Source organism: Corallococcus interemptor (genome assembly GCF_003668875.1).
Classification (GTDB): domain Bacteria; phylum Myxococcota; class Myxococcia; order Myxococcales; family Myxococcaceae; genus Corallococcus; species Corallococcus interemptor.
The window spans coordinates 1-57433 of record NZ_RAWM01000048.1 but is presented as its reverse complement, the minus strand read 5'-3'; the positions used below and the strand labels follow the sequence as shown (position 1 = coordinate 57433).

At 71.6% G+C, this 57433-nt stretch carries 45 protein-coding genes (1 of these 45 cut by a window edge); 13 read left to right on the top strand and 32 right to left on the bottom strand.

Features of this window, described 5'->3' with window-relative positions:
- The 12 genes from D7X96_RS19145 to D7X96_RS19095 all read right to left on the bottom strand — a co-directional run.
- The coding region annotated (locus D7X96_RS19145) for a non-ribosomal peptide synthetase (RefSeq protein WP_121770382.1) crosses the window boundary (this coding region is incomplete at its 3' end): on the bottom strand, positions 1 to 7813 show 7813 of its 8458 nt. 645 nt of the annotated region lie to the left of the window's left edge.
- Positions 7814 to 8054: 241 nt separating this feature from the next.
- Complete coding sequence (locus D7X96_RS19140; protein WP_199746862.1) at positions 8055 to 8978, bottom strand: bifunctional UDP-sugar hydrolase/5'-nucleotidase; 924 nt, start codon at positions 8976 to 8978, stop codon at positions 8055 to 8057.
- A gap of 66 nt (positions 8979 to 9044) precedes the next feature.
- Positions 9045 to 9179, bottom strand: a complete 135-nt coding sequence (locus D7X96_RS41505; protein WP_255424948.1) for a hypothetical protein — start codon at positions 9177 to 9179, stop codon at positions 9045 to 9047.
- Positions 9179 to 10048, bottom strand: a complete 870-nt coding sequence (locus D7X96_RS19135; protein WP_121722357.1) for a tetratricopeptide repeat protein — start codon at positions 10046 to 10048, stop codon at positions 9179 to 9181. The genes D7X96_RS41505 and D7X96_RS19135 overlap by 1 nt, the downstream gene beginning before the upstream one ends.
- 75 nt (positions 10049 to 10123) lie before the next feature.
- The gene (locus D7X96_RS19130) at positions 10124 to 11347 is read right to left on the bottom strand and encodes a CheR family methyltransferase (protein ID WP_121770381.1); all 1224 of its coding nucleotides are present in this window, start codon (positions 11345 to 11347) and stop codon (positions 10124 to 10126) included.
- Between the two features lie 12 nt (positions 11348 to 11359).
- On the bottom strand, positions 11360 to 12418 hold the full coding sequence (gene cheB / locus D7X96_RS19125) for a chemotaxis-specific protein-glutamate methyltransferase CheB (RefSeq protein WP_120549617.1): 1059 nt from the start codon (positions 12416 to 12418) through the stop codon (positions 11360 to 11362).
- Between the two features lie 79 nt (positions 12419 to 12497).
- Positions 12498 to 15056 carry a hybrid sensor histidine kinase/response regulator gene (locus tag D7X96_RS19120; RefSeq protein WP_121770380.1) on the bottom strand — a complete coding sequence of 853 codons (2559 nt, stop codon included), beginning with the start codon at positions 15054 to 15056 and terminating at the stop codon, positions 12498 to 12500.
- Positions 15053 to 16861, bottom strand: a complete 1809-nt coding sequence (locus tag D7X96_RS19115) for a methyl-accepting chemotaxis protein (RefSeq protein ID WP_121770379.1) — start codon at positions 16859 to 16861, stop codon at positions 15053 to 15055. The genes D7X96_RS19120 and D7X96_RS19115 overlap by 4 nt, the downstream gene beginning before the upstream one ends.
- 1 nt (position 16862) lies before the next feature.
- Positions 16863 to 18698: a methyl-accepting chemotaxis protein gene (locus tag D7X96_RS19110; protein WP_120549614.1), complete on the bottom strand. Its 1836-nt coding sequence runs from the start codon at positions 18696 to 18698 to the stop codon at positions 16863 to 16865.
- Complete coding sequence (locus D7X96_RS19105) at positions 18695 to 19063, bottom strand: protein CrdC (RefSeq protein ID WP_120549613.1); 369 nt, start codon at positions 19061 to 19063, stop codon at positions 18695 to 18697. Before D7X96_RS19105 ends, D7X96_RS19110 begins: the two co-directional genes overlap by 4 nt.
- Positions 19064 to 19068: 5 nt before the next feature.
- A complete protein-coding gene (locus D7X96_RS19100; protein WP_120549612.1) occupies positions 19069 to 19503 on the bottom strand; it encodes a chemotaxis protein CheW in 435 nt (144 codons plus the stop codon).
- A gap of 23 nt (positions 19504 to 19526) precedes the next feature.
- A complete protein-coding gene (locus tag D7X96_RS19095) occupies positions 19527 to 20276 on the bottom strand; it encodes an OmpA family protein (protein ID WP_120549611.1) in 750 nt (249 codons plus the stop codon).
- Positions 20277 to 20452: 176 nt separating this feature from the next.
- Between D7X96_RS19095 and D7X96_RS19090 the strand changes: the two genes are divergently transcribed.
- The 4 genes from D7X96_RS19090 to D7X96_RS19080 all read left to right on the top strand — a co-directional run bounded on the left by D7X96_RS19090 (position 20453) and on the right by D7X96_RS19080 (position 24639).
- Positions 20453 to 21913, top strand: coding sequence for a sigma-54-dependent transcriptional regulator (locus D7X96_RS19090; protein WP_121770383.1), 1461 nt, complete (start codon positions 20453 to 20455; stop codon positions 21911 to 21913).
- 173 nt (positions 21914 to 22086) lie between these two features.
- Complete coding sequence (locus D7X96_RS40305) at positions 22087 to 22662, top strand: hypothetical protein (RefSeq protein ID WP_167510861.1); 576 nt, start codon at positions 22087 to 22089, stop codon at positions 22660 to 22662.
- Positions 22646 to 23032, top strand: a complete 387-nt coding sequence (locus D7X96_RS40300) for a GIY-YIG nuclease family protein (protein WP_167510860.1) — start codon at positions 22646 to 22648, stop codon at positions 23030 to 23032. The genes D7X96_RS40305 and D7X96_RS40300 overlap by 17 nt, the downstream gene beginning before the upstream one ends.
- Positions 23033 to 23121: 89 nt before the next feature.
- Positions 23122 to 24639, top strand: a complete 1518-nt coding sequence (locus D7X96_RS19080; protein WP_120549610.1) for an Hsp70 family protein — start codon at positions 23122 to 23124, stop codon at positions 24637 to 24639.
- A 7-nt stretch (positions 24640 to 24646) separates the two neighbouring features.
- Here D7X96_RS19080 and D7X96_RS19075 read toward each other — a convergent pair whose 3' ends face one another.
- Entirely contained in the window at positions 24647 to 27346 is a 2700-nt protein-coding gene (locus D7X96_RS19075) for a PAS domain-containing hybrid sensor histidine kinase/response regulator (protein WP_244219648.1), read from the bottom strand.
- Between the two features lie 448 nt (positions 27347 to 27794).
- Between D7X96_RS19075 and D7X96_RS19070 the strand changes: the two genes are divergently transcribed.
- On the top strand, positions 27795 to 28190 hold the full coding sequence (locus D7X96_RS19070; RefSeq protein ID WP_244219647.1) for a response regulator: 396 nt from the start codon (positions 27795 to 27797) through the stop codon (positions 28188 to 28190).
- A gap of 3 nt (positions 28191 to 28193) precedes the next feature.
- Here the strand turns inward: D7X96_RS19070 and D7X96_RS19065 are convergent, their stop codons facing one another.
- From D7X96_RS19065 to D7X96_RS19035, 7 genes are all read right to left on the bottom strand, one after another.
- Positions 28194 to 28868 carry an SOS response-associated peptidase gene (locus D7X96_RS19065; protein WP_121722361.1) on the bottom strand — a complete coding sequence of 225 codons (675 nt, stop codon included), beginning with the start codon at positions 28866 to 28868 and terminating at the stop codon, positions 28194 to 28196.
- A gap of 56 nt (positions 28869 to 28924) precedes the next feature.
- The gene (gene dgt / locus D7X96_RS19060; RefSeq protein ID WP_121770377.1) at positions 28925 to 30373 is read right to left on the bottom strand and encodes a dGTP triphosphohydrolase; all 1449 of its coding nucleotides are present in this window, start codon (positions 30371 to 30373) and stop codon (positions 28925 to 28927) included.
- Between the two features lie 118 nt (positions 30374 to 30491).
- Entirely contained in the window at positions 30492 to 31169 is a 678-nt protein-coding gene (locus D7X96_RS19055) for a DUF2378 family protein (RefSeq protein ID WP_121770376.1), read from the bottom strand.
- A gap of 67 nt (positions 31170 to 31236) precedes the next feature.
- Positions 31237 to 32655, bottom strand: a complete 1419-nt coding sequence (locus tag D7X96_RS19050; RefSeq protein ID WP_120549623.1) for a sensor histidine kinase — start codon at positions 32653 to 32655, stop codon at positions 31237 to 31239.
- Positions 32656 to 32897: 242 nt separating this feature from the next.
- Positions 32898 to 34535 (bottom strand): GMC family oxidoreductase, encoded by a 1638-nt coding sequence (locus D7X96_RS19045; RefSeq protein WP_120549605.1) that lies wholly within the window; start codon positions 34533 to 34535, stop codon positions 32898 to 32900.
- Positions 34536 to 34638: 103 nt separating this feature from the next.
- A complete protein-coding gene (locus D7X96_RS19040) occupies positions 34639 to 35100 on the bottom strand; it encodes a DUF5872 domain-containing protein (protein WP_121770375.1) in 462 nt (153 codons plus the stop codon).
- Between the two features lie 97 nt (positions 35101 to 35197).
- Positions 35198 to 35389 (bottom strand): hypothetical protein, encoded by a 192-nt coding sequence (locus D7X96_RS19035; protein ID WP_121722374.1) that lies wholly within the window; start codon positions 35387 to 35389, stop codon positions 35198 to 35200.
- A 74-nt stretch (positions 35390 to 35463) separates the two neighbouring features.
- Here D7X96_RS19035 and D7X96_RS19030 point away from each other — a divergent pair, with 74 nt between their 5' ends.
- A complete protein-coding gene (locus tag D7X96_RS19030) occupies positions 35464 to 37866 on the top strand; it encodes a glycoside hydrolase family 31 protein (protein ID WP_120549621.1) in 2403 nt (800 codons plus the stop codon).
- Here D7X96_RS19030 and sitI6 (D7X96_RS19025) read toward each other — a convergent pair.
- The 8 genes from sitI6 (D7X96_RS19025) to xth form a co-directional block, all read right to left on the bottom strand.
- Positions 37844 to 38494, bottom strand: a complete 651-nt coding sequence (gene sitI6, locus D7X96_RS19025) for a SitI6 family double-CXXCG motif immunity protein (protein ID WP_233609590.1) — start codon at positions 38492 to 38494, stop codon at positions 37844 to 37846. The genes D7X96_RS19030 and sitI6 (D7X96_RS19025) overlap by 23 nt on opposite strands.
- A 75-nt stretch (positions 38495 to 38569) precedes the next feature.
- Positions 38570 to 39226, bottom strand: coding sequence for a SitA6 family polymorphic toxin lipoprotein (gene sitA6 / locus D7X96_RS19020; protein WP_121722366.1), 657 nt, complete (start codon positions 39224 to 39226; stop codon positions 38570 to 38572).
- 23 nt (positions 39227 to 39249) lie between these two features.
- Positions 39250 to 39522, bottom strand: a complete 273-nt coding sequence (locus D7X96_RS19015) for a hypothetical protein (protein ID WP_121722367.1) — start codon at positions 39520 to 39522, stop codon at positions 39250 to 39252.
- A gap of 1 nt (position 39523) precedes the next feature.
- On the bottom strand, positions 39524 to 39787 hold the full coding sequence (locus tag D7X96_RS19010; protein ID WP_120549600.1) for a hypothetical protein: 264 nt from the start codon (positions 39785 to 39787) through the stop codon (positions 39524 to 39526).
- A gap of 113 nt (positions 39788 to 39900) precedes the next feature.
- A complete protein-coding gene (locus D7X96_RS19005; protein ID WP_121770374.1) occupies positions 39901 to 41073 on the bottom strand; it encodes a threonine synthase in 1173 nt (390 codons plus the stop codon).
- A 58-nt stretch (positions 41074 to 41131) separates the two neighbouring features.
- Complete coding sequence (sitI6, locus tag D7X96_RS19000) at positions 41132 to 41845, bottom strand: SitI6 family double-CXXCG motif immunity protein (RefSeq protein ID WP_121770373.1); 714 nt, start codon at positions 41843 to 41845, stop codon at positions 41132 to 41134.
- A gap of 16 nt (positions 41846 to 41861) precedes the next feature.
- On the bottom strand, positions 41862 to 42515 hold the full coding sequence (sitA6, locus tag D7X96_RS18995; protein ID WP_121722370.1) for a SitA6 family polymorphic toxin lipoprotein: 654 nt from the start codon (positions 42513 to 42515) through the stop codon (positions 41862 to 41864).
- A gap of 41 nt (positions 42516 to 42556) precedes the next feature.
- On the bottom strand, positions 42557 to 43327 hold the full coding sequence (xth, locus tag D7X96_RS18990) for an exodeoxyribonuclease III (protein WP_121722371.1): 771 nt from the start codon (positions 43325 to 43327) through the stop codon (positions 42557 to 42559).
- 208 nt (positions 43328 to 43535) lie between these two features.
- Here xth and D7X96_RS41500 point away from each other — a divergent pair, with 208 nt between their 5' ends.
- The 5 genes from D7X96_RS41500 to D7X96_RS18965 all read left to right on the top strand — a co-directional run bounded on the left by D7X96_RS41500 (position 43536) and on the right by D7X96_RS18965 (position 51753).
- Positions 43536 to 44603, top strand: coding sequence for a tetratricopeptide repeat protein (locus tag D7X96_RS41500; protein ID WP_121770372.1), 1068 nt, complete (start codon positions 43536 to 43538; stop codon positions 44601 to 44603).
- A 128-nt stretch (positions 44604 to 44731) separates the two neighbouring features.
- A complete protein-coding gene (locus tag D7X96_RS18980) occupies positions 44732 to 47350 on the top strand; it encodes a penicillin-binding protein 1A (protein ID WP_244219646.1) in 2619 nt (872 codons plus the stop codon).
- Positions 47347 to 48699 carry an FG-GAP repeat domain-containing protein gene (locus D7X96_RS18975; RefSeq protein ID WP_121770371.1) on the top strand — a complete coding sequence of 451 codons (1353 nt, stop codon included), beginning with the start codon at positions 47347 to 47349 and terminating at the stop codon, positions 48697 to 48699. Before D7X96_RS18980 ends, D7X96_RS18975 begins: the two co-directional genes overlap by 4 nt.
- Positions 48699 to 50063 (top strand): ABC transporter substrate-binding protein, encoded by a 1365-nt coding sequence (locus D7X96_RS18970; protein WP_244219645.1) that lies wholly within the window; start codon positions 48699 to 48701, stop codon positions 50061 to 50063. Before D7X96_RS18975 ends, D7X96_RS18970 begins: the two co-directional genes overlap by 1 nt.
- 40 nt (positions 50064 to 50103) lie before the next feature.
- Entirely contained in the window at positions 50104 to 51753 is a 1650-nt protein-coding gene (locus D7X96_RS18965) for an ATP-binding protein (protein WP_120552604.1), read from the top strand.
- Between the two features lie 78 nt (positions 51754 to 51831).
- Here the strand turns inward: D7X96_RS18965 and D7X96_RS18960 are convergent, their stop codons facing one another.
- Together D7X96_RS18960 and hpf are read right to left on the bottom strand one after the other, a co-directional pair.
- Positions 51832 to 53919 (bottom strand): MXAN_5187 family protein, encoded by a 2088-nt coding sequence (locus D7X96_RS18960; RefSeq protein WP_121770369.1) that lies wholly within the window; start codon positions 53917 to 53919, stop codon positions 51832 to 51834.
- Positions 53920 to 54074: 155 nt separating this feature from the next.
- Positions 54075 to 54437, bottom strand: a complete 363-nt coding sequence (gene hpf / locus D7X96_RS18955) for a ribosome hibernation-promoting factor, HPF/YfiA family (RefSeq protein WP_120552606.1) — start codon at positions 54435 to 54437, stop codon at positions 54075 to 54077.
- A 159-nt stretch (positions 54438 to 54596) separates the two neighbouring features.
- On the opposite strand from hpf, the gene D7X96_RS18950 reads away from it, so the two are divergent.
- Positions 54597 to 54959 carry a response regulator gene (locus D7X96_RS18950; protein ID WP_014395148.1) on the top strand — a complete coding sequence of 121 codons (363 nt, stop codon included), beginning with the start codon at positions 54597 to 54599 and terminating at the stop codon, positions 54957 to 54959.
- A 78-nt stretch (positions 54960 to 55037) separates the two neighbouring features.
- Positions 55038 to 55499 carry a putative signal transducing protein gene (locus D7X96_RS18945; RefSeq protein ID WP_120552607.1) on the top strand — a complete coding sequence of 154 codons (462 nt, stop codon included), beginning with the start codon at positions 55038 to 55040 and terminating at the stop codon, positions 55497 to 55499.
- Here D7X96_RS18945 and D7X96_RS18940 read toward each other — a convergent pair.
- Together D7X96_RS18940 and D7X96_RS18935 are read right to left on the bottom strand one after the other, a co-directional pair.
- Positions 55496 to 56404, bottom strand: coding sequence for an N-acetylmuramoyl-L-alanine amidase-like domain-containing protein (locus tag D7X96_RS18940; RefSeq protein ID WP_121770368.1), 909 nt, complete (start codon positions 56402 to 56404; stop codon positions 55496 to 55498). The two genes, D7X96_RS18945 and D7X96_RS18940, sit on opposite strands and share 4 nt — an antisense overlap.
- Positions 56401 to 57396: a HEAT repeat domain-containing protein gene (locus D7X96_RS18935; protein WP_120552610.1), complete on the bottom strand. Its 996-nt coding sequence runs from the start codon at positions 57394 to 57396 to the stop codon at positions 56401 to 56403. The genes D7X96_RS18940 and D7X96_RS18935 overlap by 4 nt, the downstream gene beginning before the upstream one ends.
- Positions 57397 to 57433: the final 37 nt, after the last annotated feature.

The following is a 57433-nucleotide window of genomic DNA, read 5'->3' as shown; positions in this document are numbered from 1 at the left end:
GCACCTGCTGACGCTCCGCTTCCGTCAGCAGGGGCAACCGGCCCACGGCTGCTTCTGGCTTCGCCACCACGCCTTCGAGCAGCACGCGCAGGTGCTCCACCATCCGGCGCACCGTCGCCGCTTCGAACAGGTCGGTGCTGTACTCCACCGCTCCGCTCAAGCCCTGCGGCGTCTCCGTGAAGAAGAGGCTCACGTCGAACTTCGACGTGCGGACGTCCAGCGCCAGGGGCTTCATCGTCAGCCCGGGCAGCCGCGCCTCCCCCATGGGCATGTTCTGCACCGCCAACAATGACTGGAACAGCGGCGTGTGGCTCAGGCTGCGCTCGGGTCGCAGCGCCTCCACCAGCTTCTCGAACGGCACGTCCTGGTGCTCGTACGCTTCCAGCACCGTGCCCTTCACCTGCGTCAGCAACTCGCGGAAGGACTCCTCTCCGCTCACCTGGGCACGCAGCACCAGCGTGTTGACGAAGAAGCCGATGAGGCCTTCGAGCTCCGCCCGTGTCCGCCCCGCGATGGGCGAACCCACGCTGATGTCCGCCTGGCCGCTGTAGCGCGCCAGCAGCACCTGCCAGCCCGCCAGCAGCACCATGTAGAGTGACGCGCCCTCACGCTGCGCCAGCGACCTCAACCCCTGCTCCAGCGAGGACGGCAGCACGAAGGAATGAACCGCGCCCGCGCTGCCCCGCACCGCCGGACGCGGACGGTCCGTGGGCAACTCCAGGACGGGCGGCGCCCCGGCGAGCTTCCTCCTCCAGAAGTCCACTTCCTTCTGGAGCGTCTCGCCCTGCAACCAGCCGCGCTGCCACGCCGCGTACCCCGGGTACTGCAACGACAACTCCGGCAGCGGCGATGGACGCCCTTCCGTGAAGGCCGCGTACAGCGCTCCCACTTCGCGGATCAGCACGCCCAGCGACCAGCCATCCGACACGATGTGGTGCATCGTGATGACGAGCACGTGCTCGGCGGCTCCCAGCTTCAACAGGCTCGCCCGGATGAGCGGCCCCTGGTGCAGGTCGAAGGGCTCCGCCAGCTCCACTCCGAGCCGGCGCCGGACTTCCGCCTCCTGCTGCTCGTTGTCGATTCCCTCCAGGTCGACGTCCGCCACCGGCAGGCGCGCGGGAGGATGGATGCGCTGGACGGGCTGGCCTTCGTGCAACTCGAACGTCGTGCGGAGGGATTCGTGGCGCCGGACGATTTCGTCCAGGGCCCGCACGAGCGCTCCCCGCTTCAAGGTGCCCAGTAGCCGGACCGCGACGGGGACGTTGTAGATCGCGCTCCCCGGTTCCATCTGGTCGATGAACCACAGGCGCTGCTGCGCGAACGACAGGGGCGGCGCTTCATCACTCGCGGCGGAAATCAGCGCCGCGGGCTGGTGACTCGCGGCCGTTCCCAGCCGCTCGGCCAGGACTTCGAGCACGGGCGCCTCGAAGAGGACTCGCAACGAGAGCTCCACTCCGAACTCCGAGCGGATCCGTGACACCACCTGCGTCGCCAGCAGCGAATGGCCACCGAGCGAGAAGAAGTTGTCCCTCACCCCCACCCAGGGCACCCGCAAGACCTCCGCCCAGATGGCCGCCAGCTTCTTCTCCACCTCCGTGCGGGGCTCCTCGGAGGCGGTGCCTGACTCACGCGCTTCCAGCGCCATGAGTGCCTTGCGGTCCACCTTGCCGTTGGCCGTGAGCGGCAGCGCGGCCAGCACGCCCATCGCTGACGGCACCATGTACTCCGGCAACCGCTGCCGCAGCTCCGCCTCCACGGCCTTCGCGTCGAGGTTCTGCCCCGGCTTCGCCACGAGCCACGCGACCAGCCGCTTGTCCCCGCCGACGTCGCGCACCACGGCCACGGCTTCCGCCACGTCCGGATGCTGGAGGAGGGCCGCCTCCACTTCGCCCAGCTCGATTCGGAAGCCTCGCACCTTCACCTGGAAGTCCGTGCGCCCCAGGAACTCCAGCGTCCCGTCCTCCTTCCAGCGCGCCTTGTCTCCCGTGCGGTACAGCCGCGCGCCGGGCTCCGCGCTGAACGCGTTCGGCACGAAGCGCTCCGCCGTCAGGTCCGCCCGGTTGAGGTAGCCCCACGCCAGGCCTTCGCCTCCCACGTACAGCTCACCCGGTACGCCCACGCCCGCCACGTCACCGTGCGGCTCCAGCACGTACGCCGTCGAGTTCCCGATCGGCTTGCCGATGGGCACCGAAGCCGTGACGTCCGTGTCGCGCGTGAGCGCGTGCGTCGTGGAGAACGTCGTGTTCTCCGTCGGGCCGTAGCCGTTCACCAGCACCGCGCCTTCTGGCAGGCGCTTCAGGTGTTCGCGCACTCGCTGCGCTGGCAGTACGTCTCCGCCCGCCAGCACTCGCGAAACCCCGGCCAGGGCGTCCACCTGATGCAGCGCCATCTGCTCGTACAGCGCGGCGGTCAGCCACAGCGTGCTGATGCGCTCCTGCTTCAGCAGCGTGCCCAGTTCTTCCAGCGTCAGCGCGTGCGGCGGTGCCAGCACCAGCTTCGCTCCGTGCAGCAGCGCGCCCCAGAGCTCCAGCGTCGAGGCGTCGAAGGCCACCGGCGCCAGTTGCAGCCAGACTTCTTCCGGCCCGAAGCGCAGGAAGTCGTTGCCCACCACCAGCCGCGTGATGCCCCGGTGCGGCACGCTCACACCCTTCGGACGGCCCGTGCTTCCCGACGTGAACATCACGTACGCCAGGTCCTCCGCGCCCACCTCCTCCTGCGGCGCAGACATCGGCTGATGCGCGAGTTCGCTCCATGCAGCGTCCAGCAGCAGCGGTGTTCCCGCGCTCGCCGGCAGCTTCTCCACCAGCGACCGCTGCGTCAGCGTCACGCCCACGCCCGCATCCCCCAGCAGCAGCGCGATGCGCTCCGCCGGGTAGTTGCGGTCCACCGGCACGTACGCGCCCCCGGCCTTGAGGACGGCCAACAGCCCCACCACCATCTCCAGCGAGCGCTCCACATACACGCCCACTCGCGTGCCGCGCTTCACCCCGAGCCCGCGCAGGTGGTGCGCCAGCTGGTTCGTCTTCGCGTCCAGCTCGCCGTACGTCAGCGTCCGCCCGTCATGCGCCTGGAGCGCCACCGCGTCCGGCGTCCTCCGGGCCTGCTCGGAGAACAGCGTGTGCACCGGCGTGGTGCCCACGAACTCCGCCGTCAGGCGGTTGCCACCGTCGAGGATCCGCTGTCGCTCCTCCGCGTCCACCATCGGTAGCCGTGACACGGCGGCCTCCGGACGCGACAGCGCGGCATCCAGCAGGACCCGCAGGTGCTCCACCATCCGGCGCACCGTCGCGGCGTCGTACAGCTCGGTGCTGTATTCGACCGAGCCTCTCAGCCCCTCCCCCTCCTCCACGAAGAAGACGCTGAGGTCGAACTTCGACGTGCGGCTCTCCATCACCACCGGCTTGAGCGCCATGCCCGGCAGCCCCAGGTCGCCCTGCGGCACGTTCTGCAGCGCCAGCAGTGTCTGGAAGAGCGGCGTGTGGCTCAGGCTGCGCTCGGGCTGGAGCGCTTCCACCAGCTTCTCGAACGGCACGTCCTGGTGCTCGTAGGCCTCCAGCACCGTGCCCCGCACCTGCTTCAAAAGCCCGCGGAAGGACGTCTCACCTTCAACGCGCGCACGCATCACCAGCGTGTTGACGAAGAAGCCGATGAGCCCTTCCAGCTCCGCCCGCGTCCGTCCCGCGATGGGCGAGCCCACGCTGATGTCCATCTGGCCGCTGTAGCGCGACAGCAGCACCTGCCAGCCCGCCAGCAGCACCATGTACAGCGACGCGCCCTCGCGCTGCGCCAGCGCTCGCAGGCGCTGGGTCATCGCGGGGGACCACTGGAAGAAGTGCATCGTGCCCGCGTTGCTCCGCACCGCCGGACGCGGACGGTCCGTGGGCAGCTCCAGCGCGGCGGGCGCTCCCGCGAGCCGGCCCTTCCAGAAGGACACCTCGCGCTCGAGCGCGTCCCCCTGCAACCAGCCGCGCTGCCAGGCCGCGTAGTCCGCGTACTGGAGCGGCAGCTCCGGCAGCGAGGCGGGCTGGCCCTGCACGAACGCCGCGTACAGCGCGCCCATCTCCCGCACGAGCACGCCCAACGACCAGCCATCCGAGATGGCGTGATGCATCGTGAGCGCGAGCAGGTGGTCGTGCTCCGCCAGCCGCGCCAGCTGCGCGCGGACCAGCGGCCCTCGCTCCAGGTCGAAGGACCGCAGCCCCTGCGCCATCACCCGGCGGCGGGCCTCTTCTTCCCGCTCGCCCGCTTCGACGCCGCGCAGGTCCTCCACCTCCAGCGGCATCGCCGAGGGCGGATGCACCACCTGCACCGGCGTGCCTTCATGCGACGTGAACGTCGTGCGGAGCGCCTCGTGACGGCTCACCAGCGCATCCAGCGCCCGCTGGAGCACCGCGACGTCCAGGGCCCCCTCCAGGCGGACCGCCAGCGGGACGTTGTAGAGCGGGCTGCCCGGCTCCAGCTGGTCGATGAACCACAGGCGCTGCTGCGCGAACGACAGCGGCAGGGGCTGCTCGCGCGAGACGCGCACCAGCGGCGGGGCGACGGAGCGAGTGGCCCGCTCCAGGCGGAGCGCCAGGGCCTCCAGGGTGGCGGACTCGAACAACTCCCGCAGCGGAAGTTCCACGCCGAACCCGGCGCGGATCCGCGAGGCCACCTGCGTCGCCAGGAGCGAGTGGCCCCCCAGCTCGAAGAAGTTGTCCGTCACGCCCACCTGGGGCACGCGCAGCACCTGCGACCAGATGGCCGCCAGCTTCGCTTCGGTCTCCGTGCGGGGCGCCTCGAAGACTTTCTGCGAGCGCGGGGCCTCCGGCTCCGGCAGCGCCCTGCGGTCCACCTTGCCGTTCGCATTGAGCGGCATGGCGTCCAGCACCATCAGCGCCGAGGGGACCATGTACTCGGGCATCCCCTGGCGCAGGCCCGTGCGCAGCGTGTCCACGTGCAGCGCGTGGCCTTCCTTCGCCACGACGTAGCCGACGAGCCGCTTGTTCGCGCCGTCGCCCCGCACCAGCACCACGGCTTCGCTGACGCCCGGCTGCCGCGCGAGCGCGGTCTCGATCTCACCCAGCTCGATGCGGAAGCCGCGCACCTTCACCTGGAAGTCCAAACGGCCCAGGTACTCCAGCTCGCCCGTGGCCAACCAGCGGACGCGGTCGCCGGTGCGGTAGAGCCGCCCGCCCGGCTGCGAGCCCAGGCTGTCCGGGATGAAGCGGTCCGCCGTCAACTCCGGCCGCTCCAGGTAGCCGCGCGCGAGCCCCGCGCCTCCCATGTACAGCTCGCCCGGCACGCCCACCGGGACCGGCTGGAGCTCGGGATCCAGCACGTAGGCCTGCAGGTTGGCCATGGGCCGCCCCAGCACCGGACGCACCGTGTCCGCCACGATGGGGCGCGCGGTGACGTCCACCGTGCACTCCGTGGGGCCATACACGTTGAAGGCCTTGAGGCCCGGGAGCGCCGCGAGCCGCGCCCACAGCGCTTCATCCACCGCTTCACCGCCCACGAGGACGCGCATGGGCCGGCGCGTGCCGAGTCCCTCGTCCAACAGCAGGCGCAGGTGCGCCGGCGTGCAGTCGAGCACGTCCACTTCGTGCGTCTCCAGCCACGCCGCCATGCGGGCCACGTCCTCGCGCACGGCCGCCGGCACGATGCACAGCGCGTGGCCGTCCGCCAGCTGCACCAGCTGCTGCACCGACGCGTCGAAGGCCAGCGGCGCGTTGAAGCTCACCCGCACCGGCGCGGTGACTCCGGCGAACGTCGTCACCTTGAGCGCCGCGCGCAGGTTCATCATCGAGGCGTGCTGCACCATCACGCCCTTGGGCCGGCCCGTGCTGCCCGAGGTGTAGATGATGTACGCCAGGTGCGTCGGGAGGCTCACGTGGGCCGGGTTCTCCCGCGACTGCCGCGCCAGCTCCTCCCGCGGACCGGCGCCGTCCAGGCACAGCACCTCGAGCCCCTCCGGGAGCGCCCCGGCGAGCTTTCGCTGGGTGAGCACCCAGCGCGCGCCGCAGTCCTTCGCCAGCCAGCCCAGCCGTTCAGACGGCCAGGCGGGATCCAACGGCACGTAGACGCCGCCGGCCTTCATCACGCCCAGCGCGGCGACCATCATCTCCACGGAGCGCTCCACGAAGAGCGCCACGCGCACCTCCGGCCCCACCCCGCGCTGGCGCAGCCAGTGGGCGAGCTGGTTGGCGCGCGCGTTGAGCTGCGCGAAGTCCAACTGTCGCGACCCGTCCAGCACGGCGAGCGCCTCCGGCCTGAGCGCCGCCTGCGTCTCCACGCACTCGTGGAAGCAGCCATCCCAGTCCACGGCCAGGGCCGTGTCGTTCCAGGCGGAGACCACCTGGGCGCGCTCGGCGGCCTTCAACATGGGCAGCCGCGCCACGGGCATCGCCGGGTGGGCCACCGCGGACTCCAGCAGGCCGCGCAGGTGCTCCACCATCCGCGCGACGGTGGCCGCGTGGAAGAGGTCCGTGTCGTATTCCACGTAGCCGCTCAGGCTCCCATCCGCCTCCGTGAGCTGGAGGAGCAGGTCGAACTTGGCGGTCTGGGTGTCCACCTCCATCGCGTTCAGCTTCAGGCCCTGCACGGCCACGGGCCCGCGCGGCGCGTTCTGCAGCGCGAACATCGCCTGGAAGAACGGCGTGCGCCCCGAGTCACGCTCCGGCTGGAGCGCCTCCACCAGCTTCTCGAACGGCACGTCCTGGTGGTCCGTCGCGCCCACCATGGTCTCGCGCAGCTGACGCACCAGTCCCTGGAACGTCAGCTCCGGCGTGAAGCGCGCGCGCAGCACCAGCGTGTTGACGAACATGCCGATGAGGCCTTCGAGCTCCGAGCGGGTCCGGCCCGCCATGGGAGAGCCCACGCTCACGTCGTCCTGCCCGGAGTAGCGCGACAGCAGCGACTGCCACCCGGCCAGCAGCACCATGAACAGCGTCGCGCCCTCCTGCCGCGCCAGCCCCCGGAGCGCGTCCGTCATTTCACGCGGCCACTGGATGGGCGTGCGCGCGCCCCGGAAGCCGCGCGCCGCGGGCCGGGGCTTGTCCGTCGTCAGCTCCAGCGCGGGCGGCGCGCCCGACAGCTGCTCGCGCCAGTACGCCAGCTGCCGCTCCAGCGCTGGGCCCTGCAACGTCTCCCGCTGCCAGGCCGCGTAGTCCGCGTACTGCACGGCCAGCTCCGGCAGTGGGGACGGCTGCCCCTGCAGGAACATGGCGTAGAGCACCGCCACCTCGCGCACGAGCACGCCCAGTGACCACCCGTCCGAGACGATGTGGTGCATCGCCACCAGCATCAGGTGGTCCGCGTCCGCCAGCTTCACCAGCAGCGCGCGCATCAGCGGGCCGGTGGCGAGGTCGAAGGGACGCAGCGCCCCTTCCCGCACCTGGCGCCAGGCCTCCGCCTCGCGAGCCTCCGCCGCGAGCCCGCTCACGTCCGCGCGCTCCAGCTCCAGCACGGGCGCGTCCGCGAAGTGCTGCACCGGCCCGCTCTCCCCGCCCTGGAAGGTCGTGCGCAGCGCTTCGTGCCGCCGCACCACCTCGCGCAGCGAGCGCTCCAGCACCGCCACGTCCAGCGCGCCCTCCAGCCGCACCGCCACGGGCACGTTGTAGAGCGGGCTGCCCGGCGCCAGCTGATCCATGAACCACAGCCGCTGCTGTGCGAAGGACAGCTCCGCCGGCTGGGATTTGTCCCTCAGCGGGAAGGCCGCGCGCGCGGGAGCGCCCCCCGCCTGCTTCTGCGCGGCCATCTTCTTGAGCAGCTCCGCGCGCTTCTCCGGAGACAGATTCGCGATCCGCTTCGACACATCACCGCTGCTGCTCATCGCTTTGACTCCGGACTCAGGACGCGACAGGGCCCGGAGGGACGCCCGGACAACGGACGCGAGGCCCTCGGGAGGGGTGCCGCCGAATGTCGATCACGCGTGGCCTGCTGCCCGGCGTGCGAGCAGCATGGGGGGGGTGGCCTTGAAACCTGCGGACGACACTATTCGGTCAAACCCCGACCTGCCATGCGTTCCATGACGCCAGGGTTGCCTGCTCTCCAGCAGGGCTGGAATCTGAAGCTCAGTGACCCGCGGAGCCGGGCGGCTCGACGCGCTCCACCTGCTTCTGCACGGCCGCATCCGACGCCACGTCCGCGCCCAGTTGCAGGTACGTGAGCAGATACGTGCGCCCTGTCGCCGGGCCCTGCGCCTCCGCCGTGCGGGCCAGGGCGTCGCGCCGCGCTTCGAAGGAGGTCAGCGTCTCCTGGAGCGAGCGGCGCGTGTCCTCGTTCTTCTCCGTCTTCAGGCGCTCCTGGACCCGCGTGATGTTCGCCTCCACCATGCGCTGGCTGTCGCGGGCGCGGTTCGCCTCGGACAGGTCCGCGAAGGGACCGGTGCCCTCCACGGACAGCTCCAGCTTCGCGACCTGGCGGCCGCGCTCACCGGGCGGCACCAGCGTGGACACGCCCTGGCGCTGCGCCATGCCCACGCCCCGGCCGTCGTGCGACTGCACCACGAAGTCCACGCCCTCCGCGCCCTGGGCCAGCTTCACGGCCTCCACGTAGGGCACCGCCGCCAGCAGCACCACCAGCGACACCTGCTCCTTCTGGCGCAGGCGCTTGACCTCCGCGCTCACCGCCGGGCCCACCGGCAGGCCCCGGATGCCCTGGGGCAGCACGGCGGCGCCATCCCCGGACGCCGGGGACACACCCATGATGCCCACCTTCAGCCCGCCCACCATCGTCACCACCGACGCGGGGAAGAGCGGCTGCCCCTTCGCGTCCACGAGGTTCGCGGACAGCAGCTTCAGCTTCGCGCCCTTCGTCTTCTTCTTCAGGAAGTCCACGCCCAGCACGAGGTCGCGCTGGCCCACGGCCATGGCCGTGTAGCCCTGCGCCTCCAGCTGCTCCAGGACGAGCTCCGCGCGAGGCTTCGCCGAAGAGTCCTGGCCATCCGCCAGGGTCTTGAAGAGCGCGTTGCCAGCGTCCAGTGCGAGCACCGGCACGCCCTTCGCGCGCTCCTGCGTCAGGACCGTCTTTCGTCTGGCCAGACCGCCAGACGGGTTGTGGCGTCAACCACAGGGGGCGACTTCGCCCCCGTTGTCTCCGGTGAAGAGCAGCACGAGCTTCTTGGGCGCGGCCCCCGCGATGAGCGGCAGCAGCAGGAGCAGCGCCAGGGCGGCGAGCTTCGGAGCGCGCAGGGCCATCACTTCTTCGCCTTCTTCGGCGCGGGGGCAGGGGCGGCCTTCTTGTCCAGCTCCGCCAGCTTCGTCTTCGCCGTCTTGGCCGCGTCCGACTTGGGGTAGCTCTTCACCAGCTCCTCCAGCGCCAGCTTCGACTCCTCCTTCATCTTCAGCTTCTGGAAGCAGTCGGAGGAGCGCAGGTAGGCCTCGGGCGCGGACGCCGTCTTCGCGTGGTCCTGCACCACCTTGCCGTACTCGAAGAGGGCCTCGCGGCACTTGGACTCGGTGAAGTACGTCTCGCCCAGGCCGAAGTGCGCCTCGCCCACGAGCGCGTCCTTGGGCCACTTCTTCACGAACTCGTTGTAGAGCTGGCGCGCGACCAGCGTGTCTCCGGCCTTCGCCTTGTCCTGCGCCAGCGCGATGAAGTCCTTGGCGGTCGTGGGGCGCTGGAGCTCCTCGGCCTTCTTCCTGGCCTCGGCCTCCTTCACCGCCTCCGCGCCCTGGAGCGCCAGCAGCCGCTGGTTGGTCTCCTCCGTGCTCTTGCCGAGCGCGGCCTCCAGCTCACCAATCTTGTAGAGGTAGGTCTCCACCTGACCGCGAAGCTGCGCCAGGTCCTCCACCGTCTTCTGGAACTGCACGCCGATGTCCGCGTCCTTGCGGCGCGCGGCGGTGTCCAGGCTCTGCAGGGCCTGGGTCACCTGGGCGATCTTCTCATCCAGCTTCGGCTGGGTGACGGCGAGCTGGTCGCGCGCCTCCTTCAGCTCCGCGGCCAGTTTCGCGTTGTCCGCGCCCAGCCGGTCCACCTTGGCTTCGAGGGCACGGCCGCGGTCGGCGGGGTAGAAACAGCCGGGAGCTGCGGCGGTCAACAGGGCGAAGAGCACGAGCCTGCGCATGGGCCGGGCATCCTAGGTCCAAAGTGCCCCGCGCGCCGCTTCTGTTTGCATCAGGCCCGGCCGCCCCCCTGCCCTTCAGCGCGCCGCGTCCGCCTCCAGCCGCTCCACGGCCCGGGCGCAGGCCACCCGGAGCCGGGGCGGGTTGAGGAAGAAGGGCACCGGCCGCGCCCGCCCCGAGTCCACCGCCCTGAGGGCCCGCCGGTACGCCTCCAGGGCCGCGCCGGGCTGACCGCACTGCTCCAGGAGCAGCCCCAACAGGTAGCGCGCGGCGACGTGGTCCGGATCCAGGTCCAGGCACCGGCGCAGGTCGCGCTCGGACTGCTCATCCGGGACGCCCGTGGAGGCGCCGTCCAGCACGCACGAGAAGAGCCAGTCCGCCTGCGCCATCGCGGCCTCGTCTGGAACCGGGGGCGGGGCTGGCTCCGGCTTCGGCGTGGCGATGGCCGCGAACCGTCCGGAGTCCCGCTTCGGCCGGGCCGGCTCCACGGGCGTGGCGTCCTCGCGCACGTAGAAGAACGCGTGCTCGCTGGGCAGGAGCCGCAGCTCCGGGGGGACCTGGAGCAGGGGCTCCGCGGCGGACAGCACCAGCACGCCGCCGGGCGCGAGCCGCCCGGTCAGGTCTCGCACCGTGCGCTGGAAGGCGTCCGGCGTGAAGTAGATGAGGACGTTGCGGCAGAAGATGATGTCGAAGCCGCCGCCCCCGGAGGCCTCCGGGTAGGGGGCCTCCATCAGGTTGTGGCGCCGGAACTCCGCCTGCGCGCGCAGCGACGCCACCAGCGCGTGGCGCCGGCCCTTCGGCTCGAAGTAGCGCGCGCGGGCGGCCTCCGGCACGCGCCGGAGCGCATCCGCCGGGAAGCTCAGCTCGCGCGCCCGGGTGAGGACCTGTTCGGAGATGTCCGTGCCCAGCACGCGGCTGGCGGGGTCCGCGCCCTCCTGCGCCATCAGGAGCAGCAACGTGGCGACCTCCTCCCCCGCCGCGCAGCCCGCGCTCCACACGCGCAGCGGCGTCCTCGAGCGCTGCACGCGGGGCGACAGCACGTGCTCGCGGAAGGCGGACAGCTGCACCTCGTCCCGGAACAGCTCCGACGTGTGCACCGCCACCGCGTCCACCAGCCGCGCCAGGTCCGCCGCGCCCGCCGGGGTGCGCAGGTGCGCCACCAGCCGCGTCGCGTTCCCGCCGTGCCCCAGCGCGTCCAGCCGCGCGTCCAGCCGCCGCCGCTGGGCCCCGCTCAGCGCCATGCCCGTATGCGCCTGGAGCCAGGCGTGGACGGGAGTCCAGCGCTCGGAGGAGGACGTCATGGCGAGCGAAGGTCAGCGGCTGGCGGCCAGCGACTCTCCGCGCGCCAGCCGCGCCAGGGTGGCCGCGACGTCATCGCCGTGGATGAGGTGGTCCACCGCCTTGCGCTCCACCGCGGCGCCCGGCATGCCGAAGACGACGCAGGACTCCTCGTTCTGCGCCAGCGCCAGCCCGCCGGACTGCTTGATGGCCAGCAGCCCGTCCGCCCCGTCCGCGCCCATGCCGGTGAGCACCACGCCCACCGCGCGCCGGCCGTAGGTCTTGGCCACGCTCTCCAGCAGCACCGTGCCGCTGGGCATGTGGCCATCGCGCTCCACGCCGGGCTTGAGCGCCACGCGGCCGCGCACGGGCACCACCAGGTGCTGGTCCGGCGGCGCCACCAGCACCAGCCCCGGCGTCAGCGTGTCGCCGTCCATGGCCAGGCGCACCTTCAGCTTGCTCGCGTTGGCGAGCCAGCTGGCCAGCGATTCGGAGAAGGCGGCGTTGATGTGCTGGACGATGACGATGGGGGCCGGGAAGTCCGCCGGCAGCTCCGACAGCATCCGGTAGAGCACCTGCGGGCCGCCCGTGCTGGCGGCCACCGCGACGATGCCCATGGAGGTTGGGGGCAGCGCCGGCACGGGCGTGTGCGGCGTCCCCGGCGCGCCGCGCTTCTGGCCGCGCACGTGGCGGATGACGCGCACGGAGGAGATGAGCTTCACCTCCTTGGTGAGGTTCCACGCCTCCGGCACCGCGTCGATGGCGGGCTTGATTTGCAGCGCCAGCGCGCCCAGCTCCAGCGCGCGGTACGTCAGCGCGGGGGCCTGCGAGCGCGGGTCTCCCGTCAGCACCAGGATGGGCGTGGGGCACTCGGCCATGATGTGCTCCACGGCCGTGAGCCCGTCCATGACGGGCATGTCCACGTCCATGGTGATGACGTGGGGGCGCAGCTCCTTCGTGAGGGCGACGGCCTCCTGGCCGTTCGCGGCGGTGCCGATGACCTGGATGTCCGGGTCGTCGCTCAACGCCGCGCTGATGAGCTGACGGCAGATGACCGAGTCATCCACCACCAGCACCGTCACTTTCTTGCCCATGTCCGTTCAATACCCCGTACGCGCCGCGGGAGTATAGCAATGCGAAGGGCCCGGGCGTCTGCCGGCCGCTCCAGGCTGTTCAGGCCAGGAGCCGCCCCACGACGTCCACCAGATCCTGCCGGACGAGGTCGCCCTTGGTGATGTAGCCGTCCGCCCCGGCCGCCAGCCCACGCGCCCGGTCCAGCTCCCCTCCCCGGGTGGTGAGGATGACGACGGGCAGGCCTTTCCGGGCCGGGTCGGTCTTCAGGTGCCGGGTGAGCTCCACGCCGTCCATCTCCGGCATCTCCAGGTCGGTGACGACCAGCTCCACCGGGGGCCCTTCCTGCCCCAGCTGCTCCAGCGCCGAGGGGCCGTCCGCCGCCCGGAGGGTGTCGTACCCCACCGCCTCCAGCAGGTTGGCCACCAGCTCGCGGGTGAGGGGCGAGTCGTCCACCACGAGGATCCGCCGCCGGCGTGGCGCGGGCGTCCGCACCGGCGGCCGGGCGAGCTTCAGGGGCGCGGTGCCGTGCACGCCCGCCGCCAGCGCGGCCGCGGACAGCACCATGGCCAGCCGGCCGTCCGCGAGCGAGGTGGCCCCGGTGAGGTGCGTGAAGCGCGAGAGGATGCCCTTCAGGGGAAGGATGGCCTGGACGCGCTCCTCCAGGACGCGGTCCACCGCCAGTGCGGCCTCCATGCCCTGGCCCTTCACCACCAGCACCAGCTCGCCTTCCCTGGCCGGGCGCTCGGAGCCATGGCCCAGGAGGGACGCGAGCGAGGCGAAGGGCAGCACGCGGCCCTCCATCCGGAGGGTGGGACGTCCGGCGACCTCACCCACCTCGGAGGCGTCCACCTTGAGGGCGCGGGAGACGTGGACGGCGCTCAGGGCGAGCGTCTCGCCGGAGATCTGGACGAAGAGCAGGGGCGCGACGGTGAGGGACACCGGGACGCGCAGGGTGAAGATGGTGCCCCAGCCGGGCGCGGACTCCACGCCCACGTCGCCGCCCAGGGCCTGGAGGGACGTACGCACCGCATCCAGCCCGACACCCCGACCTGACAGGTCGGTGACCACCTCGCGCGAGGTGAAGCCGGGCAGGAAGACGAGCTCGCGCGCGGCGGCGTCGGACAGGGCGTTGGCGGCGGGCTCGTCCAGCACGCCCCGGCGCACGGCCACGCGCCGCAGGAGCGCCGGGTCCATGCCCGCGCCGTCGTCCTCCACGCGCAGGATGATGCGGCTGCCCTCGCGGGCGGCGCGCAGGGTGAGGCAGCCCCGGGGGTGCTTGCCGGAGGCGACGCGGTCCACGCGCGTCTCCAGGCCGTGGTCCAGCGCGTTGCGGACCAGGTGCATGAGCGGTTCGCGCAGGGCTTCCACGACGGAGCGGTCCGCGCGGGTGTCCTCGCCGTCCACGACGAGCTCCACCTCCTTGCCCAGGTCCCGCGCCAGGTCGCGGACCATGCGGGGGTAGGGTTCGAAGAGGACGGAGAGGGGCAGCATCCGCAGGCCCTGGATCTCCTCCGACACCTGATCCAGGTCGCGCAGCTCCGCGTTGGCGAGCAGCTTGGCCTCGCGGTGCAGGGTGGCGGCCAGCTCCTTGGCGCGGCCCAGGCGCTCGGCGAGCGCGACGCCCGCGGGGCCCAGGTTCTCGGCGGCGCGGGCCAGCTCGCTCAGCTCGCGCACGAGCTCCAGGCGGCGCGCGGTGGCCAGCTCGCGGCGGCGGGCCACCTGGCCCAGGTTGGTGACCGCGCTGGTGAGCATGTCCAGGCTGGCCACGCCGATGCGCACGGCCGTGTCCATGCGGACGTCACCGGTGCGCACCGTGCCGGTCGCGTGCTTCGAAGTAGCGGCCGGACGCGAGCGCGCGGCGGGGGACACCGTGGGGTTCGTCGGGCTTCCGGCGGCGCTGCCCGGATGTGTCCCCGTGCCAACGGGAGCAGCCGCAACGAGGTGCGAATGGCCCGAGCCTCCCGGGTGCGGACCGTGCGAGCCCGGCGCGGATCCGCCTGGTCCAGCACCGTGGCTTGGATGAACCGGCTGGCCAGTTCCGCTCGGACTGCCTGAAACAGGCGCCTCGCCATGCGGTCCCGTCGCGCTTCCAGCGGGCTCCGACCGGAGCGCCGCCGCGAGGAGCTGCGATGCGGCGGCCGGCGGTGCTCCCCAGTGCGCGGGGACCACCACGGCCGCGGAGGGCTCCCGACGCTCCGCCACGAGGAGGGGCGAGGCCCCCTCCCCCTTCGCCGGCCGGCCTCCCTCCTCCGGACGGGCAGCGCCCGCCGGCCGCGCGGACTCCACCAGCACCTGCTGCCGCAGCGTCGCCACCAGCGTCTCCACCGCCAGCAGCGGCTCTCCCGCCTGGAGCGCTCCCGACAGCGCGAGCACCGTGTCCGCAGTCGCCAACAGCGCGTCGGTGGACTCCGATGACAGCCGGTAGCGCTGGGGCTCCGCGCACCGGACCAGCTCCTCCATCTCGTGCGCGAGCGTGTTGATCTCGCCAAAGCCCATCATCCGGGCCTCGCCCTTGAGCCCGTGCAGCTCACGCAGGACGCGCTGCCCGGCCTCCAGGTTGCCCCCGGACTCCAGCTCCATCAGGGCGCGGTTGATGCGCTCCAGGCGGACCGTGACCAGGTCCCGGAACTGCTTGAGGAGCCGTTCGCTGGGGTTCACCCGCCGCCCCCCTTGCGCAGGGTCGCCTGGTGGATCTGGAAGCGCTCCACCACGCCTCGCAGGTCCTGCGCCAACCCCAACAGGTCCCCGTTCGCCGCGCCCACCTGCTTCGTCGCGTTGAGGCTCTGCTGGGTGATGCGCAGGATGTCCGCCATCGTCTCCGCGAGCTGATCCGTGCCCGCCTGCTGCTGCTGCGTGGACCGGGAGATGATCCGCACCGCGTCCGACGTCTGCCCCGCCAGGTTGACGATCTGCCCGAGCGACTGGGACACCTGCTCCGCCAGGGCCGTCCCCGACTCCACCGCGCGCACGCCGCCGCCCGTCACCGTCACCGCCGCGGCGGAGGCCTCGCGCACCTCCTCGATGAGCCCTTCAATCTCCTTGGTGGACTCCAGCACGTTCTCCGCCAGCCGGCGCATCTCCGCCGCCACCAGCGAGAAGCCCCGCCCCACCTCACCGGCCTTCGTGCCCTCCAGCTCCGCATTGAGCGCCAGCAGGTCGGACTTGTCCGCGACGCCGTTGATGAACTCGACGATCTTGCCAATCTGCTGCACGCGCTTGTCCAGCCGCACCACCGCCGAGCCGATGGCCTGGTTGTCCTGACGCATCCGCGCCATGGCCTCCAGGAAGGACTCCGCGCTGCGCTGTCCGCCCTGGGCCGCCGCCAGCGTGCGCTGGGCGATCTCCGCCACCGAGCTCGCATTCTCGGCGATCTGCTTCGCCGAGCGCGCCAGCTCCTCCGTGGTGGCGCTCGTCTCATCCAGGCTGCTGGCCTGCTCCGCCGCGCCCTCCTCGTAGCGCCCGGACGTGCTGAGAATCTCCTCCGTGGTGGCCGAGATTTGAGCGCCCGCGCGCTGCAACTCCGCGAGCACGTCCGCCAGGTGCGTGCGCATCGTGGTGAAGGCCGCGGACACCGCCCACACCTCGTCCTCCGCGGGCACCAGCCGGGGGCTGGCCAGGTCCCCCGCGGCGATGCGGCGCGCCTCGCCGGACAGCTCCCGCATGGGCCGCCCCAGCAGCGTGCCGCCCAGGTACGCCGTGGCCAGCGCCAGGCCGAACACCACGACGCACAACAGCGCGCTGGACGTGAACGCGTCCATCAACACGCCCCGCGCGTCCGGGCTGCCCGTCTGCAACCGGTGGAAGAACCCGTTCATCAGCGCGGTGACGACCTGCGCGCACATCACCGCGGGCGTGATGACGCAGATGGCGGTGAAGGCCACCAGCCGCGCGCGGATGCGCGAGCGCCGGGGCAGCGCGGCGATGACCTGCGCGTGCGTCAGCCCCTGCTCCGCCACCCACAGCACGCCCCGCCGCGCCCGCAGCGTGACCAGCCCGTACACGAGCAGCGACGTGAGCGGGCCGAACAGCGCGCCCAGCCCGGCGATCCTCAGGGTCAGCTCCACCGGCTGGCCCATCACCGACCCCAGCGCCGCCGCCACCACGCCCGTCGTCAGCGCCCACAACCCCAGCGAGCGGAAGAACGCCTCGCCCGGCGCGCGCGACACCTCGCCCACCGCCGCCGCCAGGTGCTCGGGCGTGGGCGGCAACACGCCGCGCTCCAGGGCCCGCAGCCGGGGGAAGCGGCGCAGCGACACGCCCACGCCCAGGAGCATGTGCAGCGCGCTCACGCCCACCACCAGGGTGACGAGCCGGCCCAGCGGCAGCTCCTGCTCACCGCTCACCACGAGCGACGCGAAGTGCAGCCCCAGCGTGGAGCCCACCAGGTTCGCCAGCGGCACGGGGAACATCAGCTGCTGGCTGAAGGAGGCCCGCTGGGAGCCCGGGTGCGAAGCGAAGGCCATGTCACGCCCCTCCCGTCGCGCCAGGCGTGCCGGTGCCGTCCCCGCCGGGGGGAGCCTCCACGTGGAAGCGCTGCACCACGTGCTGCAGGTCCGCCGCCAGGGTGGACAGGTCCGCGTTGGCCGCCACCATCTGCTTGGTGGCCGCGGCGTTCTGCTCCGTGACGCGCAGGATGTCCCCCATGGCCGCCGCCAGCTGATCCGTGCCCGTCTGCTGCTGCAGCGTCGCCAGGGAGATGCTGCGCACCGCGTGCGACGTCTGCCGCGCCAGCTCCAGGATGAGGCTCAGGCTGTCGTCCACCTGCGCCGCCAAGAGCGTGCCCTGGTCCGTCGTCTTCAGGCCCGCCTCCGTGGCCATCACCGCGCCGTTCGTCGCGTCGCGGATCTCCCCGATGAGGCCTTCAATCTCCTTCGTGGAGCGGATGACGTTCTCCGCCAGCCGCCGCATCTCCGCCGCCACCAGCGAGAAGCCTCGCCCCACCTCGCCCGCCTTGGTGCCCTCCAGCTCGGCATTGAGCGCCAGCAGGTCGGACTTGTCGGCGATCTCGTTGATGAACTCGACGACCTTGCCAATCTGCTGCACGCGCTTGTTGAGGCGCACCACCGCCTCCGCGATGGCCTCGTTGTCCTCCTTCATGCGCTGCATGGCGCCCAGGAAGGCGGTGGCGCCGCGCTGGCCGGACTGCGCCGCGCCGAAGGTCGTCTCCGCGATGGCGGACACGGACTCCGCGTTGTCGGCGATCTGCTGCGCGGACCGGGCCAGCTCCTCCGTGGTGGCGCTGGTGGCGTTGAGCGCCCCGGCCTGCTCGTCCGCGCCCACCTCCTGCTCCGTGCTGGTGGCCACCAGCTGCTCGGTGGTGGAGGAGATTTGAATGCCCGCCCGCTTGAGCTGCGACAGCGCCTGCACCAGCTGCACCTGCATCTGGGTGAAGGCCGCGGAGGTGGCCCACACCTCGTCCTCGGCGTGGATGACGCGCGGGGGCCGCACCTCACCGCGCGCGATGCGCGTCGCGTCCTCGGTGATGGCGCGCAGGGGCTCCGAAAGCGCCGTGCCCGCGAGCGCCGCGGTGCCAAGAATCAACAGCGTGACGAGCCCCGCGATGAGCCCCAGGGGCGGCCCGCCGCCCTCGCGCACGCGCTCCATCACCGCCGCGCGCTCCTGGGGCGTGGTGGCCTGGGTCCACGCGTCCACCACCGTGGCGGTGCGCGAGAAGGCCACGTCCAGGATGAAGAGCGACGGGCTCAACACCGCGATGGCGGTGAACATCACCAGCCGGCGGCGGATGTGCATGCGCCGGGGCGGCAGCGCGGCCAGCACCTCCAGCGGAGACGGCCCCAGCGACACCAGCCGGTCCAGCGTGGCCCGCGAGCGGCGCACCACCATCAGGTACACGAGCATGGCGCTCAGCGGACCAATGGACATCCCCAGCGCCGTCAGCCGCAGCGACTCCGTCCACGGCACGCCCGCCAGCCACGGGAAGGTCAGCGCCACCGTCAGCGTGCCACCCAGCCAGCCCTGCATCACGAACCAGAAGCTGCGGCCGGGGATGGCCGCCACCTCCTGGACCGCCACCAGCAGGTGCTCCGACGTGGCGGGCAGCCGGCCGTCCCCCAGCGCGAAGAGCGTGCGCAGCGCCCGCGCGTCGCGCGCGAACCCCACGCTGATGAAGAGCACCAGCGCGGTCAGCATCAGCCACGTCAGCGGCGTGCGCCCGGCCTCCGGAATCGTGTGCGACAGGTGGACGTGGAGGAACGCGACCCCCACGCCCAGACAGCTGCCCGGGATGCGGGGGCGCGTCGTCCAGCGGCCCAACGCGCGCAGTTCCGGCGGCGCCATCATGGGCCCACCCCGTCCAGGCCGCGCAGGTAGTGCTGGAAGGCCTCCAGCCGCAACAGCGGCCAGAGCACGCCGCGAGTGATGACGAAGCCCCGCAGGCTGCCCCCGGACGCGCCCGCCACCAGCGGCGAGGGCGGCAGCACGGACAGCACCTCCGAGTCGATCTCCAGCCCGTCCACGCCCACCGTTTCCCCGGTGGACGTCACCAGCACGCGCTGGGCGCCGCCGTCACCCTGGAAGGCCCGGTGGGCGGACACGGTGCCCGTGTCGGGCGCGGCGATGGAGGCCACCTCGCCCGCCTCGAAGGCGATGCGGTGCGGCCCCACGTGGCACAGGAGCGTCCCCTCGACCCGGCCCGCGGCAGGCATGGGCCTCAGCCGCCCTGGCTCAGGTGGTCGAAGAGGCCTTCCGGGTCGATGACGGCCACGTCGCGCGAGCCGCTCTTCACGGGGCCGCGCAGGTGGACGTGCACGCCCGAGGGGCCCAGGGGCTCCAGCGGTCCCATCAGCGCGGACACGCCGGCGACGCTGCTGGCCGTGAGCGCCAGCGTCCCTCGGGACAGGCGCACCAGGACGGCGCGGCGGGACCCGGCGGACACCCCGCCCACCAGCAGGCTCATGTCCACGACGGGGATGACTTCACCCCGGTGCGCGAACACACCCAGCAGGTGGGGCGGGGAACCCGGTACCCGCGTCAGCTCGGGGAAGGTGACGACCTCCGCCGCGGCTTCCGCGGGCACCGCGTACCAACTGCTTCCACACGCGAAGACAAGGTAGGACTGACGCGTTTCCGACTCTAGGGCGGCCATTCGCGCCAGAGCCTACCCCAGAACTAGCGCTGGAACTCCACGCGGCGGTTCTCCGCCCAGCCCTCTTCGGTGCCCGCGCTGGACACCGGGCGGGTCTCACCATAGCCCACCGTGGTCAGCCGGTTGGACGGCACGCCCAGGTCGACCAGGTAGCGCTTCACGGCCGCGGCGCGGCGGTTGGACAGCTGGAGGTTGTACTCCTCCGTGCCGCGCTCGTCCGCGTGGCCGCCCAGGGTGATCTTGCCCTGGCTGGCCTTGATGCAGGCCGCCAGCTCACCCAGGCGCCCCTGCGCGCTGGAGTCCAGGGTGGACTCGTTGAAGCCGAAGCGCACCGGCGAGTAGTCGCACTTGGAGCTGGCGTCCGCCGTCACGCACTTGCCGGACTGGCACTCCTGGCCCTCACCGCAGTCGGTGCTGGCGGAGCAGGTGTCCTTGGGGGCCTGGCAGCGGCCGGCCTGGCACTTGCCACCGTTGCACGCGGAGTCGTCCTTGCACTGGGCCTCGGCGCACTTGCCGGCCTCGCAGATGCGGCCGGAGCCACAGGCCGCGTCCGTGGTGCACTCCGGCGGCTTGGGGGCGCACTTGTTGGCCTGGCAGGTGAAGCCCTCGCGGCAGTTCGCGTCCGTCGCGCACTCCTGGCACTGGCCCTGGACGCAGACCTCGCCCTTCTCCTGGCACTGCTCGTCGTTGTTGCATTTGGGGTAGGTGGGCGGGCACCCGGTCATCACGGCCACGGCGAGGGCCAACCCGGCCCAAAGCGAAATCCGGCGCATCATTCCTCCGACAGCAACCACGGGAAAAGAGAGGCCCACAGGGGGCGGGCCAAGGCTGTCGCGTCTAGTCGGACCCGCCGGGGAGAGTCAAAAGATTTGTCTTTTCCCCATCCCTTCGGGCAGCACGAGACCCTTGAAGCCCCGATTATTTCCGTGAGAGTGTGAGCGGTTTGCCCATGCCCGCCGCGGTCCTCATCGTTGACGACGAAAAGAACATCCTCCTCACCCTGAGCCAGTCGCTGCAGCTGGCCGGCTACCGCACCGAGCTGGCCAGCAGCGGGCAGGTGGCGCTGGACGTGGTGAGCGCGCGGCCGGTGGATGCCGTCCTGATGGACGTGAAGATGCCGGACATGGACGGCCTCACGGTGCTGGCGCGGCTCACGGCGCTCAAGCCGGACCTGCCCGTCATCATGATGTCGGGGCACGGCACCATCGACACGGCGGTGAAGGCGACGCAGCTGGGGGCGCGCGACTTCCTGGAGAAGCCGCTGGCGCGGGACAGGCTGCTGGTGGCGCTGCGCAACGCCCTCAAGCACCAGGCGGCGATGGAGGAGCTGCAGGAGCTGCGCGCGCAGCTGGGCCGCTTCGACATGGTGGGCGGCGGGCCGGCCATGCAGCGCATCTTCTCCCTCATCCAGCGAACAGCGCCCAGCGAGGGGCGCGTGCTGATTACCGGTGAGAACGGCACCGGCAAGGAGCTGATTGCCCGGGCGCTGCACCAGAACTCCAAGCGCAAGAGCGGGCCGTTCGTGAAGCTCAACTGCGCCGCGGTGCCGCACGACCTCATCGAGAGCGAGCTGTTCGGCCATGAGAAGGGCGCCTTCACCGGCGCGGTGAGCGTGCGGCGCGGCAAGTTCGAGCTGGCGCACGAGGGCACCCTCTTCCTGGACGAGATTGGCGACATGCCGGCCGCCATGCAGTCGAAGCTCTTGCGCGTGCTCCAGGAGGGAGAGCTGGAGCGCGTGGGCGGCGCGGAGACGCTGAAGGTGGACGTGCGCGTCATCGCCGCGACGAACAAGAATCTGGAGAAGGAGATCGCCGCGGGGCGCTTCCGCGAGGACCTCTACTACCGGATCAACGTCGTGCAGATTCACTCCCCGCCGCTGCGCGAGCGCCGCGAGGACCTGCCGGACCTCATCGACACGTTCCTGCGCGAGGCGTGCGCGAAGAACGGGCGGCGGCCGCTGGCGCTGTCGCCGGACGCGCTCGCGGTGATGAGCGCGTACGACTATCCGGGCAACGTGCGTGAGCTGCGCAACCTGGTGGAGCGGCTGGCCATCCTCTGTGAAGGCCCGGTCGTCTCGCGCACGGACGCGCTGGAACTCCTGCCCCGGGGCCGTCCCCTGCCCCCGATGCCCGAGCCCACCGTGGGCGGTGATGCTCCGCCCGTCGCGGCCGTCACGCAGGCGGCGCCCGCCGTGGAGCCCGCTCCGCCGAACCCGGGCGGCTGGAGGCCGCGCGTGGATCAGACCTTCCGCGAGCAGGTGGAGGACGCGGAGCGGGAGATCATCCAGCGGGTGCTCGCCCACACGCATGACAACGTGACGGAGGCCGCGCGGATCCTCGACCTGGAGCGCGGGCACTTCTACAAGAAGATGAAGGCCCTGGGCCTGCGGCGCGGACAGTCCGAGTCGTAAGCGAGCGTTTGACGGCCGTGGGACGGGTCTGGTCTATTCGTCCCACGGGTGCCGAGGGGTGCCCGCCGCCCGGAAAGACGACGTCACCCTCGCTTCACCCGCTGTCGCCAGACCCCCGATGAAGTCCTTCCACGGTCCCCCAACGGGTGAGGGCCAGCACCGGAGGATTCGTCATGGGAACCGGCAGCACCCTCCCCGTCACGCTTCATGAATACAAGGTCCGCGCGTCCCTGCTGCTCAAGGACCTGGACTCGTCCGACGCCGCCCGCGCCACGCGCGCCGCGGAGCGGATGCGCACCCTGCCCTTCTTCGCGGCCCTGTCCCTGGGCGAGGTGCTGTCGCGCCGGGACACCGTGCAGCACAAGCACGGGCTCGCCGTCATCGCGCGCGAAGCAGGCCACGTCACCTGGACGGACCTGAAGCAGGCCCTGGAGTCCCGCCCGCCACGGCTGGACACGCGCGCCTTCTTCCAGAAGGGCCAGAGCCCGTTCCTCAACCGGTGGTTCTCCACCTACGAAGAGGCCGCCCGTTCGCTGGCGGCGCAGGGGGGCTTCCTCTTCCCCTTCCGCACGCAGTGCTTCATCTGCGAGGCCGACTTCCTCCAGTCGCTGGGCATCGACGCGCGCGACGCGGACTGGGCGCGGATGGGCCACGACTGGGTGCGCCCTCGCGACACGGCCGCGAAGGAGCGGCTGGAGGCGAAGCTCGTCTCGCTGGGCTTCGGGGGTCAGCATGACGGCGCCTGGTGATGACTCGCGGGCGTCCCGTTCCGAGCGCAAGCGCGCCTACAAGGAAGCGGAGGTGCCCATGGGCATCTACGCCATCCGCTGCCACGCCAACGGCAAGCTGTTCGTGGGCCACGCGCTCAACCTGACCGCGATGTTCAACCGCATCCGGTTCGAGTTCGCCCAGCGCATGCACCGCGTCCCCGCGCTGCAGGCGGACTGGGAGCGCTACGGCGAGGCGGCCTTCTCCTTCGAGGTGCTGGACAGGCTCAAGCCCCGCGAGGAGCCCGGCGGCCCGCCGCCCGCGGAGGAGCTGAAGGTGCTGGAGGAGATGTGGCTGGAGCGCCTGAAGCCCTATGGCGACGCCGGCTACAACGCGCCGCCTGCCCCCTGACACGCGGGGTTCAACCGACCTCCGCGCACAGGCGAACCGTCGTGCCGGGTGCCCCGGCGCGGCGGGACGTGCGAGAATGGCGGCCCTCCATGAGCACCAGCGCCGCCCCCATCCTCGGCATCGACTTCGGGACCACCAACACCGCGGCGGCCTTCTTCGACAAGGCGAACAAGCTGCGGGTGGTGCCCATCGCGGACAAGACCCTCACCCTGCCCTCCATCGCGTGGTTCCACGCGGGCGACAAGGCCATCGTCGGCCCGGCGGCGCGGCGGCAGATCATCGATGATCCGCGCCACACCATCTTCGGCGCCAAGCGCTTTTTGGGCCGCCGCTTCCAGTCCGAGTACGTGGCCCGCCACCGGGGCCGCTTCGCCTTCGAGCTGGTGGAGGGCCCGGACGGTTACACCGCCGTGGAGGTGTACGGGAAGGTGACGCCGCTCATCGACGTGGCGCACTTCATCCTCAAGCACCTCAACACGCTGGCCACGCACGCGGCCGGGACGCCGTTCAAGGAGTGCGTGCTCACCGTGCCCGCGCACGCCACCATCCGCCAGCGCGAGGCCATCCGCCGCGCCGCGGAGAAGGCGGGCCTGCGCGTGCGCGCCATCGTCAACGAGCCCACCGCCGCGGCGCTCTACTACGCCAACCTGCGCAACCCCGAGCAGACGGTGATGGTGTTCGACCTGGGCGGCGGCACCTTCGACGTCACGCTCATGTCCGTGCAGAACCGCGTGGTGAAGGTGCTGGCCACCGGCGGCGACGCGTTCCTGGGCGGCGCCAACTTCGACGAGGCCATCGTCGAGGCGCTGGTGGACGACTTCCAGAAGGAGCACGGCATCGACCTGCGCGGCAACAAGGTCGTCATGCAGCGCCTCGTCTTCGCCGCCGAGTCCGCGAAGATGGCGCTCTCCAGTGCGCCCTCCGTCCCCATCCGCATCCCCTGCATCACCCAGAAGGACGGCGCCTTCGTGGACTTCAACGTCACGCTCACGCGCGAGCGGATGGAGGCCATGGTGTTCCAGCTCATCGAGCGCACCGCCGCCGCGTGCGACGACGTGCTGGAGAAGGCGGGCATGAAGCCGGACGCCATCGACGAGCTGGTGATGGTGGGCGGCCAGACGCGCATGCCCGCCATCCGCAAGCGCCTGGCCCACTTCAAGAAGCTGTCGTCGGACAAGGAGGTCCACCCGGAGCTGGGCGTGGCCGTGGGCGCGGCCATCCTGGGACGCAACCTGGCGCGCGGCATCAGCGGCCTGTCGGACGTGGTGCCCATGCCCATTGGCGCCATGGTGCCCGGCGGCGGCCAGCACGAGGTGCTCCCCGCCAACACGCCCGTGCCCGGCACGCGCTCCGTGGACCTGGACCTGCCCCCCTGGCCCGGCCCCGTGCCGGTGGCGCTGTTCGAAGCGTTGGACCGCACCACCGTGGAGCGCGAGCTGTTGGGCACCGTGCGCATCGAGCCGGACTGGCGCGTGGCCCACCCGGGCCCCACCACGCTGGAATTGCGCATGGGGCCGGACTTCGCCCTCACCGCCAGCCTGGTCGCGAAGGACGGTCAGCGGCAGCCGCTGTCCATCACCGACCCGAACGCGCCCCAGCGGGCTTGAGCCGGCGTCACCCCGCGGCGCGGGAGATGACGATGCCCTTGAGCTGCTCCAGGAGCTGGCGGCTTTCGTCCAGCGCCTCCTGGCAGTGGGCGACGAGCGGCTCCAGCCCCTCCAGCACCCGGGCGTCCGCGCGCTGCTCGATGTCCCAGCACAGCGACTCCAGCGTGGCCGCGCCGAAGTAGGCCGCGTTGGACTTGAGCGTGTGGGCGGCCCTCGCCAGGGTCTCCAGCTCGCCGCGCGCGAGCGCGTCCCGCGCGTCGTCCATCAGCCGGGGCATGCTCTCCAGCGCGGTGTCCACCAGCTCCGGGAGCATCCGCTCCACCTGGCCATCCAGCGACTGCCACAGCCGATCCAGCGCGCCTGACTCCAGCCCCCGGATGCGCGGGGCGCCCACGCGGGCGGACTCCGGGGCGCGGACGACGGGGGCGGCGCCGGGCTCGCGCGGCAGGCGCTCCCAGGCGCGGCGCAGCGCGGAGATGAGCTCCTCCACGCGGATGGGCTTGCTGAGGAAGTCATCCATGCCCGCGTCCAGGCACTCGCGCCGGTCCGCCGTCATCGCGTTGGCCGTCATGGCGATGACCCAGGGCTGCTCGCTGATGGGCACGTCCCTGCGCAGCTGGCGCGTCGCCTGGAGGCCGTCCAGCTCCGGCATCTGCACGTCCATCAGCACGACGTCGTAGCGCTTGCGCGCGATGAGGCTCAGCCCCTCGCGGCCGTTGTTCGCCGTATCCGCCGGGTAGCCCAGCCGATCCAGGACCAGCAGCGCCAGCTTCTGGTTGGTGGGGTTGTCCTCCACCAGCAGGATGCGCAGCGGCATCTGCTCGCCGGGGCGCGTGTTGAACACGGAGCGCTCGCGCGTGGCGGGCGCGGGCACCACCGGCATGGGCCGGGCGGCGATGAGGTCCTGGGCCAGGCACGTCATCAGCGCGTCGTGCAGCTGCGACGCCTTCACCGGCCGGGGCAGCACCGCCGTGAAGAGGCCGGGCGGCTGCGCGTCGCGCTGATCAAACGACGTGAGCAGCAGCAGGGGCAGCTCGCGCGCGTCGCGCTGCTGGCGGATGTGCCCCGCCAGCGTGGGGCCGTCCATCACCGGCATGCGGTGGTCCAGGATGGCCAGGTCGAAGCGGGCGCCGGACTCCAGCTTCGCCAGCGCCTCCGCGCCGGAGCCCACCTCCACGATGGCCATCCCCCACGCGGCCAGCTGGCGGCCCAGCAGCTTGCGGTTGATGGCGTTGTCGTCCACCACCAGCACGCGCCGGCCGTGCAGCTTCAGCGCGTCCGGGCGCAGGGCCTCGGCGCCGCGCGGGGCCTCGCGGGCCTGGAAGGTGAAGTGGAACGTGGCGCCCCGGCCCGGCACCCCCTCGCTCTCCATCCACAGCCGCCCGCCCATGGCCTCCACCAGCCGCTTGCTGATGGCCAGGCCCAGCCCCGTGCCGCCGTAGCGGCGCGACACGGATTCATCCAGCTGGTTGAAGGGCTGGAAGAGGCCCGCGCGTGCGGCCTCGGTGATGCCCAGGCCGGTGTCCTGCACCGCGAAGTGCAATTCGAAGAGGCCGCCCGGCGCCAGCGGCTGGCGAGGCGTGTCCACGGAGATGGACACCCCGCCGCGCTCGGTGAACTTCACCGCGTTGCCTACCAGGTTGAGCAGCACCTGCCGCAGCCGCGCGCCGTCGCCCACGACGCTGATGGGCGTCTCGTCCGTGACGTGGTAGCCCAGGTCCAGGGACTTCTCGCTCGCGCGCATGGCGAGCAGATCCAGCACGGACTCCACGCACTGACGCAGGTTGAAGGGCGTCTGCTCCAGCTCGACCCGGCCGGCTTCTATCTTGGAGAAGTCCAGCATGTCGTTGAGCAGCCCCAACAGCGCGTCGCCGCTCTGGCGGATGGTGGACGCGAAGTCGCGCTGCTCGGGCGTGAGCGCCGTGTCCATGAGCAGCCCCGCCATGCCGATGATGGCGTTCATCGGCGTGCGGATTTCGTGGCTCACGGTGGCCAGGAAGAGGCTCTTGGCCTGGTTGGCGTGCTCGGCGGCCTGGCGCGCCCGCTGGAGGTCGGTGACGTCGTGGTAGATGGCGATGAAGCCCATGGACTGGCCGGCCACCGTCACCGGCAGCGCGCGCAGCTCCACGTCCACCACCGTGCCGTCCTTGCGCACGCGCCGGGTGACGACGTGCACGCGGTCCTTGCTCAGCACCTCGCGCGACGTCTCCTCGGCCTGCGGACGGATGTCGTCCGCGTTGGCCACGAGCTTGAGGATGTTGCGGCCCAGCGCCTCATGCGGCGTGTAGCCGAAGAGCCGCTCCGCGGCGGGGTTCCAGGACAGCACCTCGAAGGCCCGGCTGATGGTGACGATGGCCACCGGGCTGTGGCGCACCACCGCCTCGAAGAACTCCTTCTGCTGCCGGAGGATGGACTCGGCCGCCTGGGCCGCGTCCATGACCCGCACCAGGAGCATCCAGCCGCCGTCCTGCGGCACCGCCAGCACGCGCACCGGACGCACCGGGCCCAGGGGGACTTCCGTCTCCTCGGGGGTGGAAGAGACCTGGGGGGGCGTCCAGCCCGGCAGCACGCCGTGCACGTCCTGGCCCACCAGCAGGTCGCGGGGCCCCAGCAGCGCCTCCGCGGCACGGTTCACGGCCACGACCCGCAGGGTCGGGTCCAGGACGAGCACGCCGTCACGCGTGTGCTCGAACAGGGCCGGAATCATGCTGGGTGGCAGTTCGGGCAAACTTCCCCCTCCGTTCAAGAACTGTAGGTCAGTCGAGGCGCCAGTTCCATGTCATCCACGGAAAACCGTGGAGGTGGGCAGGCGCGCGCCCTTCCCCGGAGCTCCGGGGACGGCGATTCAGGGGGTTGGAATGCCTGCCTGGCCACGGAGCCGGGCGGGATGTTTCGCTTCGGGTTCATACAAAGGCTGGACGTCACGAGCAGCGAGTCCCGCGAGGCAGGCCATGGCGCTGAATCCTAGGGGGCTTTTCCCGGAGCACCCAGGAAGTGTCCCGGGCCGCCGCGCCACTGTTTCAGGGCAGACGGCCGGGCGACCCGCTGCCCCGTGGGCCGGAGTGGAAACCGCCCGCCCGGAATCAATGGTCGGCCCTGGTCAGTGCGGCGTTCGGGCGACCTAGCTTTCCTTTGAACACACGGAAGAGAGAGCCGTGCCCGACGCGACGACCCCCCCCTTGATCCTCCTCATCGATGATGAACCGGAGCTGGAAGTGATGGCCCGGTACCTCGAGCTCGAAGGCTACTCCGTGGTGACGGCGACCAATGGCGAGGAGGGGCTGATGGCCCTGGCCTCGTGCCGCAAGCCCTGCATCGTGCTGCTGGATTTGATGATGCCGGTGATGGACGGCTACGGCTTCCTGAGACGGCTGCACGACGACGCGGCGCTGTGCGGGCTCCCCGTCTTCGTGCTCACCGCCAGCTTCCAGACGGAGCGGATGGACGGCGTCGTCGCGACGCTCCGCAAGCCCCTGCACATGGAGGTCCTGAAGGAGGCGGTCGCGCCCTACTGTCCGCCTCCCGGCGAGGAGAACCCCACGGCGGGCTGAAGCTCAGGCCGCGACGCGGGCCACGCACTCCGGACTGTCGTTGGCGGGTGAGTTCACCCCGCGCGCCACCTCGTAGACGTCCAGCGGCGCTTCCGGCGCGGGGACGAGCAGCGGCAGGAGCACGGACGCCTCCTGGGGTTCCGGGCGCAGCCACACCGACTGGCCTTCCGGCGACAGGATGACGGGCATCCGGTCATGGATGGGCGCCATCAGCGCGTTGGGGCCGGTGGTGATGATGGTGCAGGTGCGCAGCACCTCGCCCGTGTCCGGCGCCGTCCACTCCTCCCACAGGCCCGCGAGCGCCAGCGGCTTCCCCTCGCGGTGGTGGAAGAAGTACGGCGTCTTGGGCTTCGTGGACTGCTTCCACTCGTACCAGCCGTCCACCACCACAAGGCACCGCCTGCGCTTCAGCGCCGAGCGGAAGCTGGGCTTCTCCGCCACGGTCTCCCCGCGCGCGTTGATGAGCTTGTTGCCGATGGACGCGTCCTTCGCCCAGGACGGGATGAGCCCCCAGCGGAACACGTCCAGCAGCCGCGCGCCGTCATTGGGCACCACGGGCAAGAGCTGCGTGGGACAGAGGTTGAAGCGCTCGCGCTCCAGCGTCGCGCGCGCGCCCGCGAGCTCCAGCTCGGCGACGAGCTGCGCGGGGGAGGTCCGGACGGTGACTCGGCCACACATGGGGTTGAAGCGTAGCGCCCGGAGGCCTGCGCCGCACGTTCCGGACGCCCGGCGGGTCAGGAAGGGAGCTGGATGCCGGACAGCCGCTGGTACAGCTCCACCGCGCGGCTGTCCGACAGGCCGGTGATGTAGTCCGTCACGCACAACAGCCGCTGGTACGGCGTGAGCCGCTGGATGGCCTCGTCGCGCCGGGGCGGCCTCTGCGCCGCTTCATCCGCCGCCGCGAACTCCGGGCGCTGGAAGCACTCCAGGGGCAACAGCTGCCGCAGCTTCCGCTCCTCCGCGTTGGGGGACTCCGCCACCACGGAGAGCGCGAACATGTCCAACAGGCCGCCCAGCGTCTTGAAGCCCGCGCTCTCAATCTGGAGCACGCGCTCGCTCCAGTAGCCGTGCTCGCGGGTGAAGCCGGTGATTTCATCCAGCTGCGCGCGCACGTCCGGCTTGAGCGCGGTGAGCGACTGCTCCGTCCGCCCCGCCTCCAGGTCGAGCGCGTGCTCCACGAAGGCCTCCACGCACTGGGGGATGAGCTTGCCAATCACCCGGGCCCGCGCCTGCGCCAGGCGCGTCTCCAGGTGCCGGGGCGGCTTGCGGACCGTGGACTCCGGCTCCGGCAGGACCGAATCCAGGAGTTCGCACGCGCGCTCCAGGGGCACGAGCCCCAGCTTCGCGGAGTCCTCCAGGTCGATGACCGCGTAGCAGATGTCGTCCGCCGCCTCGACGAGGAAGGCCAGCGGGTGGCGGCTGAACACGCCGGGCTCGCGCTCGCGCAGGTCCGTGGCGCGGAAGGCCTCCAGCGCCAGGTCGAGGTCGTCCTGGAAGTAGCCGAACTTCCGCTCCGACACGACGCCCTTCGTCTTCTGCCGCGAGCCGGGCAGCACCGACGGGCGCGGGTACTTGCTCATCGCCCCAAGCATCGCGGCGGTGTAGCGCAGCCCGCCCCGGCGCTCGCGCGACTGGAGCCGGTTGAGGATGCGGAAGCCCTGCGCGTTGCCCTCGAAGTCGCGCAGGTCGCGCCACTCCGCTTCCGTCGCGAACGGGCTCCTCCTCCCCTCCCCCGGTGGCGCGAGGCGCTGCCCCACCCAGTGCTGGATGGCCGCCTCGCCGGAGTGGCCGAAGGGAGGGTTCCCGATGTCATGCGCCAGGCACGCCGCCGCCACGATGGTGCCCAGGTGGGACGGGTCCAGGTCCACGCCCTGCGCCTTCAACCCCAGCCCGGCCTGGTGGCCCAGGGAGCGGCCCACGCAGGACGCCTCGATGCTGTGCGTGAGGCGCGTGCGCGTGTAGTCGCTGGTCGACAGGGGGAACACCTGCGTCTTGTCGTGCAGGCAGCGGAACTCGCTGGAGAAGACGATGCGGTCGTAGTCGCGCGAGTAGTCGTTGCGCTCGTCGAGCTGCCGGTGCGCGGCGTCCTCCACCTGCGCGTCGCGCGGGCCCGAGCCCACGCGGGTGTCCGACAGGAGCCGCCGCCAGCGCTCCGTCCGTTCCTGGTTGTCATCGCGGCTCACGCGCGGAAAGTCCTCCCGGCGCGAAGAGAGCCCTGTTCCCGCCGGGGGCGCAAGCCCCGCGCCCTTCCGTGCGTCTGGGGGACCGGGCCCCAACTCCCGGTCCCCGCCGCGCCTCCCCCTACTGGAACAGCCGCCAGCGCGGCGCCCTGGGAGGCTCCGGATCCGCCGCCAGCACGACGGGCGCCTCCCAGCTGATGCGGTATTCGGTATCCAGGAGGCCCAGCTTGCGCCCCTGCACCCTCGGGTTGCGCGCGCCCACCATGGTGAGCACCTCGCGCAGCACGCCCTCGTGGTACGCGGGCGGCATGAAGTCGCGCCGCATGGTGAGCAGCGCGTCCCCGTCTCCCTTCCAGTCGACGGTGCGCTCCCCGTAGCTCACCGCCATCTGGTAGCCGGCGGGCAGGTTCGTCACGAGCTTGCGCGGGTCGCCCGCGGACAGGAGCAGGAACGTGCGCCCTACCGCGGACTCCAGGAAGCTGCGCGTGGCCTGCATCCCCATCTGCCGCAGCGCCTCGTCGAACCCGCCCCACCGGGGCGACAGCACCCGCGCGGCCACCTGCGACAGCTTGAGGAAGGTGGCCACCGGGTAGTTGAAGAAGCCCACGAAGCGGCGGTCCTCGGTGACGGCGCGGCAGTTGGCCAGCGCCTCCTCGCCCGCGCCGGTGCGCACCGTCTCCAGAACCCCGAGGAAGAACATGCCCCGGGCGGTGTCCAGGTCCGTCGCCGACATGCGCCGCACCGCCCAATCCGCGTCCACCGAGCCCGGCTCCGGGTATGGCTTCGCCTGCACTTGCATGCCTGCCTCCGTGTTCACGTGGTCCCACGCCCCACGTGTGCGAGTCATTGACGCGCCGCTGTCGTCTTCAGGAATGCGCCAAGGCCGTAGCCGTCTGGGCGCACGCGTCCGGGAAGAGCACGGTGAAGCGCGAGCCATGCCCGAAGTCGCTCTCCGCCTGGATGCGCGCGCCGTGTCCCTGCACCAGGCGCTTCACGATGGCGAGCCCCAGCCCGGTGCCGCGCAGCTTGGTGGTGAACATGGGCTCGAAGATGCGCTCCAGGAGCGGCGCGGGGATGCCCGGCCCGTCGTCCGTCACGCGCAGGCTCCAGCCGCCGTCGCCTCGCGCGTCGGCGTGCACGCAGACCGTGCCGGAGCGCTCCGGGGGAATGGACTCCACCGCGTTCTGGATGAGGTTGATGAGCACCTGGCGGAACTGTTCGCGGTCCAGGTGCGGCACCGGCAGCCCGTCCGCCACCTGGTTGTTCACGCGCACGCCCTCGCGGCGGGGCACCACGCTGATGGCCTCCTCCACCAGCGGCCGCAGCGGACAGGGCACGCGGCGCGGAGGCCGGCCCTTCGCGTAGTCCAGCAGGTCGGAGATGATGACCGAGCACGCCCGCAGCTCCCGGTCGATGATGTCCAGGAAGCGCGCGATGCGCGGATCCGCCGGGAAGGCCTCCACCTTGCGCAGCCGGCGCAGGATGAACGCGTGCGCGGTGCGCGCGGCCGCCAGCGGGTTTCGCAGCTCATGGCTCACGCTGGCGGTGAGCTGCCCCAGCGACGCGAGCGACTCCATCCGCTCCGCGTGGTCCCGGAAGGCGTGCACCTCGCGCACGGCCGCGTCCAGCTGCCCCGCGCGCACCGCCAGCTCCTCCTCGATGGTGGCCTCCATCAGGGCCTGGTGCGCCGCCCGCTCCCGCAGGTCGCGCAGCGCGTCCCGGCAGGCGATGAGGAGCACCACGTCGATGGCGGCCACCCAGAACGCGTGCTCCAGCAAGCGCCACCACTCCGGATGCAGCTGGCCGTAGACGGACTCCGGCCACAGCGCGCCGCGCAGGAAGTGGTCCACCCCGATGGCCAGGCTCGCGGTGAGCAGCACCTTCGGGTCGCGGTAGAACGACAGCACCGCCAGCGAACCGAAGATGTGGAAGTGCGTCTCGATGCGGCCCCCCGTCAGGTGGATGAGCAGCGCGGACCAGAGCATCTGGCTCACCGCCACCCCGTGCCGCGTCGCCGCCTCCCCCGGGTACAGCCGCGTGAGCATCACCGGGAACACGCTCAGCGCCGCCCCCAGCAGCACCGCCGTCCGCAGGTGCGGCGAGTGCCCCCTGGACACGAACACCGCCACCAGCACCGCCGCCGCCCACTGCCCCAGCATCAGCCAGGTGAACAGCCCATCCACCCGCTTGCGCGAGTCGCGCAGCTGCAAGGCCAGCAGCGCCGCCGCCCTGCGCTCCAGGCCAGCGGAGACCTTCGCCGGTGCGTGAATGGAAAAGGCTGACATGAACGAAGTCATCTCTTCACCCGGCCGGAATGGAGGCGGAAGCAAGCAACCTCGTAAAACTTGAACTACATGGAAGTCATCCAGCCAGCCATGCTGCCCGGGGGCACGAGGAATGCTTGAGCTTGAACACTGCGGCTCGCGGGCTGGCGGTGAGACCTCCCCCCGGACGTCTCCATCCCGTGCAATCGCTCACGTCTGGCCAAGGGTGCCCGCCCCGGGTCTCAAGGGGGGACAGGGGGTGTTCACATACACGCCGCGCGCGGGGGTGCTTCGAGCGTGGCGTCGGTGTCGCCCCGGGGCAGCTCGCGGGCGGCGGGGATGAAGGTCATGGCGCGCTCGGCGAGCGCGGCGATGGTGAGCGAGGGATTGACGCCCGGGTTGGCGGAGATGGCCGCGCCGTCCACGACATACAGCCCTTCATAGCCATACAAGCGGTGGCGCGCGTCGATGGCGCCTGTCCCTGGCGAGTCCCCCATGCAGGCGCCGCCCAGGATGTGCGCGGTGGTGGGGATGCCCATGAGCGTCTCGCTGACCATGGTCATGGGGTAGCCATCCAGCTTGTCGGACACGCGCTTCGCCAGGTCGAAGGCCTCCGGCATGTTCGCGGTGGGCGCGGGGCCCTCCTGCAGGCCGGTGGTGAGGCCGGAGCGGAAGCCGGTGGTGAGCGCGCGGCCGCGGCGCATGCGCAGGTGGCCCTCCATGGTGCGCATGTAGAGGAGGATCATCGTGCGGCGCGCGAAGTCCGGGACGAAGAACGCCTGGAGGAAGCGCACGGGCCTGCGCGCGAGCAGTCCCAACAGCCGCGCCACGCGGCTCCACGCGGTGGCGCCGGGGACGTGGGGGGCCATGAGCAGCCGGAAGAAGCCGGAGCCCTCCGGGTAGCGCACGGGCTCCAGGTGCGAGTGCTCGTCGGTGTGGAGGATGGACCCGATGGCGATGCCCCGGGACAGGTCGCGGTCCTTCTGCTTCTTGCCGCTGACGATGCCGATGAGCGCCTCGGAGTTGGTGCGCACGCCGTCGCCCACGCGCTCGGAGAGGTTGGGCAGGCCGTCCTTCGCGCCCTTGAGCTTGAGCAGCAGGTCCATGGTGCCCAGCACGCCGCCCGCGAAGACGACGTGCTTCGCGGTGAAGCGGCGCGTCTTGCGGAAGAATCCGGTGCCCTCTTTCGCCGTCACCTCGTAGCCGTCACCTCGCGGCAGGGGGCGCACCCACGTCACCTCCGTGTCCGCGTGGAGGGTGAGGCCCTTCTTCTCCGCGAAGTAGAGGTAGTTCTTGTCGAGCGTGTTCTTGGCGTTGTTGCGGCAGCCCAGCATGCAGCCGCCGCACGCGTTGCAGCCGGTGCGGTCCGGGCCCTCGCCGTTGAAGTACGGGTCCTTCACGGTGACGCCGGGCTCGCCGAAGTAGACGGCCACGGTGGAGGGCTGGAAGTCCGGGCGGCCCAGCTCCTGCCCCACTTCGCGCAGCACCTGGTCCGGGTAGGTGTTGAGCGGGTTGACGGTGGCGCCCAGCATGCGGCGCGCGGTCGCGTAGTGCGGCGCCAGCTCCTGCTTCCACGACGCCAGGTGGCCCCAGGAGGTGGCGTCGAAGAAGTCGTCGCGGGGGACGGGCAGCGTGTTGGCGTAGACGAGCGAGCCGCCGCCCACGCCCACGCCGGACAGCACGGTGACGTGGCGGAAGAAGGTCATCTTGAAGAGGCCGCGCCACCCGAGCTGGGGCATCCACAGCCAGCGCTTCAGGTTCCAGTTGGACTTGGGGAAGTCCTGGCCCTGGAGGCGCCGGCCCTTCTCCAGCATCACCACGCGATAGCCCTTCTCGACGAGCCGCAACGCGCTGACGCTGCCGCCAAACCCCGAGCCGATGATGAGCCAGTCGCAGTCCATGACGTCCTCTCCGTCTCCCAGGCCCGCACTCTATGCCACGAGCGCGGGCCTTCCGTGCGGGACCTGTCGCACGCCCTGGGAACGGACGGCCAGGGGACGCGGGCTAGCGCTTCGAGGCCTGCTTCCTCGCCCGGCGTGCGGCGGGCGTGTTGGCGACGGACTGCCGGCCGGACCGGGAGCCCGTGCGCTTGCGCCGCTCGGTGGCCCGCTTCTGCGCCGGGCTCAGGTGGGCCCAGGCCTCCTTGGGCAGGTAGCGCGCGGTGGTGCGGCCATGGCGGGCGCGGGTGCCGCCGTCCTGGGTGCTCCACTCCTCCTTCGTCCAGGAGGACAGGTGTTTCTGCGCGGTGCCGCGCGAGCCCCGGTAGCCGCCCCCGGCCTTCTTGTATTCGCTGGCGAGGAGCTGGGCCTTGCGCGCGCTCCACTGTCCGGCGCGGCCTCCCTTGTCACTCTTCATGATGCGCTTCTTGAGGCGCTCGCGCAGGGCGGGGTCCGTATACCGGCCGCTGGCGCTGGCGGCGCGCTTCGCGGGCGTGGCGGATGCATGGGTCTTCCGTCGGGTGGCCATCCAGGCTCCTTTGCGTGTGACAAAGGTACGGATGCCGGGCGGGGGATGGCTTCGTGAGCCCCGCTGCCTGCCCACCCTCGGAGCCGCGCGGGAGGCCTCAAGCGGGCGCGGTGCCGGGCTCCAACGGACGGAACAGGGAGCACGCGCGCACGGGCTGGGGCGCGTACTTCTGGGGCAGGAGCGGACACATGATGAAGGTGGACGTCTTCGTCTGGACGTAGCGGGGCGGAGCGGCGCAGCGGTGGCAGAGGCTGTCCGGGAACGGCAGCGGATCAGGAAGCGGCGGCATGGCGGTGCCCAGCATCGCACGGGTCCGGAAGGAAAGGCGGGTGCGGGCCGGGCGCGCTCCCTAGATTGCGAGGCATGCACGTCACGGATGCCCACGTCGAATCCCACCGGCTGCGCCTGTCCGGCCGGCACGCCGTCCTGGAGGTGTCGTGTCCGCTGCCCGGGGTGCTGCGGGTGCGGCACGCGCCGGTGTCGTCGGAGATCGGCTTTCTCCATCCCGTGCTTCCCGACAAGCGCTCCTGGGCCGTGGTCGCGGAAGGAGGCCACGCGCTGAAGGTGGAGCGCGACGGGGAGCGCGTGCGGGTGACGGCGGAGGGCGCCTCCCTGGAGGTGGACGCGGAGCCGGGGACGTGGCGCTTCATGGACGCTCGGGGCCGGGAGCTGGCGCGCTGCGTGGACGTGTCCGGTGACGTGCAGGCCGAGTATCCGATGAGCCGGCACCGCGCGCGGCTGACGCTGCGGGCGCCCGACGGCGAGCGCTACCTGGGGTTCGGGGAGAAGGTGGGGCCGCTGGACAAGCGCGGCATGCACTTCACGTTCTGGAACACGGACGTGGTGCCGCACCACCCGGACACGGATCCGCTCTACCAGTCCATCCCGTTCTTCGTGGGCCTGCGCGAGGGCATTGCGTGGGGGTTCTTCCTGGACGAGTCCTGGCGCTCGGAGGTGGACGTCGCGCTGGCGGACGCGTCGCGGCTGGCGTGGGAGTCGTGGGGCCCGGAGCTGGACTGCTACCTGTTCGCGGGGCCGGGGCCGGCGGACGTGGTGCGCAAGTACGCGGCGCTGACGGGGCGGCCTCCCCTGCCCCCGCTGTGGAGCCTGGGCGCGCAGCAGAGCCGCTGGGGCTACGAGAACGCCCAGGACATCCGGGGCGTCATCGAGGGCTACCGGCGCCGCGACCTGCCGCTGGACTGCGTGTACCTCGATATCGATTACATGGATGGGTACAAGGTCTGGACCTGGGACAACGCGCGCTACCCGGACCCCGCGGGCCTGGCGCGTGAGGCGGCGGCGCAGGGCGTGCGGCTGGTGCCCATCATCGACCCGGCCCTGAAGCTGGAGGCGGGCTGGAGCGTGTACGAGGACGCGAAGGCGCGCGAGTACCTGGTGCGCTACGACCGGGGCGGCGTGCTGGTGGGCGAGGTCTGGCCCCGGCCCGCGGTGTTCCCGGACCTGACGCGGCCGGAGGTGCAGCGCTGGTGGGGCGGCCTGCACCGCGACTTCGTGACGATGGGCATGGCGGGCTTCTGGAACGACATGAACGAGCCGTCCTGCTTCGCGGTGCAGCCGGACGTGGGCATCCTCACGCTGACGAGCGAGCGCGCGGAGGGCATGGGCAAGGTGGAGGGCAAGACGCTGCCGTACGACGCGCGCCACGGGGACAAGCGGCACCTGGAGGTGCACAACGTCTACGCGCTGGGCATGGCGAAGGGCGCGTTCGAGGGCCTGCGCGAGCTGCGTCCGGAGGCCCGCCCGTTCCTGCTGACGCGAGCGGGGTTCGCGGGCATCCAGCGCTACTCTGCGGTGTGGACGGGGGACAACTCCAGTCACTGGACGCAGCTGGAGACGTCGCTGCCCATGTTGATGGGATTGGGCCTGGCCGCGGTGGCGCACACCGGCGTGGACATCCCGGGCTTCATCGGACGGGCGAACGGCGAGCTGCTGGTGCGCTGGATGCAGACGGGCACGTTCTATCCGCTGATGCGCAACCACGCGGGCAAGGGAACGTCGCCGCAGGAGCCGTGGCGGTTCGGCGAGCCGTACCTGACGCTGGCGCGCGCGGCGCTGGAGCGGCGGTACCGGCTGTTGCCCACGCTGTACACGCTGATGCACGAGGCCTCGGAGACGGGGCTCGCGCCGCTGCGGCCGCTGTTGATGGAGGCGCCCGGGGACGCGGAGGCGGTGGGCGCGTTTGATCAATTCCTGTTCGGGAGGGACCTGCTGGTGGCGCCGGTGGTGCGGCCCGGACAGACGAAGCGGCTGGCGTACCTGCCGGCGGGCACGTGGCTGGAGTGGCCGGGGCTGGAGCGGACGGGGGAGGTGCGCGAAGGCGGGCGGCACGTCATCGCGGACGGGCCGCTGGACACGGTGCCGGTGTGGCTGCGCGCGGGCGGAGTGGTGGCGCTGACTCGACCCGCGATGCACACCACGGACGCGAACTGGAAGCACCTGGAGTGGCACGTGCACGCGGGGCCGGAGGTGCACGGCCGGCTCTACGAGGACGCGGGAGACGGCTACGGCGAGTCACGGCTCACGGCGCTGCGCGGTGGCGTGACGGACGGAGTGCTGCGATTGGAGCGGAGTGAGACGGGGACGCTCGCGCGGGTCCGCACGGAGGAGACCGTGCGGGTGTATGGATTGAAGTCCGTGAGCCAGGTCACGGGCGCACGTGCGCACCGATTCGAGAACGGTGTGCTGGAGCTCCAGGTCGCGGCGGGCTGGACGCGGCTGGAGGTCAGAGGACCGGGAGTTCCTTGAACACGACGCCTTCGAATCCGAAACGGTTCACGGCGTCCACGAAGCGCTCCGTGGCGATGATGATGGTCGTGTAGTCACGGAGCCGGAACAGGTCCAGGTCACCGGTCAGGGTGCTCCCGTCGAGGACGGGCGCGTCTGGATAGCTGCCGCCCTGACGTCCGCACCGTTCACAGGGGCGTTCCCGCCCGCCCGGAAAGCAGCTGTCATGGAGCCGGCCCCGGCAGTGGAGCTCGATTTCCCGCAGATCCACCTCGGTCTTGCCCCTGAACCTCAGGTCCATCTTGCTCGCGCGAAGCGCGATGCCTGCCTCACGCAGCAGGTCCACGGTTTCGGTCCGCATCACCAGGGTCCAGGGGCTCGGGAGATCGAGCGCGCTCCACTTCCCGGAAGCCTTCCCAGTAAGAGGACCGAATTCGGCCCCAGGGCGCAATGGCGCTTCGAAGGGCACCTGGAGTCGGACCAACTCACGCAGGCGCTCGTACTCCTCGAGTGGTTCCTGCCTCGCTTCCACAAGGTCCGCCCGGTGGGCCCAGCCAGAGAGATCCACGGAGGGATAGGCCTCCCCCAGCCCACCAGGACTGGCCTGACACACAGGACACAGGCCTCCCGGCAATCCCCAGCGATGCACTCCATTGATGAAGCCAGTGAAGCGCGAGCCCTCCGCTGCAGTCACTTCAAAGAACCTCACGGTCACTCCCGGCGACTAGCGAAGCTGATGGTAGGGAACAATGGGACCCATGATGTTGAAGTCAACGATCATCCGAGCCAGCTGATCCTGGATCTCCTTCGGAGTCGCATCGATGTTCTTGCGAGCGAAGTCGCGCCACGCCTGATTCCAGGGCCCCCCTCGTCCTCCGACGCCATGCAGGCGTACGTGCTCCGCGCGGGGAATGACCATTGTGAAGTCATGCACGTTGATCTTTCCCTGCCGCCAGAAGAACTGCGCGAGGTCCGCAGCCTGCGGATACAGATGGTGCCGAACCCATCCAGAACCTGAAGGCTTCCTGCCATCGGGTGGCGGAGCAGGCGCGGGATGGTTGTACCAGCGGATGACGAAGATGGCGTCGCGGTCACCCGGAAGCGGCTGGGCACTGCCCCAGTTGCGCCGGGGACCCGCACCGGGTGCCGCTGCCGACACGGGAGGCCGGATGCCTCCCCGCGCCAGCAACACACCGGTGTCCTCGCAGTGATAGAGCCCGCAGAGGTCATCCGCGCAGACCCGCGCCACGCACCTGTCGTGCCCCTCGCAGGCGTCGTCCTCCGCAGCGCTCCAGTCCTCCAGCGCCGGCAGGGGCGCGGATGCGCAGCCCCCGAGGAAGGCCATCAGCAGCACGGCCCATACGAAAGCGCTCGCCCGCATCGCGAGCCTCCGTATCCCCCCCGTCAGAACACGCCCGGGGGAAACGGCATCACCCGCGCGTAGCCTCCGGGCTCGATGGGGCCCAGGTGCTCCAAGACGCCAGCGTAGCGGGGATGATCCGGCTTGAGGATGAACAGCGCCTCGCCCGCGATGGCCCCAGGGCCTCGCGCGGACATCCGGAGCTCCAGCGTGCCGTCTGGCTTCATGTGCGCCGACCCCACCGGCTCGGCCTCCGCGGCGTCGGGCGGAGGCGGCATTCCAGGCGGGCGCGGCGGCGGTCCCAGGGAGTCGCTCATCTCAGGCCGCCATTTCCCAGGCGGACATCGAAGCGGCCTTCATCGTCGGCTCCTGCATCATCGTCTTGATCTCCTCCAGCTTCTCCGTCTGGAAGGTCACCACGAAGGCCTTCTGGTCACGGACCTGGCCTTCGATGAGGTAGCTCCGGGTGCTGCTCACGATGGTCACCGTCCGGGCCACCTTGTTGTCCAACACGGAGAACTTGACGTCATTGGCCAGCCGCTCGTTGCTCATCTCAATCTGGATGAAGTGCATGTCACCCATCGTACGGGCCACCTTCACGGATACAAGCAAGCCATTCCGACTTCGGCCGGCACAACGCGGCACCCCGGTGCTGGGGGCCTCAGTCTTGAGTCCCGGTCAGCCGGCGGTCGCGCTCACCACAGCGGCGCCATGTTCTCCACGTACTTGAAGCCCGTGCCCGTGTTGAACACGACCACGGTCTCCTCCGGCTTCACGTCCCCGGAGGCCTGGAGCTTCTTGAGCGCCGCCACGCACGCGCCGCCCTCCGGCGCCATGAACAGCCCTTCCGCCGAGGCCGCCTCCTTCGTGCCCTGGACGATCTCCTCCTCTGTCACCGGCACCGCCGTGCCATGGCTGTCCTTCACCGCGCGCAGGATGAGGAAGTCCCCCAACGCCTTGGGCACCCGCAGGCCGTGCGCGTGCGTCGTCGCGCCCGGCCACATGGGCGCGTCCGGCTTGCCCTCCGCGTGCGCCTTCACGATGGGCGCGCAGCCCTCCGCCTGCACCGCCACCATCCGGGGCCGCTTCGAGCCAATCAGCCCCATCGCCTCCATCTCCTCGAAGGCCTTCCACATCCCGATGAGCCCCGTGCCTCCACCCGTCGGATAGAGGATGACGTCCGGCAGCGTCCACCCGAGCTGCTCCGCCAGCTCGTAGCCCATCGTCTTCTTGCCCTCGACGCGGTAGGGCTCCTTCAGCGTGGCGCACTCGTACCAGCCGTGCTCCTTCGCCAGCAACGCGCACACGCGGCCCGCGTCGGAGATGAGCCCCTCCACCGTCTCCACGTGCGCGCCGTAGGCCCGCGTCTCCATCAGGAACAACGACGCGATGTCCTTCGGCACGAAGACGTGTGCCTCCAGCCCGCCTCGCGCCGCGTACGCCGCCAGCGCGCTGCCCGCGTTCCCCGCTGAAGGCAGACACACCGCCTTCGCGCCCAGCACCTTCGCCATGGACACCGCGGCGGACAGGCCCCGCGCCTTGAACGAGCCCGTCGGGTTTCCGCTCTCGTCCTTCACCAGGACCTGCTTCAACCCCAGCCGCGAGCCCAGCCGGGGTGTGGGCAGCAGCGGCGTGAAGCCTTCACCCAACGACAGGCGCTGCGCCGGGTCATCCACCGGCAGCACCTCGTGGTAGCGCCACATGGAGCGCTCGCGTCCGGGCAGCGCTTCCTTGCGCAGCGTCTTCGCCGCGCGCTCCAGGTCATAGCGCGCGAACAACGGCGCCTGACACGCCGTGCACAGGTTCCACACCTTGCCCGGCGCGAACGTCTGGTCGCACTTCGTGCATTCAAGTCGGAGGACGGACATGCCTTGCGACTCTACTCAGTCCTTCAACTCCAGCCACACCGGAGGGAGGAGCCTTCGTTCAGAGGACCGGCAATTCCTTGAACACGACGCCATCCAGTTCGAGCCGAGTCACGGCGTCCACGAACCGCTCGTTGGCGATGATGACGGTGGTGAAGTCACTGAGGCGGAACAAGTCCATGTCGGTGGGCAGGGTGCTCCCATCCAGCGCGGGTGCATCCGGCAAACGGTCCCCCTGACGTCCACACCGTTCGCAGGGGCGCTCACGTCCGCCAGGAAAGCAGCTGTCATGCAGGCGGCCTCGAGGATGCAGTTCGATTTCCACCAACTCCACTGGCGGAGCCTTGCCTCGAAAGCGCAGGTCCATGCCGCTCGCGAGGAGGTCGAACCCTGCTGCGCGCACCCGCACAAGTGCCTCGCGTTGCATCACCAGCAGCCATGCGTACGGCAGATGCAATGCACCCCATCGACCCGAGGCTTTTGCCCGGAGGATGCCGAACTCCGAATCAGGCAGGAGGAGAGCGCCAGGCGGAGCGTGAGGTCTCAGCAGCTCACGCAGGCGCTCATATTCCTCCAGGGGTACCTGCCTTGCTTCCGCGAGTTCCCGCCGATGAGCCCAACCCGAAAGGTCCATGGAGGGATAGGCCTCGCCCAGGCCTCCGGGGCTGGCCTCGCATACCGGGCAGAGCCCACCAGGAAGCCCCCACTGATGAACACCGTCCAGGAAGCCGGTGAAGAGGGGGCCTTCCGCGGGGCGAAGCCTGAAGAACTTCATGCAGTCCTCCTGGAACTCAACGCATGAAATAATAGGGAACGATGGGTCCCATGATGTTGAAGTCGACGATCATCCGGGCCAGCTGGTCCTGGATTTCCTTCGGGGATGCGTTCCGGTGTGTCTCAGCGAAGTCGCGCCACGCCTGATTCCAGGGGCCGCCCCGTCCTCCGACGCCATGCAGCCGCACGTGCTCCGCGCGGGGAATGACCATCGTGAAGTCATGCACGTTGATGTTCGCTCGACGCTTGAAGAACGTCGCGAGGCGGGCTTCCTGTGGGTAGAGATGATGTCGAACCCATCCCGAACCTGAGGGCTTCCGCCCGTCGGTCGGCGTTGGCGCGGGGTGGTTGTACCAACGGATGACGAAGATGGCCTCCCGGTCGCCCGGAAGCGGCTGGGCACTGCCCCAGTGGCGCCGAGGCCCGGAACCGGGCGCAGCCGACGCCACCGGAGGGCGGATTCCACCGCGAGCCAGCAAGGCGCCCGCGTCCTCGCAGCGATACATGCCGCACAGGTCGTCGGCGCAGACCAGCGTCACGCACCGGTCAGCGCTCTCGCAGGGCTCTTCCCCATCGATGTGCTCCGCGCTGCTCCACGGCTCCAGCGCGGGCACTGGCGCCGTAGCGCACCCTGCAAGAAACAGGAACAAGACCCACGCGGAGGTCTTCATCCCAGTTCGCTTCGGAGGACGGACATGCCTTGCGACTCTACTCAGTCCTTCAACTCCAGCCACACCGGCGCGTGGTCCGACGGCTGCTGTCCCTTGCGCTCTTCGCGATCCACGTCACATGCCGTGAGCCGGGGCAACAGCGGCGCCGTGAGGAACAGGTGGTCGATCCGCACGCCCTTGTTCTTGGGGAACATCAGCATCCGGTAGTCCCACCAGGAGAACTTCTGCACGTCCGGGTGCAGCTTGCGGAACGCATCCGTGAGCCCGAACGCGCACACCTGCTGGAGCGCGTCACGCTCCTTCAACGTGAAGAGCGTCTGCCCCTCCCACTGCGCCACGTCGTACACGTCGATGGGCTCCGGCGCGATGTTCCAGTCCCCGCCCATCACCACCAGGTCGTCCGGCTTGTGGCGCGTGTCCAGGTAGTTGCGCAGCCGCCGGTACCACTCCAGCTTGTAGACGTACGCGGGCGAGTCCACCTGCTGCCCGTTGGGCGCGTACGCGCTCACCACGCGGATGCCGTTCACCGTCGCGGAGATGAAGCGCGCGTGCGTGTCATCCACCCCGTCCGACAGGCCGCGCACCACGTCCGTGGGCTCCGTCTTCGCCAGGATGGCCACGCCGTTGTACGTCTTCTGCCCGTGCACCGCGGCGAAGTAGCCCGCCTCCTTCACCGCGTCGAAGGGGAAGTCCGCGTCGGTGCACTTGAGCTCCTGCAGGCACAGCACGTCCGGCTGGTTGCCCTTCAGCCAGTTGATCAACCGCTGCTGCCGGGCCCTCACCGAGTTCACGTTCCAGGTCGCGATTCGCATGCGGCGCGGACCGTCGCACGCGGCCCACGCCCCTGCCACGCTTTTCCCCCGCCGCCTGTGGCCCCAGGGACACACCCGCCGCCCCCCAGAGGGGAAAACCGTTGGCACACCGGTCGCAATAGGAGGTCCCGGGCCGGAAAAAGCACCGGCCCCGGGCCGCCGCTCCAGGCGCCCGCCGCTGTCCTTGAGCAGCCCCGAGGGGATTGCCATGAACCCGAAGACGCGCACCCGGTCCCGTCGCCCCGCCTCCTTCCGGCGCTTCACCGTGCCGCCCGCGCTTCGCAAGGCCCTCATCCCCGCCGCGCTCGCCGCCCTGGGGCTCGCCGCGTGGGAGGACGTCCCCCTGCCCCGCCTGCTCAAGCCCTGGCTCGTCCACGCCGTGGAGACCCGCGCGGCCCAGGCCCCTGTCGCCGCCGCTCCCACCCTGCCGCTGGAGTCCGCGAGCCACGAGCCCTCGCTGATGGCCGCCCCGCGCCTCGTGGACGAGGCCGCCGCCGAAGCCCCGGCCGCCGCCGAGGCCCCTGCGCCCGGTGACGCCCTGGCGCTGCCGCACACGCACGCCCGCCGGGTGGACCACGTGGCCCGCGCCCTGGGGCTGCGCGAGCTGGGCGACCTGTCCGGCGCCGTGACGGAGCTGCGCCGCGCGCTGCACGACGACCCGGGCGCCACGGAGGCCCTGGCGCAGCTGGCGCGCACGGCCCGGCTGTCCGGGGACACGAAGCTGGCCATCGACGCGTACGCCCGGCTGGGCCAGGCGGAGCCCCACGACGCGGGGGCGCTGGTGCAGCAGGCGCGGCTCCTGGTGTCGGAGGGCCGCTTCGCGGAAGCCGTCCACGTGGGCGAGGAGGCGCTCCTGCGCGACCCGGAGGACCCGGAGGTGTACCAGGTGCTCGGCCGCGCGCACCTGGGCGCCAATGAGCTGGCCTCCGCCATCCTGCGCTTCCAGCAGGCGGTGCACCTGGACCCCGAGCACGGCCACGCGCTCAACAACCTGGGCTTCGCCTACCTGCGCGCCAACGACAACGCGCGCGCCGTGGAGGTCCTCACCCAGGCCGCCAGCCTCCTGCCGCACGTGGCCTACGTGCAGAACAACCTGGGCGTCGCCTGCGAGCGCCTGGGCCGGCTGGAGGAGGCCCGCGCCGCCTACGCCGCCGCCACCCGGCTGTCCCCCCGCTACGTGCAGGCCCGCGTCAACGCGGAGCGGGTGGGCCGCGTGGCCCGGGCCGACCCGGCGGGTCCGCTCCTCCCGGAGCCGCTGCCGCCCGTCGCGCCGTAGGGCGGGCGGCCAGGAAACACCGCCGCTTTCCGGGGGGATGGCCCGGACGGGTTCACCCCGCCCGCCCCCCGGTCTAACCTCCAGTCCTTCACCCCGCCTTCACGAGCGTCATGACTCCGGCCCGACCGATGCCTCCTTCCCCTGAGCCCATTCCCCAGGCCCCGACCGGAGCCCCGCCGCCCAAAAAAGGCGGCTTCGGCGCCGCGCTGTGGCGCTGGACGAAGCGGCTGCTCGTGCTGGGCGTCGTGGGGCTGGTGCTCGTCATCGGCGTGTGCGTGGGCACGTACGTCTACTTCAGCCGCGACCTGCCCTCCGTGGAGTCGCTGCGCAACTACCAGCCGCCGCAGGTGACGAAGGTGACGTGCGCGGACGGCTCGCTCTGCGCCGAGTACGCGCTGGAGCGCCGCACGCTCATCCGGATTGAAGACCTGCCGCCGCACGTGCGCAACGCGTTCCTCGCCGCCGAGGACGCGGACTTCTACAAGCACGAGGGCCTGGACCCCTTCGGCATCCTGCGCGCGGGCGTGAAGAACCTCATCCCCGGCAGCCGCAAGTCCGGCGCGTCCACGCTCACGCAGCAGGTGGTGAAGAACATGCTGCTGACGCCCGAGCGCAGCCTGGGCCGCAAGATCCGCGAGTGGATCCTCACCCCGCGCCTGGAGCAGGCGCTCACGAAGGATCAGATCCTCAGCCTCTACATCAACGGCGTGTACTTCGGGCAGCGCCGCTACGGGCTGGAGGAGGCCGCGCTCTTCTACTTCGGCAAGCACGCGAAGGACCTGTCCGTGGGCGAGGCCGCCGTGCTCGCGGGCACCGTGCAGTCGCCCCACCGCATCAACCCGGTGGCGAACATCACCCGCGCCAAGGCGCGCCAGCGCTACGTGCTGGAGCAGATGGCGGGCCAGGGCTTCGTGCCGCGCCCGGTGGTGGAGGCGGAGAAGGAGAAGCCCATCGTGCTCGCGCCGCGCAAGCCGGTCAGCGCGGGCGCGTACTACGCGGAGGAGATCCGCCGCACGCTGATTGAGCGCTACGGCGAGAAGACGGTCATGGAGGGCGGCCTGCGCGTGGACATCGCGCTGGTCCCCAAGCTCCAGGCCACCGCCGAGCAGGCCGTGCGCGACGGCCTGGAGGCCCTGGACCGGCGCCAGGGCTACCGGGGCGCGCAGGGCAAGCTGGAGGAGGCGCAGTGGAAGCGCTACCGCGAGCTCATCGTCCAGCGCATCGACGAGGCCGGCCGCCGCCAGAAGGACCAGGGCTACGTCGCGGACCTGGCGCCGCTCGCGCAGCCTGTGGCCGCGCCGGCTCCGGCGGCCAAGACGCCCACCACGCAGGAGGTGGAGGGCGCCGAGGAGCAGCAGCCCGCCGCCCTGGCCGCGGACACGGATTCAGAGGAAGAGGAGGCCCGGTCGCCGGAGCGTGAGCGCGTGGGCCAGGTCCTCCTCAAGCCCATGGAGGAAGGCCTGCGCCTCACGGGCTACGTGATGGAGGTGGACGTCAAGCGCAACGTGGCGCGCGTGGACCTGGTGGGGCGCACCGCGGAGGTGTCCTTCGCGTCCGTCAGCTGGGCGCGGCAGAAGAAGAAGAGCGCGCCCAAGGACATCTCGGACGTGTTCACCCCCGGGGAGCTGGTGTTCGTGCGCGTGCTCAAGGCCCCTCCGGCGCCGGCCTTCGTGGAGGCCACGTTGGATCAGGTGCCCGTGGTGCAGGGCGGGCTCGTGGTCATCAACCCGGCCAACCGCAACGTGGTGGCCATGGTGGGCGGCTATGACGCGGAGCGCTCGTCGTTCAACCGCGCCACGCAGGCGAAGCGGCAGCCGGGTTCGTCGTTCAAGCCGTTCATCTACGGCGCGGCGCTGGCCAGCGGCCGCTTCACCCCGCTCTCCATGGTGAACGACGCGCCGGAGTCCATCCGCGACCCGTACACGGGCAAGACGTGGCGGCCCAAGAACTTCGACGGGCGCTTCGAGGGCCCCATGACGCTGCGCACGGCGCTGAGCAAGTCGAAGAACACGGTGTCCGTGCGCCTGATTGAAGCGATCACCCCCGCGACCGCCATCGACTTCGCGCGCCGCGCGGGCATCCGCTCCGCGATGCCGGAGAACCTCACGCTGGCGCTGGGCACCGGCGAGGTGACGATGCTGGAGGCCGTGAACGCATACGCCACGCTCCAGGCCAACGGCCGCTACGCGGAGCCGCTGACGCTCCTGCGCGTGCGCGACGCGAAGGGCACGGTGCTGGAGGAGCACCAGCCGGCGTTCGAGGAGACGCTGCCTCCGGCGGTGGCGTACCTCACCACGTCGCTGATGCGCAGCGTGGTGGAGGACGGCTCGGCGCGCGCGGTGCTGCAGCTGAACCGGCCCGCCGCGGGCAAGACGGGCACCACCAACGAGTCCAAGGACACGTGGTTCAACGGCTTCACGATGGACTGGGTGGCCAGCGCGTGGGTGGGCTTCGATGACAACTCGCCGCTGGGCAGCAGCGAGACGGGCGGCCGGGCCGCGCTGCCCATCTGGCTCAACTTCATGCGCGTGGCGGAAGAAGGCCTGCCCGCGCGCGACTTCGAGGTTCCCCCGGGCGTCACCCAGGTGCGCATCGACCCGGCCACGGGGCTGCTCGCGGGCAACGCCGTTCCGGGGCGGATGGAGCCCTACCTGGAGGGCACCCAGCCCACCGCCGAGGCGCCGCCGCCCGGACAGGTGACGCCGGACAACTACTTCCTGGAGGAAGGTGGCAAAAGGGGGCTGTGAGTCGCTCGCTCCTGCCGCTGCTCCTGGTGCTCGCGTTCGCCCTGCCCGCCCGTGCGGACCAGGACGACGGCGCGCCTCCCGCCTCCGCCCGGCTGGCCCTCGCCGTGGCGGATGCCATTCGCGGCGCGCCCGCTGAAGCGCCCGTGGCCATCGTCCTGACCGGAAGCTCGGCGGAGTTGCGCCGGGCCTTCGGGACGCTGCTGGCCGCGCGGCTGTCGGCGATGAACCTGGCGCCGGTGGTGCTGGACGTCGCGCCGGAGCGCGCCGAGGCCGCCGCCCGCGAACAGGGGGCCCGCTCGCTGGCGAGGCTCACGCTGGACGTGGAGGGCGGAGAGCTGACGGCCCGAGGCGACGTGCTGGGCACGTGGGTGAACTTCTGGTCCGGCCGCACGCCCACGCGTCCGCCGAAGCCCGCCGCCGCCGTGGCCGAGGGCGTGGAGGCGGACGCCACGGTGCTGGCGCTGGCGTCGGTGGGGATGCCGGCCTCGACGGCGCAGGGCCCGGGTCCGCAACAGCGGCGGCCGGTGCGCCTGCTGGGCGCGGTGTTCGCGAGGCTGGAGACGCCGCTGGGCGCGCTGGCGGCGGGGGACCTGGACGGCGATGGCCGGGATGAGGTGGCCGCGCTCACCGAGCACGAGGTGGTGGTGTTCGGCGCGGACGGGCGGGTGCTCGCGCGGCGGGAGCTGGAGGGGACGCCGGCCGCGGCGACGACGCGGGAAGCCTTCGGAGCGCTGGCGGTGCTGACGGGGCCGCCGAGGCTGGCGGCCTGGAGCACGCGGTACGCGCGCGGCGAGGTGATGGTGCTGGACAAGGCGAAGGGGACGCTGCGCGCGACGGGGACGCTGGACGCCGCGCCGCTGGGGACGGGGGAGCGAGGGGCGTTCCTGCCGGGGCAGACGCTGTTCGGGCCCGAGGTCCGGCTGGCGGACGGGCGCGCCGTCACGGTGTCCTCGCCCTTTGGCACGGCGAGCTTCGCGGCGCAGCGCATGCTGTTCGTGCACGCGGACGGCACGGCGTCGCTCTACGCCCGTCCCGCGTCGGCGCCGGCGAAGCTGGCCGGGCTGGGCGCGGGCAGCGCGCTGGGAGACCTGGATGGAGACGGGGTCCCGGAGCTGCTCACCACGTCACCGCAGTTCCAGCCGGCACCGGACGCGCTGCGGGTGCTGTCGTTGAGCTCCGACGCGCCAATGGCGCACGAGCCGCTGTGGCAGGGAGCGCTCCCGCCGGGCCGCGCGCTGTACGTGGTGACGGCGGACCTGGATGGCGACAAGCGCCGCGAAGTCGTCGTGGGTTCATGGAAGCCGGACGGCACGAGCGAGCTGTTCCTCCTGCGCCAGGGTGCACCGTGATGATCCGCTCCGCCCTCGTGGGCCTCGTGCTTCTCTCTTCCGCGCCGGCACTGGCCGCCAGCCGTCCGCGCTACGGCGGCGAGCTGCGGGTGGCTCATGCGGGGCCGCCTGAAATCGGTGAGCCCTCGCTCGCGGACACGCCGATGGAGGCCGCGCTGCTGGGCCTGCTGACGCGGCCCGTGTGCCGCGTGGACTCCGGTGGACAGGTGAACCCGACGCTGGCGCGCGAGATGTCGCGCCCCGTGCCGCAGGCCCTGCGCATCGCGATGCCCTCCGCCGCCAGCGCGACCGCCGTGGCCCGTGCGTGGACCCGGCTGTCCTCCACGGAGGCGCCGTCTCCCTACCGCGCGCTGCTGTATCCGCTGCGCGGAGAGGGCCGCCAGGTGACAGCGTCCGGCTCCTCGCTGGACCTGGCCCTGGCCTTCCCATGGCCCGACCTGGAACGCTCGCTGTGCCACCCGGCCCTCGCGACGCCGCCGTCGCCCGCGGCGGGTCCGTTCAGCGCCGCGGGCCGGGGCGTGCTGGAGGCCCAGGCCGGCTGGCCCGAAGGCCGTCCCTACCTGGACCGGCTGGCGCTCACCGCCACGGATGAGCGCGGCCTCGCACGGCTGTGGTCCTCGCGGCAGGTGCAGGTGGCGCTGGGCACGCCGCCCGACAACGACACCCTCACGGGCGCCGCGCTGTACGCGACCTATCTGGCGTACTCGCCCCGGAAGGTGCCCGCGGACTTCCGCCAGGCCGTGGAGAGCGCCATCGACCGCGAGGACCTCACGCGCCTGTTCGTGAAGGGCCCCGCCGTGCCCATGGCGAACCTGCTGCCGCCCGCGCTGATGCCTCCAGGCTCCAGGCCCAGGCCCGGCGCTCCTCAAGGAGGCGCATCCCGCAAGGTGACGCTCGCCTATGACGCCGCGCTGGCGGATCAACGCGCCGTCGCCGAGCGCATCCAGGTCAAGCTGCACGACCAGGGCTACACCGTCGCGCTGGAGCCCCAGTCGCGCGCCGCGCTGCGAAGCCGTCAGGCCAAGGGCGACTTCGAGCTGATGCTCAGCGCGTTCCTCCTGCCCCCCATCCCCGGCCCCGCGCTCGCGGTGGTGCTGGAAGCAGGAGGACGCAGGGACCTGCTCGGCGTGGAGCTGCCGCCCATCGGCGCCCTCACGGACGCGGGAGCCCGGGATGCCCGAAGCCGCGAACGCGCCCTGGTGCTCGCCCCCTCCGTGCCCCTCATCCCGCTGTACGCCCAGGGGCTCGCCATCCGGGCGGCACCGGAAGTGACGAGCCTCGCACTCGATGCCCAGGGCCTGCCCGTGCTCGAAGGCGCGTGGCTCGCTCCCGTCGAGGCCTCGGGCGGAGGAGGCCGGCCATGAGCCCCACCCACCCGGCAGCCTCCGGGAAGGAACGGCCCGCATGCGCCTGAGGACCCGGCTCGCGCTCGCCTTCGCCCTGCTCGCGCTGGTGCCGCTGGCCATCGTCGTTCCCCTGACGCTGACGCGCCTGCGCGACACGCTGTCGCGCGAGCTCGACGCGCGCATGACGGCCGCCACGGCTTCCGCGCAGGAGTCCCTGGAGCGCTCCGGCGCCAACGCGCGCCGCGCCGTCGAGGAGCTGGTTGAAAGCCCCGCCATGGAGGACCTCGTGCGCGACGCGCGCACCGCCCCCTTGCGCGTCATCCAGGCCAACACCGCCGAGGGCCTGATGAAGAGCCGCGGCCTCACCGTGCTCACCCTCTTCGACCGCAACGGCACCGTGCTGTCCTCCGGCCACCTGCCCGCGCGCCGTGGAGACCCGGACCGCGCCCTCTTCGCCGTGACGAAGGAGAAGTCCTCCAAGCCCGTGCCCGTGCGCGTGGACGTCCGGGGCGACGCGGGCCTGCGCCAGGTTCCCGCGCTCGTCACCGCGCGCCCCGTGGACTACGGCGACGTGCGCCTGTGGGCCGTGGGCGGCGTGGTGCTGGATGACGGCCTGGCCCAGCACCTGGCCCGCCTCACCCAATCCGACGTGACGCTCCTGTCCGGCGACACCCAGGTGGCGCACGCGGGCAGCGCGGCCCCGCCCACCGTGGAGCAGGTGCTGCCCCTGGGCAACGTGGCCTCCGTGCGCCTCACCTTCAGCCGCGCCGCCGCCCGCGAGGCCGAAGAGGGCGTCATGCGCGCGTTCCTCCTGCTCGCGGGCCTGGGCCTGGGCTTCGCGGCGCTCCTGGGCCTGCTGGTGTCCCGCTGGATGACGCGGCCCGTGGAGGCCCTCACCTCCGGCGCCCGCCGCGTGGCGGAGGGCGCGCTGGACGTCCAGGTGACAGCCCGCGCCACCGGCGAGGTGGGCGAACTGGTCCGGACGTTCAACCACATGACGTCCGAGCTGAAGAACACCACCGAGCGGCTGATGGCCACCGAGCGCATCGCCGCGTGGCAGGAGGTCGCCCGGCGGCTGGCGCACGAAATCAAGAACCCCCTCACCCCCATCCGCATGTCCCTGGAGACGCTGATGGCCGCCCACGAGGCGCGCCACCCCAGCTTCCCCACCCTCTTCAAGGAGAGCGCGGGCGTGGTGCTGGAGGAGGTGGAGCGGCTGCGGCGCATCGTGGACGAGTTCAGCCGCTTCGCGCGCCTGCCCAAGCCCCAGCTCGCCCCCGTGGACCTGAGCGAGCTCACCCAGAGCGTCCTGTCGCTCTACGCCGCGCCGCCCGAAGGCATCCAGCTGGTGCCCGCGCTCCAGACGGGCGTGGTGGCCCGAGCGGACAGAGATCAGCTCACCCAGGTGCTCGTCAACCTGGTGAAGAACGCGGAAGAAGCCATGACGGGCAAGGGCGGCGCGCTGCGCGTGCGCGTGAAGGGCACCGACGCGGACGCCATCGTCGAGGTGGAGGACGAGGGCCCCGGCATCCCCCTGGAGCACCGCGCCCGCATCTTCGAGCCCTACTTCACCACCAAGGACGGCGGCACCGGCCTGGGGCTCGCCATCGCCGCGCGCATCCTCCAGGAGCACGGAGGCCGCCTGGAGGTCGGCGGAGAGCCCGGCCAGGGCGCCCGCTTCAGCGTCGTGCTCCCCCGCGCGAGCTGAGCCCCGCGAGCAGGAAGGCCCGGCACCTCGTGGAAGAGGTCCCGGGCCTTCGGGCACCGCACGGCGCGACGCGGTCCGTCAGTCCTTGACGGGCGTCGCCTTGAGGGCGGCCTTGCCCTCCTTCACGTAGACCTGGAAGCGCACCGTCTTGCACGCGTACTTCGTGACGAGCTGCTCCTTGTTCTTGCGCAGCTTCTGCACGAACTTGTCGTACGTCAGGCCGTCCGCCTGTTCACCGCAGCGCTCGCGCGTGGTGACGAACTCGCGGAAGACGTCCTGGAAGTGCTGCTCCTCGGACAGGGCCGCGGCCGCCGCGCTGTTGACGCCCGGCATGGGCAGCGGAATCGCCTGCGGACCGTTGGAGCGCGGGGCCGGCATCGGGATGGCCTCCGACGTGGGCCGGGTGCTGGCCTGGAGCAGCTCGCGCGGAATCGCCGCCACGCGCGTCGTCTCCGGGGACTCCGGCTCCGAGGACTGCGCCGCCGCCAGCGCGAACGGGTTGGCCGCCTGCTGCAGCGAGTACGCCGCCGTGGGCTGATCCTCGAAGGCGAACGCGCCGTGGCGCGGCGCCGCCGGGGCCAGGGGCTCCGCCGCGGGAACCGGCTGCTCGAAGGGCATCGCGCCGCCCTGCGCGTACGCCGGAGGCGGGCTGAACGGCTCCGCGGCCGGCGGAGGATAGGCCGCGGGCGGAGACGGGAACGGGAACGCGTCCGCGCCCGCGAACGGATCCGCCGCCGGGGGCGCTCCGAACGGAGAGGGCGCGGCGGCCTGGGGCGGCGGCATCGCGAACGGATCCGCGGCCGGCGGCGGCATCGCGAACGGATCCGCGGCCGGAGCCGGAGTGCCCGGGAACGGGAACGCGTCCGCGCCGGAGAACGGATCCGCGGGCGGAGGAGCCGCCGAGCCGAACGGGTTGGACACCGGCTCCACGTGGGCCGCCGACCCGAACGGATTGGACAGCGGCTCCGCGTGCGCGGCCGGCGCGAACGGATCCGCCACCGCGGGCGCGGGCACGGGCGTCACGGCGACGGGAGCCGGAGGCGAGGTCTGGGCCACCGGCTGCGCGGCGGGCGCCTGCTGCGCGGCCATCGCCGCGCCCCAGCCCAGCGTGTCCGAGCCGCCCGACACGGTCTCCTCGTCGGAGGCCTTCTTGCTCCCGCCCATCAGCGCCGTCCACACCAGGCTCAGCACCAACAGGCCCGCGAGCGCGAGCAGCGCGGTGTGCTGGTACGCGGCCAGCGGAGCCAGCGTCGCCGCCGTGCCCGCCAGGACCACGACCTCATACGGCGTGCCCGTCAGCGCCTGGCGCGAACCCACGAACAGCGGCGCCTGGCCGCCCATCGCGTCGCCCTTCGTGAAGGCGGGCAGCTGCACGGGGCCCAGCGCCTGGAGCGAACCGGACTCCAGCACCGCGTCCTTCGTCCCCACCGTCAGCCGGGGCAGCGAGCCCTCCAGCCGCGCCTTCTCCGCGCCCACGCCGCCCACCAGCTTGTCGCCCTGCACCAGCCCCACCGCGGCCGCGCCGGACGCATCCAGCGCGCCCTGCAGCGCGGCGTCCGCGGCCAGGGGCGCGCCCACCACCAGCGTCACCGCCGGAGCAGGGGTCCCCTCACCGCTCCACGCGAGCGGCACGGACGCGAACACGTGCGCCGCCCCGAAGGCGTCCACCACGGACGTGCCCGCCTTGGCGAGCGCCGCGACGTCCAGCGCCGCGGTGTCGGAAGAGGGCTCGGCGCCCGCACGCGCATGGAACGCCGCGTCGCCGGCCACTACCGCCACCACCGCGCCCTGGAGCTCCTGGGGCAGCCCGGCCTGGGCGGCGGCGCGCAGCGCGCCGAAGCGCTCCGCGGTGAGCGGCAGCGGCCCGGACGTCTCCTCCGCGTCCTTCGAGCCGTAGCGGTCGCGCGGAGACTTGGGCGCGGGCGCGGGGTTCAGAGCGCGCACGGCGGCGGCCATCTGGGGGCTGCCGGCCAGCTTCAGCGCCAGGGATTGCACTTCCGCGCGGCGTGCCTCCACGCGACGCGCGACCTCGCCGGTGCCCGACGCGGCCTGGAACGCGGCACCTTCCACCGCGCGCGCACCCAGGGGCGCCGACAGCATCGGGAGGTGAGCCAGGCCCAGTCCGAGGACCAGGAGTGCGAACAGCAGGAACTTGAGGCGGACCATCGCCGTCCTTTAGCCCAGGGGTGAGGGGTCCGCTTATAGCGTCCACCGTTCGACCCCAGCAAGGAACTGGCCCGAAGGAACCCGGGGGCCGGATGCCTGGCTGGCATCCGGGATTCCCGGGCCCTTCGGTCTGTCACGCCCGCTGTGACTGCCCGCTAGTAGTTCGTCGCGTCCGCGTTGAGGTCGAACGGCATGCCGCTGTTCCCCATGCCCTGACGCCGGCGCTCCACCGCGCGCTTGATGGCCTTCTCCAGCCGGTCACGCGTTGCGTCGATGGCCTGGAACAGCGTCTCCGACGTCTCCGTCACGTGAATGGACTCCAGGCCCGGCATGCGCACCGTCACCCGGCACTCCTTGTCCACGCCTCCCTTGGGCCCGTTGATATCCACGAGCGCGATCTCGATCTCCGACGCCTCGTCCTCGGCGAACCGTTCGATATGCGCCACCAGATGCGTGTCGACGTACTGCTTCAGGTTGTCCGTCAGCCCCAGATGCACTCCCCGCAGCTGCACCTTCATGGATTCACCTCCGGGCACAAACATGGGCAGTCCCCCGCCCGCCCGTGAGGGGCTGTCGCAAGCCCTCCCGCCTGCCCTCCCCCGAAGCAGCCGGCCGGACGTCACCGCGCCCGGGACGCGGTGGACGAATCCCCCGGAGCACCGGGTTGCTCTAGTCGCATGGATGGCGAGCGAATCAAGGTGCTGCTGGTGGAGGACGACGGGGACAGCCGCGAGCTCCTGGCGGAGCTCCTGGAGGACGACTTCGAGGTCACCACCGCGTCGGACGGTGTGGCGGGCCTCAAGGCGTTCGAGGCCACCCACCCCGACGTCGTCGTGACGGACGAATCCCTGCCTGGAATGAACGGCACGGAGTTGGCGCAGCAGGTGAAGGAGCGCGAGCCCAGGGCCCGCGTCGTCCTGGTCTCCGGCTATGCGCAGGTGGAGGGCGCGGACTACTGCGATGCCGTGTTGCGCAAGCCCATCGACGTGGAGCGCCTCAGCCGCATGGTGGGCGAGCTGGGGGACGCGGCACGGCACTGACGGAAATTCGCGCGGGGCTCAAGCCTGCCATCCGCGCGAGCCGTTCCTAACTTTCCAGCCATCGCCCAGGAGGGCCCCATGAGGTACTGCGCACGGTGTGGCTCGGAGTATCAGGACAGTGTCGTGGACTGCACGGATTGCCCCAACCACCCACCGCTCGTCTCCGCGGAGGAGATGCGCGAGCGGGGGCTGCCCCTGCCCCATGAGCTGGATCAACGCCGCTTCGTGAGGGCGGGCATCGCGGACGACCCCGTGACGGCCCAGATCTTCGCGGACGTGCTGGAGGAGCACCGCATCCCGCTCATCGTGCGGCCCGGCCGCTCGGGGGTGGTGGACGAGCTGACCACGGGCAACCTGCTGCCCTGGTGGGAGCTGCTGGTGCCGGACACCGACCAGGTCCGCGCCGCCCGGCTCCTGGAGGAGGAGAAGATCCAGGGGCGCGCCTACGCGGACGAGGCCGGCCGCGCGGCGGAGGAAGAGGAGCTCGAGGACGAGCGCGCGCGCCAGGCGCCCGTCGACACGGCCCCCCCAGCTCTTTAGGGCGTCCCCACGTCCGCGCTGCCACGGGCGGGCGTGGGCTGGGACGCGACGGTGGCGGGCGGACGCCGGGCCTCGAAGAGGCTCACGCCCGTCACGCGCCATTTGTCATAGCGCGCGTTGCGGGCGAGGAACGTCTCCAGGTCCTCGTCCACCACGCGGTTGTAGCCGCCCCTGGACGCGTGGCGCAGGAACGTGCGCTTCTTCTTCTGCACCACGAAGCCCAGGTGGGTGATGCGCGTGGCCTTCAGCGGCAGGTCCTCGCGCATCACGACGAGGATGGTGCCGGAGGGCACGCCGTGCGCGTGCTCCAGCACCTTGTCCAACGGAATCATGTTCAGCGTGAAGGTGCCCACGGGCTGGCGCTCGCGGGGCAGCTGCAGCGCCATGGACGACTTCGACTGCCAGGTGTGCGCGGTGAGCGTCTTGGTGACGGAGACGGTGTCGTCCTTCGCGTACTTGCGCGTGACGTCCACCAGCAGGCCCTTCTTGATGTTGTTGGGCAGCCACTGCGCTTCCATCAGGTGGTTGCGGTCCTCGTAGGTGGGCGTGCTCGCGTAGCGGATCCGCTCCAGCAGCGCCGGCACCTCCGGCTCGCCGCGCGCCAGGCCCAGGGCCAGCGTCTCCTCCACGAAGGTGAGGCAGTCCACCGCGTCCAGGCGGAAGGTGGGGTCCGGGTCCACGCCCTGCCCTTCACCCAGGGGCGACAGGACGTAGGGCGTGTTGAGGAACTTCTCACTCATGCCCAAGAGGCGCTCCGCCAGCGGGGACTCGGCCTTGTCCGCGATGAGGGCCGCGCGCTGCTCGGGCGTGAGGGCGCTCCAGCCGTTCGCCCGCACGGGAGGCGACACCGGAGCTTGAGGAACCTGGGACAGCAGCGAGAGCGCGAGCACACCCCACAGGCTCACGGCGCCACCCCGGCCTTGCGCAGGATGGCCTTGCGCCGGTCATCCGCCAGCTGGAGCGTCTCCAGCTCCTTCTCGTAGACGAGCTTCTCTTCTCCTTTGGCGTTCCACGACGCGAGCACCAGCCAGTCCAGCGACGCGGCATCGCCGCCCTGGTACAGCACGCGCGCGGCGGAGGCCGCCAGGGTGCGGTCCGCGTCCTTCAGGAGCGGCGTCAGCAGGGGGCTGGCCTTCTTCGCCGGCACGCCCTCGAAGAGCACCAGCCCCTGGCGGCGCACGAACTTGTCGCTGTTGCCCAGGAGCTTCTGCGCGAAGGCGAAGCCCTCCGGGGCGCCCAGCCGGCACAGGCCCCGGGCCGCGGCGAAGCGCGTGCTCTCCGAGTCGCTGTCCAGGTACGTCTTGAGCGCGGCCTTCTGCTTCGCGTCGCCGCTGGCGCCCACGGCCTCCAGGAGCGCGGCGCGGACCTCCAGGTCCTGCTCGTCCTTCACGGCGGCCATCAGCGGCTTGCCCATCTTCGGGTTCCGGGAGGCCCCCAGCGCCCGCGCCGCCTCGCGGCGCACGCCGCTGCTCTTGTCCTGGAGCAGCGGCAGCACGGCGGCGGTGTTGCGGCTGCCCAGCCGGGCCAGCCCCTGCGCCGCGTACATGCGCACGGCGCTGTCGCCGTCCGTCGTCATCTTCACCAGCGTGGGCTCACCGGAGCGCGCGCCCAGCGACGCCAGCAGCGCCACCAGGTTGCGGCGGGTGCGCTCCTCGTGCGTGGTGCGCAGGATGGGGCCAATCTCCTCCGCCGCGTAGGCCTCCTCGCGCAGGAAGCGCAGGCGCGACGTGGCGGGGGGCACCGGGGCGCCGTTGGCCACCTGGGCCAGGACGGTGTCCGCCTCCGCGCGGCTCTGGGCCTTCTTGGACGCGGACCCGGGGCCGGCCAGGCCGGTCAGGGGCAACAGCAGGACGACGAGCAGGGCACGGACGGACGGAGGACGCACAGGGGCACCCATGCTGGCAAGCACCGCCCCCGCCGTCAAAGTCCACCCC

Bases quoted from the DNA above. Each gene is read 5' to 3' on its own strand.
- D7X96_RS41505 (WP_255424948.1), bottom strand. From the start codon at position 9,179: ATGGCCCTGCGCGCTCCGAAGCTCGCCGCCCTGGCGCTGCTCCTGCTG.
- D7X96_RS19135 (WP_121722357.1), bottom strand. From the start codon at position 10,048: ATGCGCAGGCTCGTGCTCTTCGCCCTGTTGACCGCCGCAGCTCCCGGC.
- D7X96_RS19130 (WP_121770381.1), bottom strand. From the start codon at position 11,347: ATGACGTCCTCCTCCGAGCGCTGGACTCCCGTCCACGCCTGGCTCCAG.
- cheB (WP_120549617.1), bottom strand. From the start codon at position 12,418: ATGGGCAAGAAAGTGACGGTGCTGGTGGTGGATGACTCGGTCATCTGC.
- D7X96_RS19115 (WP_121770379.1), bottom strand. From the start codon at position 16,861: ATGGCCTTCGCTTCGCACCCGGGCTCCCAGCGGGCCTCCTTCAGCCAG.
- D7X96_RS19110 (WP_120549614.1), bottom strand. From the start codon at position 18,698: ATGATGGCGCCGCCGGAACTGCGCGCGTTGGGCCGCTGGACGACGCGC.
- D7X96_RS19105 (WP_120549613.1), bottom strand. From the start codon at position 19,063: ATGCCTGCCGCGGGCCGGGTCGAGGGGACGCTCCTGTGCCACGTGGGG.
- D7X96_RS19100 (WP_120549612.1), bottom strand. From the start codon at position 19,503: ATGGCCGCCCTAGAGTCGGAAACGCGTCAGTCCTACCTTGTCTTCGCG.
- D7X96_RS19095 (WP_120549611.1), bottom strand. From the start codon at position 20,276: ATGCGCCGGATTTCGCTTTGGGCCGGGTTGGCCCTCGCCGTGGCCGTG.
- D7X96_RS19090 (WP_121770383.1), top strand. From the start codon at position 20,453: ATGCCCGCCGCGGTCCTCATCGTTGACGACGAAAAGAACATCCTCCTC.
- D7X96_RS40305 (WP_167510861.1), top strand. From the start codon at position 22,087: ATGGGAACCGGCAGCACCCTCCCCGTCACGCTTCATGAATACAAGGTC.
- D7X96_RS40300 (WP_167510860.1), top strand. From the start codon at position 22,646: ATGACGGCGCCTGGTGATGACTCGCGGGCGTCCCGTTCCGAGCGCAAG.
- D7X96_RS19080 (WP_120549610.1), top strand. From the start codon at position 23,122: ATGAGCACCAGCGCCGCCCCCATCCTCGGCATCGACTTCGGGACCACC.
- D7X96_RS19075 (WP_244219648.1), bottom strand. From the start codon at position 27,346: ATGATTCCGGCCCTGTTCGAGCACACGCGTGACGGCGTGCTCGTCCTG.
- D7X96_RS19065 (WP_121722361.1), bottom strand. From the start codon at position 28,868: ATGTGTGGCCGAGTCACCGTCCGGACCTCCCCCGCGCAGCTCGTCGCC.
- D7X96_RS19055 (WP_121770376.1), bottom strand. From the start codon at position 31,169: ATGCAAGTGCAGGCGAAGCCATACCCGGAGCCGGGCTCGGTGGACGCG.
- D7X96_RS19050 (WP_120549623.1), bottom strand. From the start codon at position 32,655: ATGTCAGCCTTTTCCATTCACGCACCGGCGAAGGTCTCCGCTGGCCTG.
- D7X96_RS19045 (WP_120549605.1), bottom strand. From the start codon at position 34,535: ATGGACTGCGACTGGCTCATCATCGGCTCGGGGTTTGGCGGCAGCGTC.
- D7X96_RS19040 (WP_121770375.1), bottom strand. From the start codon at position 35,100: ATGGCCACCCGACGGAAGACCCATGCATCCGCCACGCCCGCGAAGCGC.
- D7X96_RS19035 (WP_121722374.1), bottom strand. From the start codon at position 35,389: ATGCCGCCGCTTCCTGATCCGCTGCCGTTCCCGGACAGCCTCTGCCAC.
- D7X96_RS19030 (WP_120549621.1), top strand. From the start codon at position 35,464: ATGCACGTCACGGATGCCCACGTCGAATCCCACCGGCTGCGCCTGTCC.
- sitA6 (WP_121722366.1), bottom strand. From the start codon at position 39,226: ATGCGGGCGAGCGCTTTCGTATGGGCCGTGCTGCTGATGGCCTTCCTC.
- D7X96_RS19015 (WP_121722367.1), bottom strand. From the start codon at position 39,522: ATGAGCGACTCCCTGGGACCGCCGCCGCGCCCGCCTGGAATGCCGCCT.
- D7X96_RS19010 (WP_120549600.1), bottom strand. From the start codon at position 39,787: ATGGGTGACATGCACTTCATCCAGATTGAGATGAGCAACGAGCGGCTG.
- D7X96_RS19005 (WP_121770374.1), bottom strand. From the start codon at position 41,073: ATGTCCGTCCTCCGACTTGAATGCACGAAGTGCGACCAGACGTTCGCG.
- sitI6 (WP_121770373.1), bottom strand. From the start codon at position 41,845: ATGAAGTTCTTCAGGCTTCGCCCCGCGGAAGGCCCCCTCTTCACCGGC.
- sitA6 (WP_121722370.1), bottom strand. From the start codon at position 42,515: ATGAAGACCTCCGCGTGGGTCTTGTTCCTGTTTCTTGCAGGGTGCGCT.
- xth (WP_121722371.1), bottom strand. From the start codon at position 43,327: ATGCGAATCGCGACCTGGAACGTGAACTCGGTGAGGGCCCGGCAGCAG.
- D7X96_RS41500 (WP_121770372.1), top strand. From the start codon at position 43,536: ATGAACCCGAAGACGCGCACCCGGTCCCGTCGCCCCGCCTCCTTCCGG.
- D7X96_RS18980 (WP_244219646.1), top strand. From the start codon at position 44,732: ATGCCTCCTTCCCCTGAGCCCATTCCCCAGGCCCCGACCGGAGCCCCG.
- D7X96_RS18970 (WP_244219645.1), top strand. From the start codon at position 48,699: ATGATCCGCTCCGCCCTCGTGGGCCTCGTGCTTCTCTCTTCCGCGCCG.
- D7X96_RS18965 (WP_120552604.1), top strand. From the start codon at position 50,104: ATGCGCCTGAGGACCCGGCTCGCGCTCGCCTTCGCCCTGCTCGCGCTG.
- D7X96_RS18960 (WP_121770369.1), bottom strand. From the start codon at position 53,919: ATGGTCCGCCTCAAGTTCCTGCTGTTCGCACTCCTGGTCCTCGGACTG.
- hpf (WP_120552606.1), bottom strand. From the start codon at position 54,437: ATGAAGGTGCAGCTGCGGGGAGTGCATCTGGGGCTGACGGACAACCTG.
- D7X96_RS18950 (WP_014395148.1), top strand. From the start codon at position 54,597: ATGGATGGCGAGCGAATCAAGGTGCTGCTGGTGGAGGACGACGGGGAC.
- D7X96_RS18945 (WP_120552607.1), top strand. From the start codon at position 55,038: ATGAGGTACTGCGCACGGTGTGGCTCGGAGTATCAGGACAGTGTCGTG.
- D7X96_RS18935 (WP_120552610.1), bottom strand. From the start codon at position 57,396: ATGGGTGCCCCTGTGCGTCCTCCGTCCGTCCGTGCCCTGCTCGTCGTC.